43 protein-coding genes and 3 pseudogenes are annotated in these 54,323 nt (G+C 61.0%); 17 read left to right on the top strand and 29 right to left on the bottom strand.

The genetic code is table 11. The annotated features are described in order from the left end of the window. The 9 genes from tssI to P0D80_RS39470 form a co-directional block, all read right to left on the bottom strand. Positions 1–899, bottom strand: an 899-nt coding sequence (gene tssI, locus P0D80_RS39510; protein ID WP_408291852.1) for a type VI secretion system tip protein TssI/VgrG, incomplete at its 3' end; no start/stop codon positions are given. A gap of 1 nt (position 900) precedes the next feature. Then, positions 901–3,591: a type VI secretion system ATPase TssH gene (gene tssH, locus P0D80_RS39505; RefSeq protein ID WP_408291850.1), complete on the bottom strand. Its 2,691-nt coding sequence runs from the start codon at positions 3,589–3,591 to the stop codon at positions 901–903. A 21-nt stretch (positions 3,592–3,612) separates the two neighbouring features. Beyond that, positions 3,613–4,803 carry a type VI secretion system baseplate subunit TssG gene (tssG, locus tag P0D80_RS39500; RefSeq protein WP_408291848.1) on the bottom strand — a complete coding sequence of 397 codons (1,191 nt, stop codon included), beginning with the start codon at positions 4,801–4,803 and terminating at the stop codon, positions 3,613–3,615. After that, positions 4,758–6,521: a type VI secretion system baseplate subunit TssF gene (gene tssF / locus P0D80_RS39495; protein WP_408291845.1), complete on the bottom strand. Its 1,764-nt coding sequence runs from the start codon at positions 6,519–6,521 to the stop codon at positions 4,758–4,760. Before tssF ends, tssG begins: the two co-directional genes overlap by 46 nt. Before the next feature lies 1 nt (position 6,522). After that, a complete protein-coding gene (gene tssE / locus P0D80_RS39490; protein WP_408291843.1) occupies positions 6,523–6,978 on the bottom strand; it encodes a type VI secretion system baseplate subunit TssE in 456 nt (151 codons plus the stop codon). 62 nt (positions 6,979–7,040) lie between these two features. Then, positions 7,041–7,532 carry an Hcp family type VI secretion system effector gene (locus P0D80_RS39485; protein ID WP_408183459.1) on the bottom strand — a complete coding sequence of 164 codons (492 nt, stop codon included), beginning with the start codon at positions 7,530–7,532 and terminating at the stop codon, positions 7,041–7,043. 70 nt (positions 7,533–7,602) lie between these two features. Continuing rightward, positions 7,603–9,099: a type VI secretion system contractile sheath large subunit gene (tssC, locus tag P0D80_RS39480; RefSeq protein ID WP_408183457.1), complete on the bottom strand. Its 1,497-nt coding sequence runs from the start codon at positions 9,097–9,099 to the stop codon at positions 7,603–7,605. Between the two features lie 51 nt (positions 9,100–9,150). After that, positions 9,151–9,714, bottom strand: a complete 564-nt coding sequence (gene tssB / locus P0D80_RS39475; protein WP_408183456.1) for a type VI secretion system contractile sheath small subunit — start codon at positions 9,712–9,714, stop codon at positions 9,151–9,153. 732 nt (positions 9,715–10,446) lie between these two features. Further along, positions 10,447–10,947 (bottom strand): ureidoglycolate lyase, encoded by a 501-nt coding sequence (locus tag P0D80_RS39470; RefSeq protein WP_408291855.1) that lies wholly within the window; start codon positions 10,945–10,947, stop codon positions 10,447–10,449. Positions 10,948–11,376: 429 nt separating this feature from the next. Between P0D80_RS39470 and P0D80_RS39465 the strand changes: the two are divergent. The 3 genes and pseudogenes from P0D80_RS39465 to P0D80_RS39455 all read left to right on the top strand — a co-directional run. Next, a pseudogene (locus tag P0D80_RS39465) lies at positions 11,377–11,811 on the top strand (oxidoreductase dimerization domain-containing protein); the annotation flags it as partial. A gap of 402 nt (positions 11,812–12,213) precedes the next feature. Then, on the top strand, positions 12,214–12,612 hold the full coding sequence (locus P0D80_RS39460; RefSeq protein ID WP_408291840.1) for a cupin domain-containing protein: 399 nt from the start codon (positions 12,214–12,216) through the stop codon (positions 12,610–12,612). Between the two features lie 526 nt (positions 12,613–13,138). Continuing rightward, positions 13,139–13,390, top strand: a complete 252-nt coding sequence (locus P0D80_RS39455; protein ID WP_408179461.1) for a hypothetical protein — start codon at positions 13,139–13,141, stop codon at positions 13,388–13,390. Between the two features lie 246 nt (positions 13,391–13,636). Here the strand turns inward: P0D80_RS39455 and P0D80_RS39450 are convergent, their stop codons facing one another. After that, positions 13,637–13,939: a VF_A0006 family four-cysteine protein gene (locus P0D80_RS39450; RefSeq protein WP_408179462.1), complete on the bottom strand. Its 303-nt coding sequence runs from the start codon at positions 13,937–13,939 to the stop codon at positions 13,637–13,639. 364 nt (positions 13,940–14,303) lie between these two features. Between P0D80_RS39450 and P0D80_RS39445 the strand changes: the two genes are divergently transcribed. Continuing rightward, positions 14,304–14,651 carry a BON domain-containing protein gene (locus tag P0D80_RS39445; protein WP_408291837.1) on the top strand — a complete coding sequence of 116 codons (348 nt, stop codon included), beginning with the start codon at positions 14,304–14,306 and terminating at the stop codon, positions 14,649–14,651. Between the two features lie 318 nt (positions 14,652–14,969). On the opposite strand, the gene P0D80_RS39440 is transcribed toward P0D80_RS39445, so the two are convergent. Together P0D80_RS39440 and P0D80_RS39435 are read right to left on the bottom strand one after the other, a co-directional pair. Further along, the gene (locus P0D80_RS39440) at positions 14,970–15,608 is read right to left on the bottom strand and encodes a dihydrofolate reductase family protein (RefSeq protein ID WP_408291835.1); all 639 of its coding nucleotides are present in this window, start codon (positions 15,606–15,608) and stop codon (positions 14,970–14,972) included. Between the two features lie 356 nt (positions 15,609–15,964). Next, on the bottom strand, positions 15,965–16,468 hold the full coding sequence (locus P0D80_RS39435; RefSeq protein ID WP_132381140.1) for a hypothetical protein: 504 nt from the start codon (positions 16,466–16,468) through the stop codon (positions 15,965–15,967). A 239-nt stretch (positions 16,469–16,707) separates the two neighbouring features. Between P0D80_RS39435 and P0D80_RS39430 the strand changes: the two are divergent. Continuing rightward, positions 16,708–16,844, top strand: a pseudogene (locus P0D80_RS39430) (divalent metal cation transporter); the annotation flags it as partial. A 164-nt stretch (positions 16,845–17,008) separates the two neighbouring features. After that, positions 17,009–17,722 (top strand): phosphonate utilization associated transcriptional regulator, encoded by a 714-nt coding sequence (locus P0D80_RS39425; RefSeq protein ID WP_408179569.1) that lies wholly within the window; start codon positions 17,009–17,011, stop codon positions 17,720–17,722. 19 nt (positions 17,723–17,741) lie between these two features. On the opposite strand, the gene P0D80_RS39420 is transcribed toward P0D80_RS39425, so the two are convergent. From P0D80_RS39420 to P0D80_RS39400, 5 genes are all read right to left on the bottom strand, one after another. Beyond that, a complete protein-coding gene (locus tag P0D80_RS39420) occupies positions 17,742–19,130 on the bottom strand; it encodes an FAD-dependent oxidoreductase (protein WP_408291832.1) in 1,389 nt (462 codons plus the stop codon). A 94-nt stretch (positions 19,131–19,224) separates the two neighbouring features. After that, positions 19,225–20,355: a 2-aminoethylphosphonate--pyruvate transaminase gene (locus P0D80_RS39415; RefSeq protein WP_408291830.1), complete on the bottom strand. Its 1,131-nt coding sequence runs from the start codon at positions 20,353–20,355 to the stop codon at positions 19,225–19,227. A gap of 35 nt (positions 20,356–20,390) precedes the next feature. Beyond that, entirely contained in the window at positions 20,391–22,118 is a 1,728-nt protein-coding gene (locus tag P0D80_RS39410) for a putative 2-aminoethylphosphonate ABC transporter permease subunit (RefSeq protein ID WP_408291828.1), read from the bottom strand. Continuing rightward, positions 22,115–23,206 (bottom strand): putative 2-aminoethylphosphonate ABC transporter ATP-binding protein, encoded by a 1,092-nt coding sequence (locus tag P0D80_RS39405; RefSeq protein WP_408179468.1) that lies wholly within the window; start codon positions 23,204–23,206, stop codon positions 22,115–22,117. The genes P0D80_RS39410 and P0D80_RS39405 overlap by 4 nt, the downstream gene beginning before the upstream one ends. 121 nt (positions 23,207–23,327) lie before the next feature. Then, entirely contained in the window at positions 23,328–24,383 is a 1,056-nt protein-coding gene (locus P0D80_RS39400) for a putative 2-aminoethylphosphonate ABC transporter substrate-binding protein (RefSeq protein WP_408291825.1), read from the bottom strand. A gap of 227 nt (positions 24,384–24,610) precedes the next feature. On the opposite strand from P0D80_RS39400, the gene phnA reads away from it, so the two are divergent. The 3 genes from phnA (at position 24,611) to P0D80_RS39385 (ending at position 27,659) form a co-directional block, all read left to right on the top strand. Further along, a complete protein-coding gene (gene phnA / locus P0D80_RS39395) occupies positions 24,611–25,846 on the top strand; it encodes a phosphonoacetate hydrolase (RefSeq protein WP_408291823.1) in 1,236 nt (411 codons plus the stop codon). Positions 25,847–25,860: 14 nt separating this feature from the next. Further along, complete coding sequence (gene phnY / locus P0D80_RS39390; RefSeq protein WP_408291821.1) at positions 25,861–27,315, top strand: phosphonoacetaldehyde dehydrogenase; 1,455 nt, start codon at positions 25,861–25,863, stop codon at positions 27,313–27,315. A 170-nt stretch (positions 27,316–27,485) separates the two neighbouring features. Next, entirely contained in the window at positions 27,486–27,659 is a 174-nt protein-coding gene (locus tag P0D80_RS39385) for a hypothetical protein (RefSeq protein WP_408291819.1), read from the top strand. A gap of 135 nt (positions 27,660–27,794) precedes the next feature. Here the strand turns inward: P0D80_RS39385 and P0D80_RS39380 are convergent, their stop codons facing one another. Beyond that, positions 27,795–27,971: a hypothetical protein gene (locus tag P0D80_RS39380; RefSeq protein ID WP_408179472.1), complete on the bottom strand. Its 177-nt coding sequence runs from the start codon at positions 27,969–27,971 to the stop codon at positions 27,795–27,797. Positions 27,972–28,540: 569 nt separating this feature from the next. Between P0D80_RS39380 and P0D80_RS39375 the strand changes: the two genes are divergently transcribed. Then, positions 28,541–28,759, top strand: coding sequence for a hypothetical protein (locus P0D80_RS39375; RefSeq protein WP_408291817.1), 219 nt, complete (start codon positions 28,541–28,543; stop codon positions 28,757–28,759). 83 nt (positions 28,760–28,842) lie between these two features. Here P0D80_RS39375 and P0D80_RS39370 read toward each other — a convergent pair whose 3' ends face one another. Then, the gene (locus P0D80_RS39370; RefSeq protein WP_408291815.1) at positions 28,843–29,289 is read right to left on the bottom strand and encodes a VOC family protein; all 447 of its coding nucleotides are present in this window, start codon (positions 29,287–29,289) and stop codon (positions 28,843–28,845) included. A gap of 1,066 nt (positions 29,290–30,355) precedes the next feature. Here P0D80_RS39370 and P0D80_RS39365 point away from each other — a divergent pair. Further along, entirely contained in the window at positions 30,356–32,569 is a 2,214-nt protein-coding gene (locus tag P0D80_RS39365; protein ID WP_408179476.1) for a beta-glucosidase family protein, read from the top strand. Positions 32,570–32,810: 241 nt separating this feature from the next. Here P0D80_RS39365 and P0D80_RS39360 read toward each other — a convergent pair whose 3' ends face one another. Next, positions 32,811–33,083 (bottom strand): TolC family protein, encoded by a 273-nt coding sequence (locus tag P0D80_RS39360; protein ID WP_408291813.1) that lies wholly within the window; start codon positions 33,081–33,083, stop codon positions 32,811–32,813. 175 nt (positions 33,084–33,258) lie between these two features. Next, complete coding sequence (locus tag P0D80_RS39355; RefSeq protein WP_408291811.1) at positions 33,259–34,200, bottom strand: LysR family transcriptional regulator; 942 nt, start codon at positions 34,198–34,200, stop codon at positions 33,259–33,261. A gap of 103 nt (positions 34,201–34,303) precedes the next feature. On the opposite strand from P0D80_RS39355, the gene P0D80_RS39350 reads away from it, so the two are divergent. The 4 genes and pseudogenes from P0D80_RS39350 to P0D80_RS39335 all read left to right on the top strand — a co-directional run. Next, positions 34,304–35,143, top strand: coding sequence for an SDR family oxidoreductase (locus P0D80_RS39350; protein ID WP_408291809.1), 840 nt, complete (start codon positions 34,304–34,306; stop codon positions 35,141–35,143). 57 nt (positions 35,144–35,200) lie between these two features. Next, positions 35,201–35,674 carry a (2Fe-2S)-binding protein gene (locus tag P0D80_RS39345; protein WP_132379584.1) on the top strand — a complete coding sequence of 158 codons (474 nt, stop codon included), beginning with the start codon at positions 35,201–35,203 and terminating at the stop codon, positions 35,672–35,674. 10 nt (positions 35,675–35,684) lie between these two features. Further along, a complete protein-coding gene (locus P0D80_RS39340) occupies positions 35,685–37,931 on the top strand; it encodes a xanthine dehydrogenase family protein molybdopterin-binding subunit (protein WP_408291807.1) in 2,247 nt (748 codons plus the stop codon). Between the two features lie 21 nt (positions 37,932–37,952). After that, positions 37,953–38,167: pseudogene (locus P0D80_RS39335) on the top strand (Crp/Fnr family transcriptional regulator); the annotation flags it as partial. Positions 38,168–38,578: 411 nt separating this feature from the next. Here P0D80_RS39335 and P0D80_RS39330 read toward each other — a convergent pair. Continuing rightward, on the bottom strand, positions 38,579–40,354 hold the full coding sequence (locus P0D80_RS39330; protein WP_408179484.1) for a SulP family inorganic anion transporter: 1,776 nt from the start codon (positions 40,352–40,354) through the stop codon (positions 38,579–38,581). 671 nt (positions 40,355–41,025) lie between these two features. Between P0D80_RS39330 and P0D80_RS39325 the strand changes: the two genes are divergently transcribed. Next, positions 41,026–41,499, top strand: coding sequence for a ferritin-like domain-containing protein (locus tag P0D80_RS39325; protein WP_408291805.1), 474 nt, complete (start codon positions 41,026–41,028; stop codon positions 41,497–41,499). Positions 41,500–41,562: 63 nt separating this feature from the next. Here P0D80_RS39325 and P0D80_RS39320 read toward each other — a convergent pair whose 3' ends face one another. Both P0D80_RS39320 and P0D80_RS39315 read right to left on the bottom strand, forming a co-directional pair. Continuing rightward, entirely contained in the window at positions 41,563–42,393 is an 831-nt protein-coding gene (locus tag P0D80_RS39320) for a 3-oxoadipate:acetyl-CoA acetyltransferase (RefSeq protein ID WP_408179487.1), read from the bottom strand. A gap of 819 nt (positions 42,394–43,212) precedes the next feature. Further along, on the bottom strand, positions 43,213–44,430 hold the full coding sequence (locus P0D80_RS39315) for a porin (RefSeq protein WP_408291802.1): 1,218 nt from the start codon (positions 44,428–44,430) through the stop codon (positions 43,213–43,215). A gap of 1,157 nt (positions 44,431–45,587) precedes the next feature. Here P0D80_RS39315 and P0D80_RS39310 point away from each other — a divergent pair. Further along, positions 45,588–46,553, top strand: coding sequence for an alpha/beta hydrolase (locus tag P0D80_RS39310; protein WP_408291800.1), 966 nt, complete (start codon positions 45,588–45,590; stop codon positions 46,551–46,553). Between the two features lie 130 nt (positions 46,554–46,683). On the opposite strand, the gene P0D80_RS39305 is transcribed toward P0D80_RS39310, so the two are convergent. The 5 genes from P0D80_RS39305 to P0D80_RS39285 all read right to left on the bottom strand — a co-directional run bounded on the left by P0D80_RS39305 (position 46,684) and on the right by P0D80_RS39285 (position 54,081). Next, entirely contained in the window at positions 46,684–47,754 is a 1,071-nt protein-coding gene (locus tag P0D80_RS39305; RefSeq protein WP_408291798.1) for a porin, read from the bottom strand. Between the two features lie 196 nt (positions 47,755–47,950). Beyond that, the gene (locus P0D80_RS39300; RefSeq protein WP_408291796.1) at positions 47,951–49,060 is read right to left on the bottom strand and encodes an ABC transporter permease; all 1,110 of its coding nucleotides are present in this window, start codon (positions 49,058–49,060) and stop codon (positions 47,951–47,953) included. Further along, complete coding sequence (locus P0D80_RS39295; RefSeq protein ID WP_408291793.1) at positions 48,976–51,453, bottom strand: ATP-binding cassette domain-containing protein; 2,478 nt, start codon at positions 51,451–51,453, stop codon at positions 48,976–48,978. Before P0D80_RS39295 ends, P0D80_RS39300 begins: the two co-directional genes overlap by 85 nt. A gap of 74 nt (positions 51,454–51,527) precedes the next feature. Beyond that, a complete protein-coding gene (locus P0D80_RS39290; RefSeq protein WP_408291791.1) occupies positions 51,528–51,746 on the bottom strand; it encodes a hypothetical protein in 219 nt (72 codons plus the stop codon). A 1,225-nt stretch (positions 51,747–52,971) separates the two neighbouring features. After that, a complete protein-coding gene (locus P0D80_RS39285; protein WP_408291789.1) occupies positions 52,972–54,081 on the bottom strand; it encodes a Gfo/Idh/MocA family protein in 1,110 nt (369 codons plus the stop codon). Positions 54,082–54,323 lie beyond the last annotated feature (242 nt).

Raw genomic sequence — 54,323 nt, 5'->3', positions numbered from 1 at the left:
CCCCCCCGGCCCCCCCCCCCCCGCCCCCCCCCCCCCCCCCCCCCCCGCCCGGTCTGCTGGTCCATCTGCTGCGCGGCGAGCTGCAGCGTGGCCGCGCGCTCGCCGTCCGCGGCCGCCGCATAGCGGCCAGGAAAGGCATAGCGGATGCCGCTCGCGCCATGCGTTTCCGCGGAGGTCTGCGCGCTCAGCGTGCTCGCGCTTTTGTAGTCGTAATCGCCGACCACATAGGTTGCCGCTACGAGCCCCGTCGACATCTCGAAGCTGCTCACGCGCTCGCTCGCGTCATGTCCGACAGAATCGCCGGAAAACCGCAGCGTCGGGACAGCGCCGGGCTGGTGTGCCGACGGACTATCCGCGAGCACCATGGTGTGCGCGCCGTTCGCGAAGGTGAAGAAGTAAAAGATGCCCTCCTCTTCCATCAGCCGCGAGATGAATTGCAACGCGCTTTCGTCGTATTGCACGCAATATTCGCGCTCCGTATAGCTGCCGGTCACGCGCGATTGGACCGCGATGTTGAACGTGGACAACACCTGCTGAACGATGGCGAGCGCGGTCATGTTCTGAAAGATCGCGCGGTCGCTGCCGAGCGAGAGCAACCAGAGCCGCGGCGCGAGTTCCGCCGAGTAATAGCCGTACTGCGCGTTCGCGCCGACCTGCGCGAAGCGCGTGACGATGCCGTTGAAATAGCGCGGCGCCGCGGCCGGCCCCTCGATCGTCACCGTCGCGTTCTGGCCGATGATGGTCTGCGCATCGAGCGCCGGGTTCGCCGAGCGCATGCGCAGGTTGAAGCGAAACGGCGCCGAGATCGCCTCGTGTCCGCCGAAGCCGTCGAGCAATAGCACGTCGGCGCCGAACGGCGAAGTAATCGAGAGCAGGCAGCCGGTTTGCGTCACAGCCACGTTACTGGTCTCCCCGCGGCGCGAACCGGAATGTCACGCCGCCGGCCGGGTCGAAACCGAGATGCACACCGCCGAACGGTTCAGCGACGGAAATGCGCTCGAGCACCTCGCGCGCCAGTTCCGGCAATACGGATTGCGTGAGGATGTGATCGACGTTGCGCGCGCCGCTGTCGACTTCCTTGCAGCGCTCGGTGATCGTGCTGGCGAACTCATCGTCCCAGGTCAGCGGCGCGTGATGATTGCGCTCGAAGCGGGCGGCGAGCCGCGCGAGCTTCAGGTTGACGATCGAGGTGATCTGCGCGTCGCCGAGGTGGTAGTACGGCACCAGCACGAGACGGCCCAGAAACGCCGGACTGAACTGCCTGAGCAGAGCCGGGCGCAGACGCTCGATCAACTCGGCCGGCGGCGGGCGGCGGCCGCCCTGGCTGGCTTCGGTGATCACATCCTGCGCGGCATTCGAGGTCAGCAGGATCAGCGTGTTGCGGAAGTCGATCGGCACGCCTTCGCCGTCTTCCATCACGCCTTTGTCGAACACCTGGAAGAACAGCTCCAGCACGTCCGGATGCGCTTTTTCCATTTCATCGAGCAGCACGACGCTATACGGGCGGCGCCGCACGGCTTCGGTCAGCACGCCGCCGCGCCCATAGCCGACATAGCCCGGCGGCGCGCCCTTGAGTCCCGAGACGCTATGCGCTTCCTGGAACTCCGACATGTTCACGGTAATCATGTTGCGCTCACCGCCATACAGCGTGTCGGCCAGCGCCGCGGCGGTCTCGGTCTTGCCGACGCCGCTCGGTCCGATCAGCAGGAACACGCCGACCGGTTTGCCCGGATCGTCGAGATCCGCGCGGAAGGTGCGCACGCGCCGCGCAATCGCATCGAGCGCTTCGTCCTGGCCGACCACGCGCGCCGCGAGCTTGTCGTGCAGATACAGCACCGTGTGCAATTCGTCGGCGAGCATGCTGCCGACCGGGATGCCGGTCCAGCCGGAGATGACCTTGGCGACCATTTCAGAGTCGACGCATACCGGCACCATCGGCTCATCGCTGCGCACGGCTTCGAGGCCTTTTTCCAGTCTGCCGAGATTCGCGGCGAGCGAGGCGCTGTCATCTTCGTCGATGGACAGTTCGGTGCCCGCCACATGCTGTGCGATCTTGGCGCGCCACGCGAGAATCTCGCCGACCGCGTGCCGTTCCGTCGCCAGCTTGTCACTCATGCGCGCGTGCTGCGTGCGCTGGTCTTCGAGCTGGCGTGCGAGCGTGGCGATCGCTTCGGCGCGCTCGGCGCCCGTCGCCGCTTCGTGACGCAGAATGCGCAACTGGTTTTCGGCGGCGTCGATGGCCCGTCCCAATGACTCGATCTCTTCGGGCACACCGTTCTGCCCGATCGCGACGCGCGCACACGCCGTGTCGAGCACGCTGATCGCCTTGTCCGGCAATTGGCGCCCGGAGATATAGCGCTGCGAAAGTTTGACCGCGTCGCGCACCGCTTCATCGAGAATCTCGACACCGTGATGCGCGGACAGCTTCGCCACCATGCCGCGCAGCATCTCGATCGCGACCGCTTCGGCCGGCTCTTCGACCTTGACCACCTGGAAGCGCCGCGCGAGCGCCGGGTCGCGCTCCACATACTTCTTGTATTCGGCCCATGTGGTGGCCGCGATCGTGCGCAACTCGCCGCGCGCGAGCGCCGGCTTCAGCAGATTGGCCGCGTCGCCCTGGCCTTCGCTGCCGCCCGCGCCGATCAACTGATGCGCTTCGTCGATGAACAGAATCACCGGCACCGGCGAAGCCTTCACCTCGGCGATCACCGACTTGAGACGGTTTTCGAACTCGCCCTTCACGCCGGCGCCGGCCTGCAGCAACGCCAGGTCAAGCGAGCGCACCGAGACGTTGACGAGCGCGGGCGGCACTTGCCCCAGCACGATCCGCTGCGCGAAACCCTCGACGACCGCCGTTTTGCCCACGCCCGCTTCGCCCGTGAGAATCGGGTTGTTCTGGCGGCGGCGCAACAGCACGTCGATCAGTTGACGGATTTCCGCGTCGCGTCCGTAGATCGGATCGATCGCGCCCGAGCGTGCTTGCGCGGTGAGGTCGATCGTGTATTGCGCGAGCGCGGACGCGCGACCGCCGTTGTTCAGATCGGCGGACGGCATCGCCGATGGCTGGGCCGCTCCGGCCGGTGCCTTCGACGAGCCGGCGCCAGTCGCCACGCTGCCTTCGGACGATCCCGCGAGAATATCGGATAGTCCATCACGCAGCGCGCCACGCGCGATCTTGAGCAAGGCCGGCGCCGAGTCCATCAGCATGCCGCGCAGGCTGTCCACCTCCAGCAGCGCCAACACCAGCGTGCCCGAGCGGATCTGCTGCTCGCCGAGCAGCATCGAACTGAGCAGCCACGCTTCCTGGAAAAGCGGCGAAAAGTTCGGCGACAACGCCGGCGTGCGGCCATTGCCGCGCTTGAAATGGTCCACGGCATTCTGCAACTGCGCGGTGAGATCGGCGGCGCCGATTTCAAAGCGTTCGAGAATCGCTTTCAGATCCGGCGCATCCGATTCGATCAACTGCAACAGCAGATGCTCGATGTCCACGTTGTAATGCGTGTGCCGCACGCACAGTTGCGCGGCCTGTTCCATCGCCAGTTTGCAGACCGGGTCGAGCCGGCTCAGCAAGGTTCGAATGTCGATATCCATGGGGTCTCAGTGGCCTTCGTCTTATCCGCGACCCATGGCCGCGGCCATGGAGTTCGCTGCTGCTCGCGTGTTGGTGTGGGCCGCCGTGGCGGCATGGAGCGGCGCCTCGGTCGTGCGCATCGCCAGCCGGACCGCTTGGGGCCGGACATTGGCGGCGCGCGAAGTGTCACGTTGGCCGCCCACCCACGAGGTCCAGCCCAGCCGTGCCGCCGCCGCGCCGCCCAATGCGCCCGCGCTCGCCGGTTTCGCGCGATGCAGCACGAACGACACCTCATGGTCCTGTTGCAGATAACTGCGCACGAGCCACGCCGCTAGTTCGTGCGCGTCGCCGCCCGGCAGAAGCGCGGTGAACAGCGTCTCGGACAGATCGAAGAATTCGATGCGCAGCCCCGCCGACTGACTCCACGTGCGCCGCCCCAGCACCGCGAGTCCGCCGAGTCGCGGTGCGCGCGTGCCGGGACGCGCGAGGCGCAGCGAATCGGCTGCATCGACCGTATGCCAGCCGCCGACGAATTGCGCGCCGCGCACCGTCACGCCGAGCCGGTCGGAGAGCAGCGCGAGCAGGCCCGTCATCGAACGTGGCGCGCCGCCGAGCAAGCCGGCATGACGCAGCCACAACGACGCGCCGCGCGGACCACACGGGCCGCCGTGCAGTCCGAGGTTGCCGAGCGCATCGAGGCACGCGGCAAGTTCGGCGTCGCGCGGCGAGCGGCTCGCCAACGACGGCGCAAGCTTCTGCCGGCTGCGGTAGAGAAACGACAGAAAGCGATGATTGAAGATGTCGAGCAGGTCGCCCATCGCGGTTTCGCGCGCCGCGCGGCGGGCCAGCACCATCTCCGTGAACGGCATCGGCAATGGACCATTGGCGCCGGCGAGCGTCATCACCGGCGTGGTCAGCGTGTAGGTTTCGCGCGGCTCATGGGCTTTGTTAGCTCGCGCGTCGCCCGCTTGTGCGCTGCGCGGTTGCGCGTCGTTCGCCTGCGGATGACGCTGCGCGCTGCGGATATCGCTCGCTTCGAACGCGAGCGAGACGAAGCCGCGCAGACGCACTGCCTCGTCGGTGCCGTCGCCATAGCCGAGTGCGCGCGTCCACGGCTGCGCGCGTTCGAGCAGGTGGATCGCCTGAAACAGGTCGAAGCCTTGCGGCTGCGCGACGAGACGAGCGATCAGAGCGTTTGCTGGCTGCCGGTCATCGGCGCCCATTGCTTCCATGTCTCGTCTCCGCGGCGCACGACCAGCCGCACAAAGGAATTGACCGACGTGTACATCGCGAAGAAACGCGCGAGTACCGCACCCATCAGCAACGGTGAGCCGCCGACGAAGGTATCGGCGTCGAACTCGATGCTGACCTCGGTGCCACGACAGTAACCACGCCAGGCCTCGGTGCCGACATGCGCGGTGATCGGGCGCGCGTCGATACTGCGAATGCCGCGGATCTGTGCCTCTTCGCGCGGACCGTCGGATGCGAACAGCCGCAGCATGTCCTGCAGCTCGCGCCGGCCGGTCGCGCCGCCCACCAGCGAGTGATAGTTGCGCGTCAACAACGACACCAGCCGCCACAGCGTCGCGCTGTCGAGCGGAGGATTGCGCTGCGAAGTCGGCTCGTACAAACAGCGCGCCCGCGCATTCTGCGAGACTCGCTCCACCAGCATGCGCGCGCCGACCGGCACCTGTTCGGCCAGGCGCCGGTTGGTGCACAGCACGTTGGCATATACCACCGGCGTATCCGGCTGGCCGGTCACGTTGCCGGCGTCGACGAAACCGAGATACAGATCGATGCCCGGCGCGTTGCTGCGCACGCTCTGTTCGCGGCGCGCCGACCAGTACATCGTGTCGGCCGCCGCGCGCGGATCGTCGAGGCGATCCGCCGCTGTAAAACACGGCAAGGTGACGGCGCGATCCTGCGCGGGATCGGAAGCGATCACCGACAGGATCGAATGAATTTCTGTGATCGCTTCGCGCTTCTGGTCCGCGACGAGACGGTACTCGTAATGGCGCCGGTCGATCACGATCGGCTCGCTCGTCTGCGAGAACAGGTTGACGATGGGCGTGCAGCCGAGCCGGAAATGCTGGGCGCCGAGCATGCCGAGTCCGCGCGGGACGCGATCCAGATGCAGGACGATCTCGCAGGTGCGCCCGGTGCCGAGCTTGCCGGCGGGCACGTGCAGATCGAAGAAATGAAACTTGCGCGGAAACGCGAAATACTCCTGCATCAGCGTGTACGCAGGATGCGCGTGCGAAGGCTGCGGCAAGACGGTGTCTTCCGGCGCATAACCGACTTCGCGCCACGCCGAGGGCGGCAGCATCGTGGCCGGTCCTTGCTCGGGACGCACGCCGACATCCGTCACGTTCGCGACCAGCAGTTCATAGAGCGGCATGGTCACGACCCAGTCGCCATGCAGATGCACGCGCAATTGCGTGAGTTCGAGTTCGGAAAAATCGACGCCCGCGTCGCATTCCAGCGTGAGCCGCAGCGTGGAGTCGTCGCCGAATGCAGCGCGGCTGATTCTGAGCGGCCACAACACGGTTTCCCACGCGGTACGAAAGCGGCAGGCATCGCCCGTCTCCGTCATCGCGGCGAGGCCGGTGTGGCGCGGTACGCGAAAGCCTGCCGTCACCTTGCCCTGCGTCGGGTCGAGCTCGAACTGCGCGACGGTCATGGACGGCACCGTCTGAATCATCGAGGGGCACACGTTGTCGAGCAGCGCGCTGGCAATTTGCGGCGCGGCCTGGTCGAGGTCACGATGCACGCGCGCGGCGAGAAACGCGGTCGCCTCGATCAAGCGCTCGGTGTGCGGGTCGAGCGACTCGGTGCCATGCAGCGCGAGGCGCGACGCGACCTTGGGATAACGCTGCGCGAAATCGGCGCCCTGAGTGCGCAAATACGACAGCTCGCGCTTGTAGTACTGGAGAATGTCTTCGGCAGCCATGTCAGTCTGCGTCCTTCCAGCGTGCATCGGCGCTGCCGCGCGCGCCGCCCTGCAATTCGAAGAAGACGTGTTCGACCGACTGGTTCACGCGCATCTTGCCATCCACTGTTAGCACGGCGTGGCGCTCGTCGCCGGACGGAAAGCTGAAACCCACCTTGACGTCGGCCAGCCTCGGCTCGAAGAGCGCGATCGCCTGGCGCACGGCGGCGACAATGGCGTCGCGGTCGCGCTGCGAGCGCAGCGACAGATCGGAGAAATCGGGCAGCCCGTAGTCCAGCACGGTTCCGTCGCTCATCGCGAAGGTTTCCATCGTCAGGCTCGAACGCGCATTGAGCAGACGCGACAACTCCCGCGCGACGGATTGCCGAAGCGCGTGCTCGCCTTGCAACCACGCGTCAGCGTCTTCTACAAGACGCTCGAACAGAGGAAGGGGAAAGCCGTTGGCGATTGCCGACATACGCAAAACCGGTTGAACCCTGACAGAGCGAAAACGCCCGCCTCGCGGCGGGCGGCGAAGCGTTACGCAGCGGGGCTGATCGCCTTGTTGGTGGTCAGATCCCAGCCGAACGGCGCGGTGCCGGCCAGCGTCGAATCCGCGTTCTGCTGGGTGTATTGCGAGGTCATTGCCGTGAAGTTGATGGTGAACGAGTCCATCATGCTCGAGCCGCCACCGCTCGTGGTGATGTTCGCAATCATCGCGTTGGTCAGCACGTACTTCATTTGCAGCATGAACTTGCCGCCTTCGTTACGGCCGATCGAGATCGTCGCGTTGCCGAGCTTCGTGCCGGCCGTACAGGCGGCGTACAGCGCGGGCGTCGACTGATCGGTGTCCTTGCTCAGATTGAATTCGCTGAACGACGGACGGCCGAGCGTGCGCTCGGTGTTCGACGTGTCGGGGTTCATCGTGATCGCCACGCTTTGCGAGAACGACGTCAGCTGAATGCCGTCCTTGAAGCCGTCGATCAGCGAGTTGCCCTTGACGTCCTTGAATTGCAGGATGATGGTATCCATAACTTGCCTGAATCAGATAGGTGAATGAAAGCGGTATGACGCGCGCGTGGCGCGCGTCATACATCGACGATTAAGCAGCCGCGCCCGGCAGATCCGCCACGAGGCGGATCGAGGCCGTCAGCTCTTCCATCTGGAAGTGCGGCTTCAGGAAACACGTGGCGCGATACGCACCGGGCTTGCCCGGTACTTCGGTCACGTCCACGCGAGCCTGGCCGAGCGGATAGCGCGCCTTCTGCTCATGCGAGGCCGACGCGTTGATCAGCACGTACCCTGCAATCCAGTTGTTCAGATAGGTCTCGACATCGGCGCGGGTCTGGAAGCTGCCCACTTTGTCGCGCATGATCACCTTGATGTAATGCGCGAAGCGCGACGCGGCCAGCACGAACGGCAGACGCGCGGAAAGTTGCGCGTTGGCGTTGGCTTCGTCCTTGTTGTAGGCCTTCGGCTTGTTGACCGTCTGGCCGCCGAAGAAGGTCGCGAAGTCCGAGCCCTTCGAGTTGACCAGCGCGATAAAGCCGAGATCGCTCAGTTCCTTCTCGCGGCGATCGGTGATCGTGACTTCCGTGGGGCACTTCAGCGTGATGTCGCCTTCATTCGTCTTGTACGCATGCGCCGCAATACCGTCGACCTTGCCGCCGCCTTCCACGCCGCGAATCGCCGTGGCCCAGCTGTACTTCGCGTAGGCGTCGGTGATGCGCAGACCCAGTTGATAGGCGGAGTTCGCCCACAGGTACTTGCTGTGATCCGTGCCGTCGACGTCCTCTTCGAAACCGAACGATTCGACCGGGTTGGTCTTCGCGCCGTACGGCAGACGCGCCGCGTAGCTCGGCAATACGAGCGACACGTAACGCGAGTCTTCCGATTCGCGGAAGCTGCGCCAGGCGGCCAGTTCAGCGCTTTCAAACGTCTTCGACAGGTCGCGCGCCACGCCGAGTTCGGTGTACGACTTCAGGTCGAACAGGCTCGGTGCGGCAGCGGCGATGAACGGCGCATGCGCCGCGGCGGCCACGCGCGAGATGCGCTCGAGCAACGCCATGTCTTGCGGATGACGGCCGAACGAATAGTCGCCGACCAGCAGCGAGAACGGGTGGCCGCCGAACGTGCCGTACTCTTCTTCGTAGATCTTCTTGAACAGCACGCTCATGTCGTGGTCGACAGCCGTCTCGAGGTCCTTGTGCAGTTCCTTCTTCGTGACGTTGAGCAGTCGCAGCTTCAGGTTCGTACCGGTCTCGGTGCCGAACACCATGTCGTGCAGGCCGTACCACGACGCTTCCAGTCCCTGATAGGCCGAGTCGTGCATGATCGCGTTGAGCTGGTCGGTCAGCAGCTTGTCGATTTCGGCGACGCGTTCGTTGATCATTGCCACGACGCCCTTGTCCGGGCTCGTGCGCATGCCTTCGTCGAGAATCTGCGAGGCGAGCTGGCCGATGAGCTTTCTCGCGTAGCCGCCTTGCGACGGCTCGACGGCCATGTTGCCTTCCTGAACGATGCGCTCGAGCAGGCTCAGCTCGGCGACTTGCGTGCCGGCGTGTGCGCCCGCGGCTTCGGCGGAGATATTCGTTTCCATCTGGGTCAGTCCTGAGAGGAGTGTCGCTTCAGCGACGCTGAAAATTGGCCGTCACTCGGACGGGGTGTCTTCCGTCGTCGGTGTGACTGCGCTTGCCTGGGCCGCCGTGGCCGCCGGCGCATCGCCGACGTAGGCCTGGCTCTTCAGCTTCTTCAGTTCTTCCGAGTTCTGAACGATGCGCTCCAGCATCGAATCGAGTTCGTCGTTGCCATCGAGCTTGGCAAGCAGATCGCGCAATTGCTGACGCGCTTCGAGCAGCTTGGCCAAACGCGGCACCTGACGCACGAGGCTTTCCGGATGAAAGTCGGCGAACTGCTGAAACTTCAGCTCGACCTTCAGATTACCTTCGCCTTTCATCGTGTCCGGCACCGACAGCTCGAGGCGCGGTTCGATCTTGCCCATGATCTCGTCGAAGTTGTCGCGGTCGACATCGACAAAGCGGCGCTCTTTCAGCTTAGGCAGCGGCGTGGCCGGGTGGCCGGAAAGATCGGCCATCAGCCCGACGACCATCGGCAATTCACGCTTCTCGATAGCGCCGCCGAGTTCGACGTCGTACGTGATCTGAACGCGAGGCGGACGATTGCGGCCGACCCATTTCTGCAAACTATTGGACATGAACATCCCCGAGATAAAGAGAACTCGAATTACGTTTTGACAAGGCGTCCAGAAGCACGCCCCTGACTCGATTCAGGTGCAACACATAGCGGGGATAAGTTGTAAAGCGAAGGACTCGCACTACGTCCTTAGGGTAATACCGAATACGCGCATTACTTCGGACTGCGCCCTACTGGTCCGCCCGTTGCCGTGTATCCGGTATGGTTGCAAGTCGATGCGAATCCCCGTCACGCATCAGCTCACGAATAGCAAATAAATTAAAAAAGTCCGGGAGGTTATGACACGCGTTGGTCACGCGCGCGACATTTTCCTTTTGTCTGATGTTAGGCCTGGTTTATTTTTGATTACCAATTTTTTCCGATACTTAACTTTTTTTGATAACCGCCGCAAATAGCGCTGCAGTGGCGACGTATCGAGTCTCTCTCAGGCTGTTTGACTGAGAGCGCCAATTCTAAAGAGAAATTTTTAGGATTCAAGGAGAATTTATTCCCGCTTATCACACCGTCTCCCCCCTCTTTTCGGCACCGCGCGCGAATCCTGAAGGCCTGGAGTGCTAATCATTTTCGGCACGGCCGTTCTGAAAAAAGCCAGCGAACCGACGTCTATGCACATGCGGTTTTTCAGAAAGCCAGTGGCGTCGATTCGACCGGCAAGTCCGCGATGGCTAGCATTGCTAGCGTCACGGCGGCGTCTGGGAATCACGCGGTGCCCCCGCGCGAGATGATGGACACTTCATCGAAATATAGGCATCTGTTCGAGACCAGACGCGCCCACAACGCAATGAGGCGGAATCTGCCGGATCGCGCTTTCACCGGCGGGCGCACCTGTCAGCAGATGAACCGCCAGGTCGAATGTCGTGGACTGGCGCGTCAGCATCAAGCAGGTCACTTCGCTCTGCAATGCACGCGTGGCATGCCAACAGCGCGGCCGCATGCAGATTCCTTCGCCGATCGGCACTTCGAATGCCGCCAGTGAATCGAGGTCGGGGTGTCCATCCGAAGTACACATCGCGACGATCTGAACGATTGGACCCGTAAGCGGCACGACGGCCTGCTCGGTCAGCCAATGCGCTTCGAGTCTCGCCACCTCGGGTTGACGATCGCGATATCTGACCCAAAGAATCTCCGGATCTCCAGACACGCCGGCATCGAACAAATGCTCGCGCCAGAAATCGGAAGACGGGCTGCTGAACGATGGCGCCGCGCCATCCTCCGGGAACGGTTTGCCCAACATCCAGCCATAGGGGGCGAAGGCGTCGGCACAGCGTACGCACGGAACGATGCACTTCAAGCGCGACATCCTCGATGGTCGGGATCTCCGGCAGAGAATCGGTTACGTACTGCCGGACGCGGTGGCACATCATCTGCGCGCCGAAAGAGACGAAGATCCAGTCTTCAGGCGCCCGCGCGATGAAGGTGTTCAGGTCGGACTTGCGTTGCCGGATCGGGAGATCCAGAAGGGCGGCGTTGAAGGCAATGCTGGTCCCGGCCGCACCGAAGCGGATCGGCCCCGGAAACAGCGTCGAAAACTGCTCTTGGGTGACACGGGCGCCGCACTGCGACAGCAACTCGGGCGTGATGCCCGAGCGCTCGGCGAACTGCGTCATTGTTGCTCGATCTACACCGCAAAGGAATCCATGGACTACGGGCATGGAGACGGTGGCTTGCCGCCGAAGTCGCACACGGCGAGAAGGCGTACTTCGACGCGCTGCAGATTCCGTCGGTGGCTTACACCGATCCGGAAGTGGTCTGGGCCGGCAAGACGGAAGACCAGTTGAAGGCCGAAGGCATCAAGTACGGCAAGGCGGTGTTCCCGTGGGCCGCTTCGGGCCGCGCAATCGCCAACGGCCGCGACGAAGGCTTCACCAAGCTGCTGTTCGACGAGGAAACGCATCGCGTGATCGGCGGCGGGATTGTCGGTCTGAATGCGGGCGACCTGATCAGCGAAGTCTGTCTCGCGGTCGAAATGGGTGCGGACGCAACGGATATCGGCAAGACGATTCACCCGCATCCGACGCTCGGCGAATCGATCGGTATGGCTGCCGAGTTGTATGAAGGCCTTTGCACGGATCTGCCGCCTTCCCGGAAAGTACATTAGCCTCGGTGAAAATTAAAGCTTGCGCTTCACCGGGCGTATTCAGAAGCGGGCTCCAACTTGAATTCGTAGCTAACGACTCCTGCCGCGTCAGAGACGTTTCACTGCACCGCGATTGTGTATCGGCTATCGCTGACAAGATCATCGGTCGAACATCGATCCTTTCGGGTAGTCGTCACTTCCATGCCAGGTATTGGAAGCTTTCTCTTGGTGGGCCGCAGCGAGCATCTATGCGCGAGAGCCTCCAAAATTCTCGCGTTCGCGACTAAGGTCGCAACGCACACTTCGATAGTCGCTTCTCGCATCTGCGGTGTGTCAGCCGCGGATCATGGACGGGCCATTTGTACAATCTCGACTGCTGTACACTGAGCTATCCCCGAAACGGATTTTAGAGGGAGATGCGCCATGTCCTCTGCGCTGAACTACATGCGACTCTATGCCGACTCCGCTGGCGAATCGCATTTCGAGCCGGCAGTCGTCGAAACTTCCACAAGTAACTTTGCGCCGCCAGCGCCGGCTTTTAACGTTTCGAGATTTCTACCTGCCTTACGCAACGGCTTCCTTCTGGTACCTGCCGCATGGAGCGGTGATCTCCATCCCTCTCCGCTTCGCATGTGGATATTCGTTCTCGATGGGGAAATGGAGTTCGAGGCCTCTGACGGAGAACGCCAACCTGCCCGTAAGGGCGATGCGCTGCTTCTTGAAGATACGACCGGACGAGGACATCGGAGCCGCGTTATCGGCGACACCGCGGCAAAGCTCGCGGTCGTTGAACTTGAACCTGAACCGGATCGTGACGAGTGACGGTTTCTACGCCGCTCAGATGGGGCCGTTTGTCCTAAGCGGACTCCTGCCGTTCGATTCCAGCAAACTATTGCATCCACCGGTTAAATCGCCAGTGCAAATGTAGATTGCCCTGGCACACCGATCCTTTGAGCACTGTGAGTGCGGTAGGTAGGACAAGTTATGCGGTTTGCGCAATTGATGTGGCGTCGCGGTGCGCGAGAATATGCAGGGCGCATTGATAATCTACCGGCTACGAGACCACGCAACTCGATAGAATCGGCCTGAGGCGCCTTTCCAATGGCCGTTTTCGGGAGATACAAAGGACCGGGGCGGGCCGTGAGCGGTAGGTCGCCCCCAAGGGCGCGGGCACTCAGACGCTGCCGGTAATTACAGGCCCGGGTGTGAGCATGAACGGTTTCTCGCTATCCATGGCGGGCGTCTGCTGACCAGCGGGCGGGGCGCGGCCATCCTGTACGGGAGCGGCGTTCTCAAGCTGTCCGGCTGACTATCGTGCGTACCAAACTTATGTGGGAAAACTAAAGTAATGAAGAAGACGAAAATTTCGATCATTCTGTTTGCGTTGACCCTGCTTAGCCCGCTGGCGTATGCGAGCCTGGCAACAGGCGCTCACGAGTTCAAGAACGATGTCAAGACGGCAGGAAAGAAGAGCGGCCATGCTGTGCGCGATGCCGCGCACGAGGTCGGCCACGGTACGAAGAAGGCCGGTCATGCCGTTGCCGATGCAACAAGGCACGGCTATCACGCGACGAAAAAATTCGTGACAGGGCACGGATAAAAGTCGCTTCGCGGCAACTGAGCCGGCGACTGCGGAGGCGGCCATAACCCGCCCGACCACCAGCTTCCGTGGCATTAGGGGCCCTGCTGCTACGTCTGGTGGGGTTGGGTGCCCTGCAGTTGTTGTGGCGGCGTCATCGGCAAAAGCCGACCCTCATCAGACCTTCGATTCCGCCGATAGCGGTCGTTCAAAATCCTCTCGCGGGTCCCTTCCCCGTCTGGCGCTGTCGATCCCGGCTGACATGGCTCACATCTGATTCTGGCGCTGGCATGCTCGCAGGATCTGTTGAACCGCATATGCGGCTCTCACGTTCTGCATATTCTGCAAAACACACACGTGATACGACTTTTCGCGCGGCAAGAGCAGCGCGCCGTTTCTGTAGAGCGCTTCGCACGAGCGTCTGATCACGTTTGCCGCAATGTTGCTTTGGCTGTTCGCCAGCGATTGCAGGATGCATTGATCGTAGTCTGGATTTTCCGTGCCGAGCGCCAGGGCCGAGAGCGGCGAGGCGAGCGTGATCGAGAGAAGCAGATAGGCGAGGTTGCGCATGATTGTGGGCAAGACGCAGGGATGACGGCGGCCAATCGTACCATGTCGAATTTTTCGATGCGAAGGGTGCAATTTAGACGACGCGAATGTCGCTCTCACTATTGAAGTGCTGTGTCACCGTCATCGCTTCATCGGACAAGCGTTGTGCGATTGTCGACAATTCATGCGACAAGGCCGACCGGCCGGAACCGGCCGAACTGAAAAACAAACTCGGCTCGGAGCATGAACAGACTTAGGCAAGTCGGCTCGGTCAAAGTTCACCACTCTGCACTATCATGGTGGACTCAAGGAGAGCGCACATGTCTACCTGCCAAGCCAACCCGAACGACGCCCGTTGTGCACGAATCGGGATGTCATAACCGACATGCGAAACGGTCGATACATCAAAAGCCGGTTGCTGATCGTCGCGGCGTTCGCGTTGCCCGCGTTCGTGTTCATCAACGGCTGCAAGTCGACGACGACGACGCCTGCCGTGACCGCGCCGGGGGAGATCGCCACTGACGACGCTGCGCTCGCCGCCCGGGTGAAGCAGGCGCTCGTCGCGGACCCGGGGCTGAGATCGTTGCCGATGAGCGTCGCGACGTATCGAGGCGTCGTGCAGTTGTCAGGCTATGTGGATTCAGAGGTACAGATTCAGATGGCGCTTGCCGTGACGCGCGGCGTGCCGGGGGTCCAATCCGTGAGCAACGATCTGCACCTCAGGCCGAAATGACGCGCATTCGCCGGAACACAGATGACGAACGAGTGCCGCAGAAGAGCGTGCCGAAGCGGGGGCTGCTTCACAATTAACAAGATCGAGGTGCGAGGTATCGATACCCGTATTGCGCGTGATCGGCAGTCCCGCCATTGGCTTACTGCATCTGCGCGTTGACGACCATTCCCCCGCGCCATCACAGTCACCGGCATCAGGGCCGACCGTGATTGGCCCCACAGCGGTCAATTCAACAATTGGGAAGCAGACATCCAACGCTCCGGTTCAGCCGCGGGCCGCGCAGCGGACCGCCCGCTACAACCGATTGTCAGGCCGCCCTCACTGACGCACATAGCGCAAGTGTGTGGCAGCTGGGCCGTCAAGGACCTTGTCGATGCGAAACTGCGGCCCGGGCTCGCGTAGGTTCTCGAAGAGACGCCGCCCACCGCCGAACAACACGGGTGACAAGGCGATTTCCAGCTCGTCAACAACATCCATGGTCAGGTACTGCTGGATCACATCGGCTCCTCCAGCGATACGAATATCACGACTGCCTGCGGATCCCCGAGCCAGCTCAAGAGCACGCTCCGGCCCGTCATTGATGAAGTAGAAGGTCGTCTCACCCGGGCGCACCCAGGGTTCGCGTTTCTCATGGGTAAGAACGTATACCGGTGTGTGAAACGGAGCCTCCTCTGGCCAGGCGCGCTCGCCTTGGTCGAACATTCGCTTGCCCATAATGTTGGCACCGATGCGCTCCGTGGTGCTGCGAAGCAGGTCATTGACCGGGCCGGTCTCTCCCCCTGGTCCGAGCTTGAGGTTCTCGCGGAAGTACTGTTGATTGAGGATCCACGCCATCAGCGCACCCCACTTGGCACCCCAGCTCTTGTACTCAGGCGTGTCCCAATTCTCCATGGTCATTCCTTCCGGTGCCATGTAGCCATCGAGGCTAAGTCCAATGTTGACGAATACTTTACTCATGATTCTCCTCTCGCATGTTCGGATGTCGGCCTAACTTCGACGACTGCCGGTTAACTCGGCAGCTAGAACTAGAGATATATTGAATTGGATTAGATCGCTGCGCGATTTTTGACTTCTGCCAAGTCCATTAAATGAAATGCATAAAGCAACATATCGGAGAATGGTCTGCACATCATCCCTATGTCCGCTTTGGAGCGATTGACTGAAAGTCGCTTGGTGGCCCGGTTGCTGCCACACTGTCTACCGACCCCATTGCGGTCGCCCGACAAACCAGCCTCACCGTGACAGAAGCTTTTCCGTACGAATCAGGCGCTTCGTGTCACGGCGGGCATTCGGGCAGCAGATCCCGCACTGGCCTATTGCACTTTCTTGTCTTCGCGTTTCGCGTCCTCCATGGCCTCCGGCTCTAACTCTTCCGCGGACCGATTCAGGTGGACGAACAGCCCCCATGAGGCAAGAAGCAAGGCTGTCGAAGCAAGCAGCCCGGCCGCATACCGAAGCTGCGATGGATCCTGGTGCAGCGCTTTGAACGTTGCCACGAGCCCTTCGATGGCAAGCGCGACGACGACAACCACTAAGAATCGCGACATGAAACGTCGTACCCGCGTCGGCGCGCTCACGTCAGCCTCCCGTATGACCTCTTCCTCTACGATGGTCTCGGCGATCTGCAAGGCGACCACGGCCCCAGCCAGCAGCCCCACGGCTTCAATGACGGATTGCGCGCTTGCCTGGTCCCATTGACTCGCAAATGCAGTCGAACCGATGCGAGCAGCAATCGCAATCAACATCAGCGCCGCGCAGGCGAAGAGAGCAGCCATCAGCCCATGGACGATCGTAAAGAACCGCAAAAGGAACTTCATTTCTTTTGGCTCCCTTGAATTGCAAGTGGGGGATTCGTGCCGTGTTCCATACATTCCTGAAAGTCGCGGCGACGACGGCTGATTGTAGAAGCGGACCGGATGGGCCTGGCAATGGGGCCAAACCCGCGCTTGGCAAATTATCGTGCCGGGGCGCCAGCGCCTGGCACAGGTCTCGGGCCTTTCCTCGCGTGCGCCCGATACGCACCGGAGTCATCTGCCGTGCCAGTCTGGGATCAAACCAGGCGGGTGCCGGCTACGGCTACGCGCTGCTGTGGGTGGCGGCCGCACCAACGTCCTGGCGATGCTGGTCCAGTCGGTGTCGGCCAAACTCGGTCTCGTGACAGGACGCGATCTCGCCGAACTATGCCGCGAGCGAGCCGCGGCGCAGCCCCCTTGCAGGCCGTCACGCCGACATCTTCGAAGATGAACGCGTCAGTAGAAAATTGTCGTCAGATGGTTGTTGACAATAAACAACGTGCCACGCTATGTTCAGGAGACTTGAGATATGCCCCTCCATTCACCGCTGCCAACCGCTCATCAATGACCACGCCAACCCCATCCAGCGCGATTGACTTGCTGCAGCGGCACTCCCTTGCCACGCTTGTCCAGGAAACACTCGAACGCGGCATCGTCTCTGGCGAATTCGCCCCGGGGGAGAAATTAAACGAAGTCGAAGTTTCCGCCCGGCTAAACGTGTCTCGCGGACCATTGCGCGAAGCGTTTCGTGCGCTGGAACAGGCGGGCTTGCTAAAAACCGAAAAGAACCGCGGTGTCACGGTGCGCGCGCTGTCGCTGCGCGAGGCGGAAGAAATCTACCAGGTCCGCGCGATGTTGGACGAGTCGGTTGCCCGCTCGTTGGCCGAACGGATGACACCCGAAACGCTTGCAACGCTCAAACGCATCATTGCTTCGATGAAGGTGGCCAAGAAAGATCACGACCTCACCTTGTACACGACATTGAATGTCCAGTTGCATGACGCGATGGTGTCGGGTGTCGGCAACCAGCATCTGATCGAAACGTACCGGCATCTCGTCCGCCAATTGGGTCTGCTGCGTCAGGCCGCCATCGAATCGGAAAAAAGCGCGCTGGCTACGTCGGTCGCGGAACACGAGAAGATCGTCAACGCGCTCGCAAAAGGCGACGCCGAGCGCGCGGTCGCCCTCGTGCGCGAACACGTTGCCCACGGCCTCGCCAGAATGCGGCGTGCCCACGAACGGTGGGCCGCATCCGTGGGCGGGGCAGCCAAAAGTTGAAACAGACTGAACGGCTGCGCTACGCTTTATCCGACTTGCCGGCCGCGTTGGCCAGCTTGCTGAGTAAGCGATCGACAAGCCACGGCTGACGGTCTTCGTCTTCCGCGCGCTCTTTGCGCCGAATGGCGTCGCGCACGGTAATCGAGCCCACGAAGCGAATCGGTTCGGGCGGGAAATAGCCCAGAGGACCGTTTGTCAACGGACTGCGCGCCCACTCATTGTCGAGTTCGAGCACCAGCGACGACAAAATCTGGCCGCCCATATAAGTCGGTCCCACTCCGTTGCCGGAATAGCCGAAGCCGTAGAGCACGTTTGGCGCATTCTCCAGACGCCCAAAAAATGGAAAGCCGGTGACCGACCGATCCGACGGCCCGTTCCAACTCGCCGTCACCGGCACGTCACGCAGCGCCGGGAAAAAATCGTGCAGACCGCGCGTCAGATCGGTTTCATAAGGCGAGCGTTGATCGAACACCGGCGCGATCCGGCCGCGCCAGGCAAACGTATTGCCGCCCTTGCCCAGCATCAGTCGACCGTCCGGCGTGCTGCGATAGTAGTAGACGAAGATCCGCGAATCGAGCACCGACACGCCATCCTTCAAGCCCATTCTATGCAGCAGTTCGGGGCATTTCTCGGTGACGATCATGTCGCTGGAGACGACTGCCAGCGTGCGTTCGAACTGGCGGAAGCGGCTCGCCATCCACGCATTGATCGCGAGCACCAGTTTCGGCGCAGTCACGCTGCCGGCCGGCGTGCGTACGGTCACACGGTCACCCGCGGCAAAGTCGAGCATGGGCGTCCGTTCAAAAATGCGAATACCCATTGCCATTGCGACACGGCGCAGTCCGCGCACGAGCTTGCCCGGATGAACCGTTGCGGCGACCGGCGAATACACGCCGCCGAGATTGCGCGCGGATCCGGACCGGCTCGCCACTTCGTCCGGTGAGAGATGTTGGTACGAGTTGATGCCATGCTCCTTCAACGCGGCTATGACCGGATCGAGCAAGCCGATTTGCGCGCGTGAAGTCGCCGTGTAGAGCGTGCCGTCGAGCCGAAGTTCGGCGTCGATCGCATGCTCGACACAGAAGTCGCGAATCCGCCCGACAGCCGCTTCGGACGCTTTCACGAGACGGATCGCTTCTGCTTCGCCGAACAGACGACGCAGCGTGAAGAACTTGGTCGACCACGTGAGCAGACAGCCGCCGTTGCGGCCGCTTGCGCCCGCGCCACACAGATCGCTCTCGATGATCACGATCTCGAGATCGGGTTTTTTCTGCTTGGCCTGGATGGCAGTCCACAAACCGGTGAAGCCGCCGCCGACAATGCAAACGTCGGCAGTCGCGGCGCTTTGCAATGCGGGCGCCAATGAACCATCGGCAAAGAGTGCTTGTTCAATCCAGAAGGGACGCATAAATGGCTCACATTGATACAACGGTTTGACTCCGGGCACGAAGTCGGAGGCTTCTTCGCGTTTCACGCGCAATGAAGCCTCCACGTCGGCTCGTTCAGGCCAACGCTTTCGCGGACACCCGCGTGATTCCCATCGCTTTCAGCGTGTCGGCAATCGCCGCGACCGCGCCCGGAATTCCGGACTCGCCGAAGTGTCCAATACAGCCGACGCGGAATGTTTCCAGCTGCGTCAGCTTGCCCGGATACAGAATGTAGCCACGCTTTTTCACTTCCGTGTAGAACGTCTTGAAGTCGTAGTTAGGATCGTCGGGAGCATGAAACGTGACGATGATCGGCGCCTGGATCGATGGATCGAGAAAGGTCCGAAAACCGAGTTCGGCCATACCTTCGATGAGCGCCCGGCAATTGCTTGCATAGCGGCCACCACGCGCTTCGAGGCCGCCCTCTTCCACGTATTGCGCAATGGCCTGATCGAGTGCCGCCACGACGTGCGTGGGCGGCGTAAAACGCCATTGTGTCGTGCGGTTCATGTAGACCCACTGGTCATATAGATCCATCGCGAGCGAAGGGCTGTTGCCCTCGCAGCGCTCCAGGACGCTGCGGCGAATGATCACGAATCCCATGCCGGGCACGCCCTCCAGACATTTTCCGGAAGCGGCCACGACGGCGTCGAACGGGGTTCGGCGCGCGTCGATGTCGATTGCGCCGAAAGAACTCATCGCGTCGATGATCAGACTGCGTCCATGCTTCGCGACAACCTCGGCGATCTCGTGGAGCGGATTGAGCACCCCTGCGCCTGTTTCGCAATGCACGAGCGCGACGTGCGTGATGCCCGGATCGGCCGCCAGCGCGCGATCAACGTCGATCGCTTCGACCTGCGTGTCTTCAGAATAGTCGATGGTCTGGTGACGGCGACCGAGCGCCCGGCAAATCTTCGCGATGCGCTGGCAATACGCGCCGTTGTTTGGCACCAGTACCTGACCGTCACGCGGGACCAGCGTGCCGATCGCGGCTTCGACGGAGAAAGTGCCGCTACCTTGCAACGGCACGCATTCATGCGTGTCTTCGCCATGCACGATACGCAGCGTCTGCTGGCGGATACGGGCGGTGATCTGATTGAAGTCGCCGTCCCACGATCCCCAGTCACGCAGCATTGCCTGACGCGTGCGCTCGGAAGTCGTGAGAGGACCGGGTGTAAGCAGAATGGGTGCGGACGGCAGATTCACGGTAGCTCCTTGTAGATTCTGATAGAAGATTTGTTTCAGGCGCGGCGGGATGTGCGCCATGCCTGGGTTCTACGCAACACGCCATGCGACACGCCGGCAAACAGCAGGCACGCAAATGCCGCCGTCACGAGGACCAACGTGGCCATCGCCGCGGCCGGTCCGATCTGTCCAGCGTCGTCGAGATTGAGAATGGCAACCGAGGCCGGTTGCGTGTCCGGCGAATAAAGGAACGCGACCGCCGACACCGTCGTCATACCGTTGACGAACAGATAGCGCGCGATCTGCAGGATCGACGGCAGGCAGACTGGCACGGTGACACGCAAAAACGTCTTGTAGAAAGGCACTTTCAAGGATGCCGAGACCGCCTCGAACTCGTTGTCGATCTGACGAAGCGCAGTGACCGCCGTCAGGTGACTCGACGAGTAGTAGTGCACAACCGTGACGATAGCGAGCAACGCGAGCGTGCCGTACAGGCCGTTCAAAGGATTGGCAGGCGAGTTGAACAGAAAGATGTAGCTGATACCGAGCACGAGTCCCGGCACGCCCATCGGCAGAATCGCGCACAGATTGATAAAGCCACGCAACCAGCGCGGCCCACGCGTCTTCTCGACGAGATACGCGCCGCCGAACACGATGACGGTGCCGCCAATCGCAACGCAAGCGGCCATTTTCAGGCTGTTCTTGTACGCATCGAAAATCCCCGCGCCGATCAGCCCCATCTTGTAGTGCTGCAAGCCGAGGCTCATCTGATACGGCCAGAACTTCACGAACGAGGCGAACACCGAAATACCGACCACCGCCAGCAGCAAACCGCACACAACGCCGCAGTAGCCGAGCATCGCCATGTCGAATCCACGCGCGGGTTTCGGCTGATAAGGCGTGGAGCGCGCGCCGAGTTGCGATTGCTGCTTGCGCCGAATGAAGAAGTCGACGGCGAACGCAACCAGCGCCGGACAGAGCAGAAGCAGGCTGACCACCGCGCTTCGGTTGAAGTCCTGCAAGCCGATGATGAGCTTGTAGATGTCGGTGGAGAGCACCGAATAGGGTCCGCCGATGACGACCGGCACGCCGAAGTCGTTGATGCAGATCGTGAATGACACCATCGTCGCGCTGATCAACCCGTACTTCGCGCCCGGCAACGTAATCGTGAAGAACTTGCGCGCGCGGCGTGTGCCCATCGCGTCCGCGGCCTCATATAGACGGCCATCGGATAGCGACAGTGCCGTCACGAGAATCATCAGCACATGAGGAAATGCGGCATAGACCAGACTGCAGACGATCCCCGGCAGCCCGTAGATGGAATGGCCTTGCAGCAACGGTTTCAGAATGCCCGAGTTGCCGAACCAGTAGATGAACGACACTGCGGAGAGCAACGTCGGCGCGAGCAGCGGCAGTAGCGCAATCGTGCGGACGGCGTTCTTCATCGGCATGCATGAACGGGTTAGCGCGTACGCAAACGTGAAAGCCATGGGAATCACGATTGCCGTCACCAGGCATGCGACCGTGACCGAATGCAAGGTCGATGTCCATACGCCTGAATCCACCAGATAGCCCGTGAAATTGGCCATTCCAACAAAGTGACCGTCCGCATCGACGAAACATTTGCCGACGACCAGAGCAAGCGGCAATAGCAGAAACACGCCGAGGAACGCGGACATCAGTACGAGCGCCAACTGCGCGACACGGTCATGCCAATGGCTTTTCTGGCGTACCTCGGCGTGACTTTCGTCGCCGCTGCGACGCTCTATCAGAACGGCACTCATTGAAGTCGCTCCTTCGCGGCGGAAAACACGCATACGTGTTCGCGGTTGATGGCCAGATTGAAGCGCGCGCCTGCCCGCAGACTCGTGCGATGCATTTCATGAAACGACAGATCAGCGACGATCTCCTGCCCGCCTAGTCCGTCCACCTTGAAGCTGACCCGGCAGAACGCGCCGAGAAATTCCAGCTTCTCCACGGAGGCCGGTAGCAGATTGTCCGCTGCGCTGCCCGGTGCGCTGATATGAATGTCCTCAGGGCGCACGAAAGCTGAGACCTTCGAACCGAGCAGTGCTCGCTCCGTTCCGCACCCGTAGCGCAGCGCGACGGAGCCGGCTTTAAGACTGCCGTCGAGCGTCACCTCGGCGGGAATCAGGTTGACCTTGCCAATGAAGTCGGCAACGAACGGCGACGCCGGTTCGCGATAGATTTCGTGTGGCGTGCCGATCTGCTCGATCACGCCATGATTCATCACCACGATCCGATCGGCCATGGAAAGCGCTTCTTCCTGGTCGTGCGTGACCATGATCGTGGTCACGCCGAGCCGCTGCTGTAACTGGCGGATTTCCTGACGCAACCGCACACGCACGCGCGCATCCAGCGCCGAGAGCGGCTCGTCGAGCAGAAGCAATCCCGGCGACGTGGCCAGCGCGCGCGCCAACGCGATACGCTGCTGCTGGCCACCCGATAGCTGGTTCGGATGTTTGCGCTGCACATCGGGCAAGCCCACCAGCGCGAGCAGCTCGTTCACCCGATCGGCGATCGCCGCGCGCTTCATCTTGCGATTCACGAGACCATAGGCCACGTTGTCGAAGATGGTCAGGTTCGGGAACAGCGCATACGACTGAAAGACGATGCCATAGTCGCGAAGCTGCGGCGGGAGCCGCGAAATATCGCGGCCGTCCTGCATGATCTGGCCGGCGCTCTGCGTTTCCAGTCCGGCGATAATGCGCAGCAAAGTGGTCTTGCCACATCCCGACGGCCCGAGGAAGCAGAGCATTTCGCCCTTCTTCACGCCAAGATTGATGTCCTCCAGAACCGGCGTGTCGTTGAACCGCTTGTAAACGCTCTGCACGCTCAAATACGCTGTCATATGCTCCTCCGCTTGCCCTGCCTGCATGGCGGCGATGCACCGCCGAGCGCTGCTTCACCGTATCGATTGGGACGCGCGCGCGGCGCGCCCGGCATTCGTCAAGACCCGGCTGAATCCGCCCTCACTTCTGCTCCTTGCTGCCGTAGCGCTTCTGCCAGTCGCCGAGAATCGCGTCGCGGTTCTTCGCCGACCACGTGAAATCGTTCTTCACCAGAAGTTCCGAATAGTTTTCAGGTATGCCGGAGAGCTTCTTCGCGACACCGGGGTAGGCAACGATCGCCCACCATTGCGCGGTAATTTCATTGGCTTCCTTGCTGGCCATGAAGTCCGCGAGCTTTTTGGCCGCGTCCGGCTGCTTGGTGGTCTTCATGATGCCGGTCGCTTCCATATCCCAGCCGAGCCCTTCCTTCGGGAAGATCAGGTCGATCGGCGCGCCCTGGGCCTGCAATTCGTGTCCACGGAATTCGAACGAGATACCGATCGGAAACTCGCCGGTGCCCGCCAGCGTGCAGGGCTTCGATCCCGAGTGGACGTATTGCGCGACGTTTTTGTCCAGCGCGTCCATGTACTTCCAGCCTTTGTCGTCGCCGAACGTTTGCAGCCATGACGTCACGTCCAGATAACCCGTGCCGGACGACACCGGGCTCGGCATCACGATCATCCCTTTGTAGACGGGCTTAGTCAGGTCTTCCCACGAAGTCGGCTTAGGCAGGTGGCGCTTTTCCGCTTCGACGCGGTTGTAGCAGACTGTCGCGCCCCAGACGTCCATGCCCACCCAGTGCGGCGGCGTGTTGGCGTCGCTGTATTTGCGCGTCAGGCTGTCGAAGCCCTTCGGCGCGTACGGCATCAGCATTCCCTGCAGATCGAGCAGCGTGAGACTGGATGCCGCGAGTCCGAGCACCACGTCGGCGCGCGGATTGCTCTTTTCGGCGAGCAGCTTGGCGGTGACAGCGCCGGTCGAATCGCGCACCCAGCGGATTTCGATATCTGGATTGGCTTTTTCGAAAGCGTCCTTATACGGCTTCATGGCCTCGTCCTCGAGCGCCGTATAGACGAGCAACTGTGTTTTTGCATGCGCGAACTGAACCGCGCCGAGCGTGACGGCGGCGGCAACGAGCCAACGCAGCGCCACGCTCAGACGATTGCTGCAACCGTTCAACCCCTGCTTTTCCTTCATTTCCAGACCCCTTGAGAAAGTGGCGTCGCGGCCAGCGACGAAAACGACCGGTGCTGCGGGACTACTGCCTATTGCGAGCTTCGTGACGACTGCTGTTTGTGGACTCGAGAATGTTGTCTGTTGTTGACAATCTACAAAGCATCAATTTTAATGTCAAGTATTGCCACACTTTGCCACATAACGCCTCATCCACAACACCCGACTTACCCTAGCCCAGAGGACACGTCATGAGCGAAACACCGGTTTCCATCGAAGTGAACGGCCGCAGCTACAACTGGATGCATCGACCCGTCGTCGTGGTCTGTGTGGACGGCTGCGCATATGAATATCTGGAGATGGCGGCAGCGGCGGGCGTTGCGCCGTTTCTCGGCAAACTGCTGGATTCCGGCACTGCGCTCAAGGGTGAGTGTGTCGTGCCGAGCTTCACGAACCCGAACAATCTGTCGATCGTGACCGGCGTGCCGCCCGCTGTGCATGGCATTAGCGGCAACTACTTTTTCGATCGCGACAGCGGCACCGAGGTGTTGATGAACGACCCGAAGTACCTCGTCGCCCCGACCGTGCTGGCCGGTTTCGCCGAAAAGGGTGCGCACGTCGCGGTGGTGACCGCAAAAGACAAACTGCGCCGCCTGCTTGGTAAGGATCTCGCGGGCGTGTGCTTCTCGGCGGAGAAAGCCGACGAGGCGACGATCGAGGAAAACGGCATCGACAATCTGCTGGAGTTGGTCGGCAAGCCGGTGCCGAGCGTGTATAGCGCCGAGCTGTCGGAATTCGTCTTCGCGGCCGGTGTGCGTCTGCTCGAAACCCGTGCAATCGACCTGATGTATCTGTCGACCACCGACTACGTCCAGCACAAATGCGCGCCGGGCACAGCCGGTGCGAACGCGTTCTACCAGATGATGGACGGCTATCTGCGACGGCTCGACGAGCTGGGGGCGATTGTCGCGATCACGGCCGATCACGGCATGAACGCGAAGCACAACGAAGACGGCGAGCCCAACGTGATCTATCTTCAGGAACGCTTTGACGAGTGGCTCGGCAACGACGCCGCCCGCGTGATCCTGCCGATCACCGACCCGTACGTCGTGCATCACGGCGCGCTTGGATCGTTCGCGACCGTCTACCTGCCCCCTTCAGTCGATATCGAAGAGATGCGCCGACGGCTTGCAGCGGAACCCGGCATCGAACTGGTGCTGACGGGCGCCGAAGGCTGCGCACGTTTCGAGCTACCTCCCGCGCGCATGGGCGATCTCATCGTGATCTCGACACGCGATGTGGTGCTCGGCACCCGGCGCATCAAACACGATCTGTCCGGCCTCGACGTGCCGCTGCGCTCGCATGGCGGCCTTGCCGAACAGATCGTGCCGCTTCTGTTCAACCAGCCGGTCGCGAAGTCGGTCGCCCAGCGCGCACGGCTGCGCAACTTCGACATCATCGACATCGCACTCAATCACCTTCAATGACCGGGGAAACGGAAATGAACGCCATTGCGGAAACGAAAACTCAATTGCAGGTGCGTCATGAAGCGCTGCGCATCGGCGGCGAAAAAATCTTTCGCGACGAAGTGATCGAAGTGCGCAACCCATACGACGGCACGCTTGTCGGCACGGTGCCGAAAGCCACGCTAGAGGACGTGCGTCATGCGTTCGAATTCGCTCGCGCGTATCGTCCCGCGCTGACCCGTTATGAGCGCGCCGCGATCCTGAGGCGCGCAGCCGATGCAGTGCGCGCGCGCACGGAAGAGATCGCCGCAGTGATCACGGCGGAAGCCGGCCTGTGCTGGAAGGATTCGACGTATGAGGCCGGCCGCGTGGCCGACGTGCTGGTGTTCGGCGCCGGCGAGGTGCTGAAAGACGATGGTCAGATTTTTTCTTGCGACCTCACACCTCACGGAAAGAAGCGGCGTGTCTACACGCAAAGGGACCCGCTGCTCGGTGTAATCTCCGCGATTACGCCGTTCAACCACCCGATGAATCAGGTCGCGCACAAGATCGTGCCGTCGATTGCGACGAACAATCGGATCGTGGTCAAACCATCGGAGAAAGTGCCGCTGTCCTGCTATCTGCTTGCGGACATTCTCTATGAAGCCGGTTTGCCCGTGCAGATGCTCCAGGTGTTGACGGGCGACCCTCGCGTCATCGCCGACGAGTTGATCACAAACCCCGCAATCGATCTCATTACCTTTACCGGCGGCGTCTCGATCGGCAAATCGATCGCCTCGCGCATGGGCTACCGTCGCGCGGTGCTCGAACTCGGCGGAAATGATCCGATCATTGTGATGGAGGACGCCGATCTCGACGAAGCCAGTTCACTCGCCGTGTCGGGCTCTTATAAGAATTCCGGCCAACGCTGCACGGCAATCAAGCGCATGCTGGTGCACGAGTCGGTCGCCGATCGCTTCACCGACCTCGTCGTGGACAAAACTCGCGCGTGGAGATATGGCAATCCGGCGGATAGTTCGGTGGACATGGGAACGGTCATCGACGAGGCTGCCGCGCAGTTCTGCGAACGCCAGGTCAACGACGCGTTGTCGCGCGGCGCCCGACTGCTCGCGGGCAATCGTCGCGACGGCGCGCTCTATTCACCGACCGTCGTCGATCGTGTCACGCCCGATATGCCACTCGTCAAACACGAGACATTCGGCCCCGTGTCGCCGATCATGCGTTTTTCCAATATCGATGAAGCGATCCGCATGTCCAACTGCACCGACTACGCGCTGTCGTCGTCGGTCTGCACGAACCGCTTCGATTACATTACGCGGTTCATCACCGAATTGGAGGCGGGGAGTGTGAACGTGCGCGAAGTGCCGGGTTACCGGCTCGAGCTCACCCCGTTCGGCGGCGTAAAGGACTCGGGGCTCGGCTACAAGGAAGGCGTGCAGGAGGCGATGAAGAGTTTTACCAATACGAAGACCTACTCCTTGCCATGGTGAGTGCGAAACGCTAATGCGTCTCTCGTGACGAACTGTCTCTGCGCGCTGCGGACCACGAATATCGGTCGCTGCGGGCAGGGACATTAGTTGATTTTGGAGGCTTACGCAGACTGAGACACCGACATAGTGGCGATCAAGGTCGGGCCGCCGATCCGCGCCTGGATTGTCGCATGCTTGCGGCGCGCGGCGATGCGATCAGCGCATCCATCTGCTCGCGCGAAGGGATCGCCTCGAGTGCGCTCAAGGCGTACTTCCGCGAATTCGTGACGCCGCAGTTTCCGTTGGCAAGCGAGACAGCGGGACTGATGCTGTCCTCCGCAATGACATCGATGCACCGCCAATGATTCCCGCGTTCGCAGCTTGAATCATCGGCATGGAGCGATTCCCTACGCCGTATCCGTCGGCAACCGATTCGATGGTTTTTCCAATCCGAGCGGCTATGTCTCGTAGTTCAAATCACAGGTGCCACGGCCACGACACTAGATCGAATTATTCTCGGGTCGTCGCTCCCCAGCTTCCCGATTCTCCGTCACGACTCGGCGAACGGCTTCCAAAAGGTCAGGGCGCGCCTCGGGGTCGGGGACTTCGATCAGCTTGCGTGGAGCCTTGGCGTGGGGCTTCAGCGTCACACCGTCAAGTTTTTGCGGCGCAGTCATAGTTTGTCTCCGGCTTCGATCACAGCTAATTCGGACGGCAGGCTCGGTCTTGCTTCTGGTTTCCGAAAATCACGCCTTCGGATCTTTACTGACTGGGGAATTGTGGACTCCGTGCGTCGCGCGTCTCCAGGCTTCGTCGGCGCGTTGCTGGGCCGATCTCACGGTATATGCGACCCCTTGCTTGCCTTTCGGAGCTGGCGAAAACGTCGAAGTCAGACCGGAAAATGTCCGGCGGACGGTCTTGCTGACCATGGCGCGCTCCGCGTTTGTGTCGGAATGGTAAGTCTAGGCCTTTACGCGCAACTCGCGATACTGTACGTTTACACAGTGCTTTGGCGAGTCCACTTTGGACGCGAGGGAACGCCTCAAGCGAAACCGCGCCCGTACTCACGTTGCGCCAAGGGAGTCCGCGTCAACCCACTACGCCCTTAAGAGAGTGCTAATGGGAATCAGGGAAGCTCGCCGGATTATCCGCAGCCTTTGGCATCAGCAACGAGAGTCAGGCGCACAGGAGTCGGTGGAGCGTGTCCAGTACGAAGAGGATGCGTTCGTCCGTCGGGAGGATTGAAATGACCGATGAGCTGCGACGGCAACTCCGCGAAGTTGAGCAAGCGTTGGTGGCGCTTGAAGGCGTGATTGCAGTGCGACGGGAGTACATCTCGTTGCTTCAGCGTTTGGGATCTCGTGATAAGGAGCTAGCCTCCCTCGACGCGCTTTTGACCGCCTGGTCACGTCTGCAGTCGCAGCGAGACTGCCTTGCCGCCGCTATCGCCAGTGGGGCCCGGTGAATAGCGTTGGGGAATGTCCAGGTCGCATGTCGATTGATATCGATTGCGGTTGAGCGCAAGGTGATGGCATGCGCGCCCCAGGGTTAGGCGCCATGCCCGAGCTCTTGAGCGAGCCCGATGAGGATTCCTTCGGGGCCACGGATGTAGCAGAGCCGATACGTGTTTTCGTACCGGGTCACTTTGCCGACGAGTTCCGCCCCGCGTTTACCGAGACGGGCGAGCGTATCGTCGATGTCCTCCACGGTAAACATGACGCGTAGGTAACCAAGGGCGTTCACCGGGGTGCGACGGTGATCGGCGACCACAGGTGGCGCAAGGAATCGGGACAGCTCGAGCCGGCTGTGACCGTCCGGCGTACGCATCATGGCAATTTCGACGCGCATGCCGCGCAATCCCGTGACGCCATCTGCCCAGTCTCCTTCGATTGGGGCGCGCCCCTCGAGCTCAAGGCCAAGTTCAACAAAAAACTCAATGGCGGCATCGATGTCTTCAACCACGATGCCGACGTTGTCCATACGCTTCACCGTCATGATGTCTCCTTGGCGCCTGGCTGAAGCGCCGATCGTAACGCTGCCGACCTGAGCTACCGCTCAAGCTCAGGGGTATCCATGCGAGTGTCCTTCGGCTCACCGCCAGGCATCATCAGCAGAAACGTGTCGCCAATATCGATGCTGCGACGGTTTCCACAACTCCAATACACAGCGTAGGGCTCGTTGTTATTGACACGGTAGATACCATCCGCGTGGTCTACCCAAGTCCACCTTTTTGGATTCCAAGTGGAGAGATATACAGCCATGCCTTATGACCTTTGTTTTGATTTACCGTTTTACACGTTTTAATTACGAAGGCAAAGGATCAATCCATCGTCCGCACTTTCGTGTGCATTGTCCCTCGAACCATGACGGCATGCCTCACGCCGGATTTAGCATCGCCTTTGAGCCAAATGCGGCCCCAGACCGAATCTCCATCTCCGATTTATATGCACGTCTGCTTGTCTCGACGACAGCATATTGCTATTCAAAGTTACGGTGTATGTATGCCTTGGTTAGCCCGCCCAGCGTATTTTCACTCGACGCGAACTTTCGCAACTCGTCCAGCCCCAAGCTTGGGAGAACAAGTCGATTCGCCACATTGACGCAGAACGGGTCGCCACTGAGCCGCCTTGACGCGTGACTTGTCAGCCGTTGGATGATTTGATTCATTTGGGATCTTCAAAGTCAACGGAATAAGGCGTCTCTGCTCATAACCTTCGCCGTCGCATTCCTCTTCCCTAAGTCTCAATCAGTACTCGTCGTGCTGAATGCATTGGGCTTTGTGCGTTTAACGCATTTAATTGCCAATAATTTTTAACGGCGACCATCATTCAGCATAAAAACGCATCGTATTAGTAAAAGTACTGATGCTGTAGTCAGACTACATTCCTACATTACTCAGCACGGAGAGTCGCTACAGTCAATCAGATGGTCCCGATTTCGTTCGGGCCGGCAAACGTTTGCGCAGCCACCCTGCGTCGCCAGCCTTCGTGTCCGATATGAACCCTATCGGACTCGCTCCGCTTCCGCATTCCAACAAAAGCAGAATCTCGGAGAGACAGATATGCAGAAGAAAATATGGCCAGCGGTCGCGTTAGCGGCCGCCGTGTGCGTCGCGGCCCGTGCGGATGTACTCGACTTTCCACTCGATTTCGCGCCCACTTCAAGTGCGGTGAACGCGTTCGGATCGGCGGCCGCGCATCGGCGCGCCGACACCCTCGTCAGCAAGATGACGCTCGACGAAAAGCTGCAGTTCATTCATTCGGAATACGCAATGTCCGCCGTGCCGGGAGGCGGTGCGGGCTTCATTCAAGGGGTACCGCGCCTCGGCATTCCCGACCTGAACATGGTCGACTCCGCGACGGGCTCCGGCAGCACATCGCAGGCCAGCACGACCTTCCCGGCAACGATCGCACTTGCGGCAAGCTGGGACCGCCGCCTGTCTTCCAATTTCGGCAGACAGGTTGCGATAGAACTGCGTGCACAGGGCTTCGGAATGGGACTTGGCGGGGGCACGAATCTCGCGCGCGAGCCGCGCGGCGGCCGGCTGTTCGAGTATCTCGGCGAAGATCCGGTGCTCGCCGGCGAGATGCTCGCCGAGCGCACTGACGGCACGCAGCGCGAGAAGGTCATCGCCACGATCAAGCACTACGCCGGCAACGAGCAGGAACATAACCGGGGGGGCGGCAATAGCCAGATCGACGAACGCACGTTGCGCGAACTCTATCTATTGCCGTTTGAAATTGCCGCAAGACGCGCGCAGCCGGGCAGCGTGATGTGCAGCTATAACCGGCTCAACGGCGACTATGCGTGCGAGAACGCGCATCTGCTCAACGACGTGCTGAAGAACGATTGGCACTTTGAAGGACAGGTCCAGTCGGATTGGGGGGCGACGCATAGCACGGCGAACGCGATCAACGCCGGCCTCGACGAGGAAGAGGACGTCGGTTCCACCGTCTATCTGACACCCACGGCAGTTCGGCAGGCAATCGCGAGCGGCTCGGTTTCGACCGCGCGCCTCGACGACATGGTGCGACGCAAGCTGTACGTGATGATCCGCATCGGCGTGATGGACGATCCTCCGAAGGGCGGCGCCACGATCGACTTCGCTGGCGCGAACGCATTCGTGCAGGCGGTCTCCGAGCAGTCGATGGTACTGCTCAAGAACGACAACAACCAGTTGCCGCTCTCCGCGGCCTCGCTTTCACGGATTGCGGTGATCGGCGGACACGCTGATGCGGCGGTGCTGACGGGCGGCGGGTCAGGCAATACCCGTGATCCGGTCACGGGGGCATTCGCGGGTTGCGGCGGCTTGACGTTCGGCACATCGACTGGGTGCAGTTGGTGGACCAATCCGTGGCTGAAGCTGAACACGCCCATTGTTGCGGCGATTCGCGCGCTCGCGCCATCGGCGCAGGTGAGCTTTGCCGGCAACAGCGATCAGCAGACTCCGTTTCGTGCGTACACTCAACAGGAGATCAACCAGGCTGCGGCGCTCGCGGCCCGCTCGGATGTCGCAATTGTCGTCGTAGCGCAGCCGGCGGGTGAAGACTTTGGCGATTTGCAAAGCCTGAGCCTTGCGAATCCGTCGAACCAGGATGCGCTTGTCGACGCGGTCGCACACGCCAATCCCCGCACGATCGTCGTCGTGGAAAGCGGCAACCCGGTGCTGATGCCGTGGAAGGATCGCGTGGCGGCGATCGTGGAAGCCTGGTATCCGGGCGAAGGCGGCGGCAATGCGATCGCGAACGTGCTGTTCGGTAAGGTCAATCCTTCCGGCAAGCTGCCCGTCACGTTCCCCGTGCGTGACCAGGATACGCCGACGTGGGGACAAAGCGGCGCGTTCGAGCCAGATCCCGTCTACGCGGAGAAGCTGAACATGGGCTACCGCTGGTACGACGCGAAAAACATCACGCCGATGTTCGAGTTCGGTTACGGGCTGTCGTACACGCATTTCTCCTACTCGGGGCTATCCGTCAAACATCGTCCTGACGGCGCGATCGACGTGTCGTTCACGGTGCGCAACGACGGCCGCATGGCGGGCGCGGAAGTGCCGCAGGTGTATCTCGGCGTGCCCTACCGCGACGAGCCGCCGCGACGTCTGGTCGGCTGGGAGAAGATCGGCCTGAACTCCGGCGAAGCACGCCACGTTCGCGTCACGGTCACGCCGCGCATGCAGAGCGTGTGGGACACGTCGCGCAATGGCTGGCGGTATGTGCCGGGCGGGACGGTGTACGTCGGAGCGTCGTCACGTGACATTCGGCTGCAAGGGAGCTGAAACTCGTACTCCCGTCACGAATCTGGGCGCATGCTGTTCCGCGCCCGGGAACATGGGCTGACCCGCTCGCCAGCAGGACCTGGCGAGCGGCGCGCGGCGCGGGCCGTCAACGATTTGGCTCACAGTGCCAAACGACCGTTCTTGGTTCACCATGACAAATTTCGACTCGAACCCGACACGGGACGGGACGGGCAACGAACCTGTCATCCGTGGGCGAGAGAACCCGCGCGGCTCATCGCGATTATGACTGCGCGTCGCCTGTCGCCTGAAAACCACCGCCCAGCGTCTTCGTGAGCGCAATGGACGCCTGAAGACTCTGACCCGTCAGTTCAAGCAACGCAAGTTGTTCCTGAATCGCCGACTCGCGCGCCTCTTCCACCTGCAGCCTGTCGACGAGTCCGCGCCCATAGCGGGCCGATGCGCTGTCGAAAACAAACCGCACGTCCTGGAGCTTTTTCTGCTGCATCGCGGTCCGTTCACTCAGGTCTTTCAACGCACTTCTAATGTGTTGCATCCACCGGTTGAATCCGCCGGGCAAATCGGCCATTCGAATTTTGCATTCCGAATCGAATGGCCGTCGATACAGTCGGCGGTTGTTCCACTATCTAATAGTCGCGCGATGCTTACCTCCGTACGCGATCTATCGGCCCGACGCGGACTTTCGGCCGCCGAAAAAAATGGGCGTGCTACTACACGTCTTTCGCCGGCACCGTTGCTGACGTTCCAATCGTATCGGGGCTGGAATGCGCCAGCACGTAGTTCACCAGCGCCTTCAGCTTGGCAGGCTGTTGGCGTCTGCTGGGGTAGTACAGGTAGAACCCCGGAAAAGTCGGTGAGAAGCTGCTCAAGACGCGCTTCAACTTCCTGGCCCGGATGTGAGGAAGCGCGAGCTGCTCGAACGTATACGCCAGGGCAATCCCATCCAGCGCAGCCTCAACCGAGAACAATGAGTCGCTGATAGTGAGATTGCCGCTGATCTCGTACTCGACGATACGGCCATCGACGGCGAGCTCCCACTTGTAAATTGCCCCGCTGCCTGAAAACCTGAATCGCACACAGTTGTGATGGATCAGATCGGATGGGTGCCGTGGCACGGGATGATTCTTGAAGTAACGGGGGGATCCGACGATCGATACGCCAACCGGCCCACCGAGAGGCAGAGCGATCATATCTTTCTGAACACTCTCTCCCATTCGAATGCCAACGTCGAACCCTCTTTCGACGATGTCCACGTAGCCCTCATCATTCGTCAGCTCCACGTGGACATCCGGATAGGCCTTCAGGAACCCGGCCAGCAGCGGCTGGAGGACCATGGCAGTCGAGATTCGCGCTGCGTTGATGCGCAGGATGCCCGATGGCCGACCCTGAAGCTCATGAAGCTGCTCCCCGGCTTCCAGCACGTCGCTCAACGCCGGCCCGATCCGGGACAGATATGCCTGTCCGGCTTCAGTGAGACTGACGCTGCGCGTGTTCCGGTTGAGAAGCCTGACGCCGAGCCGGGCCTCCAGGTGGCGGATCGCCTGACTGAGCGCAGACGGCGAGACCTCGAGCGCTGCCGCGGCGGCAGAAAACCCGCGGTGCTCTGCGACCTTCCAGAATGCGAGCAGTCCATCAAGCTGATTGAGTCTCATACTTTGAAGAATATCTTCAAAGCGTGTTCAGTACCAGGGTGTTTTTCTTCTCAGTCAATGTGCCTAGAGTGAAGGGCAATGACTAAGGACTGGGAGTTTGAGCATGAGCAAAGTGTGGTTTATCACGGGTGCTGGCAGCGGGATCGGCGCTGGTACGGCCAAGGCCGCATTGAAGGCGGGTGATCGAGTCATTGCCACAGGCAGGAGCCTGGACAAAGTGGGCAATGCCCTGAGCGACCTGGCCGGCGAGAACCTGGAGATTCTCCGGCTGGACGTCTCCGACGAGGTCCAGGTAACGGCGGCGGTCGAAGAGACGCAAAAAAAGTTCGGTCATATCGACGTGGTCGTGAACAGTGCCGGTTACAGCCTCTTGGGCAATTACGAGGAACTGGGAACGCAAGACATTCAACACCTCTTTGCGACGAACTTCTGGGGCGTGAGTCATGTCATGCGGGCAGCGCTGCCGGTCATGCGCAAGCAGCGGTCCGGGCACATCATCAACGTCAGTTCCGTGGCAGGCGTTGTCGGCCTGATGCACTGCGGCGCCTACAGCGCGAGCAAGTTTGCGGTGGAGGGCCTTTCGCTCGCTGTGGCTGAGGAGGTCGGAAAGTTCGGCATCAAGATTACGGTGGTCGAGCCGGGATTCTTCCGCACGGATCTGCTGGACGCCGCCAACGCCAAGTGGCCCGACAAACGTATCGACGATTACGCAGCCGCCGAGGTCAGCGCCGAGGCGATGTGGTCTCCCTATGCGGGCAAGCAACCTGGCGATCCGAACAAGCTCGGCCACGTTTTGGTAGAGCTTGTGGGCATGGACACTCCGCCCAGAGTGTTCGTGGCCGGAAGCGATGCACTGGCGGCGGTCGGGCCAGCTGTCGAGGCCCGATTGAAGGCAGTGCACGCCCATGAGGCGCTTTCCAGGTCCACGGACGGCAGCTTCTGATCGCGAAGCGAGGTGCCCTTGCCGCGACACACCTAACCTGCGAAGGACTGACCCATCATGAGCACGCTCCACGTCAACGGTGGTGAGCACACGGTCGACGTCGCCCCGGACACGCCCATTCTCTGGGCCTTGCGCGACACGCTGGGCATGACCGGCACGAAGTTCGGCTGCGGCGCCGCGCTGTGCGGCGCCTGCACGGTGCATCTGGACGGGCAGGCCATCCGCTCCTGCATTACGCCGATATCGGCGGCCCAGGGCAAGCAGATCACCACCATCGAAGCCACCACCGACGGCAGCGACAAAGTCGGCGCCGCCGTGCATGCAGCGTGGGTCAAGCACGACGTAGCGCAGTGCGGCTACTGTCAAAGTGGCCAAATCATGAGCGCCACGGCGTTCCTGAAGTCGCTGCCCCGCGGCAAGCAGCCTACCGCCGTCGAGATCGACTCGGCCATGGCCGGCAACATTTGTCGCTGCGGCACCTACGCCCGCATTCGCGCCGCAGTGGCCGATGCCGCCAGGGCCCTGACCTGAAGGAGCCACCATGTTGCCTGAATTCGACTACAGCGAAATGCCACGCGCCCTGCAGCACCTGCTGACCAGGTGCCGGGCTGGGGAAGCGGCCACACTGCCGCGCCGCAGCTTCCTGAAGCTGGTGGGTGCCAGCGGACTGGCGCTTGGCGTGTTTCCCTACCTGGCCATAGGCCAAACCACAGGCAGCGGCCGGGCGGCCAGCGCCTTGAAGCCGACGCAACAGCCATCGGCCTTCGTGCAAATCGGCCCCAAGGGCGAGGTCACGGTAACCATCAACCGCCTGGAGTTCGGCCAAGGTGTGCAAACCGGTTTACCGATGATCCTGGCAGAGGAACTCGACGCGGACTGGAATCTGGTGCGCAGCCGGCAGGGCTCGAACGACCCCGCCTACGTCGACCCGCTCTTCGGCATTCACCTCACCGGTGGTTCCCAGTCGATCAAGAACAGCTTCACGCAGTACCGGGAGCTCGGCGCGCGTGCCCGGGCCATGCTGCTGTCCGCGGCGGCAGCACGCTGGAAAGTGGACGTGGCCACGCTGCGCACGCGGGCCGGGACTGTGCTGGGCGCCGGTAACCGCAAGCTGAGCTACGGCGAACTGGCAGAAGCTGCGATGGCGCTACCCGTGCCCGAGAAGGTCACGCTGAAGAGCCCCAAGGACTTCCGCATCATTGGCCGCCCCACCACGCGCCTCGATGCGCAGGCTAAGAGCAGTGGACATCAGGAATACGGCATCGACACGCATCTGTCCGGCCAACTCACCGCCGTGGTGGCGCATCCGCCCGTGTTCGGCGCGCGACTGACCACGGTGGACGACAGCGCCGCGCGCGCCATCAAGGGGATTAAGGCCGTGCTGCGCGTGCCGCTGGATCGCGGTGGTGAAGGTGTGGCCGTGGTGGCCGACGGCTATTGGCCGGCAAAGCAGGGGCGCGATGCGCTGAAGCTACAGTGGGACACGGCATCGGTCGAGAAGGTGGATAGCGAACGGTTGCTGGCCCAGTACCGCGAGCAGGCTGGTCGCCCGGGCGCGCGCCAGTTCGACGCAGATATGGCACCGCTAGCTACTGCCCCGCACCAGTTGGAGGCCGAGTTCGTGTTCCCCTACCTGGCCCACGCGCCGATGGAGCCACTGAACTGCACCGTCCAGCTGTCCGACGGGCGAGCCGAATTGTGGGTCGGCAGCCAGTGCCCCGGCCTGGACGCCGTCGCGGCCGCGCGCGTGCTGGGTCTCAAGCCCGAGCAGGTGAAAATGCATGTGCAGATGGCAGGCGGCGGCTTTGGCCGGCGTTTCGTGGGCACGAGCGACTACGTGGTCGAGGCATGCGAGGTCGCCAAGGCCGTCCGTTCCGCCGGCCTGAATGCGCCGGTGCGCACGCTCTGGAGCCGCGAGGACGACATCAAGGGCGGCTACTATCGCCCCATGCACCTGCACCACGCACGCATCGGCTTCGACGAGCGCGGCAAGGTGCTCGCCTGGGACCATGTCATTGTTGGCCAGTCCATTACCTCGGGCACGGCATTCGAGGAATTCCAGGTGAAGAACGGCATCGACGCCACGGCCACCGAGGGCATGCGTCACCCCTATCCGCTGCCGATGCGCCTGACCGTGCATCACCCCAAGACCAACGTCCCAGTGCTGTGGTGGCGCAGCGTGGGTTCCACCCACACTGCCTACGTGATGCAGACCCTGCTCGACGATATCGCGCGCGCCACAAAGCAGGACCCGGTGGCCTACCGTATGAGCCTGTTCGGTGACAAGCACTCGCGTCACCGCGCTGCGCTGAAGCTGGCGGTGGACAAGAGCGGCTACGGGAAGAAGCAGCTTCCCACCGGTCGCGCATGGGGCGTGGCTGTGCACGAGTCCTTCGACTCGGTGGTGGCCTATGTGGTGGAGGCCTCTTTGCAAGAGGGTCGTCCCGTACTGCACCGTGTCACGGGTGGGGTGCATTGCAACCTGGCCGTGAACCCGCGCAGTGTGGAGGCACAGGTGCAGGGGGCAGCGGTCATGGGGCTGTCGATGTGCCTGCCAGGCTCGGCCATCACGCTAAAGGACGGTGTCGTCGAGCAGAGCAACTTTGGCGACTTCACGGTGGCGCGCATCACCGACACGCCGACGTTCGATGTCCACATTGTGCCGAGCGCCGACGCACCCACCGGCATGGGCGAGCCCGGCCTGCCACCGCTGGCGCCCGCGTTTGCCAACGCCATTGCGAGCCTTACCGGCAAGCCGCAGCGCCAATTGCCGTTCAACCTGGCCTGACCCGACATAGTCAGCGGCGGATATACCCAGGCATTGATCACGCAGATGGCCCAGACGGTCGTTTGCAACCGGCATCACTCGATAGACCAGCAAATGTGCAGATGGCTCCGCTCACCGTCGACCGCCTACCGCTGAACGAACAGAAGATGACCCTTGAATTCATTGTGAACATGCTTGGGGTCCCAAGAGCCGGCATGACCGAAGCACCCGATCTGGACGACGTCATTCGCTTCAACGAAGCGATCGATCAGGCACTTGCAGAATCAGTTGCCTTTTTCAGCGCACAGGCGGAGCAGAGCCGTAACCTCCTGCTTGGCAGGCTGGGGCACGACATGCGCAGCCCTGTCCAGGCGATTCAGGTCACTGCTTCGTATCCGGCAGCCTTAATGCCGGGGAGCGAGTATCGGGAGCAGCAGCCCGCATGCAGGCGTTGCTTGACGACCTCACCGATTTCAATCCGACAAACCTCGGCTTGGGCATCAACGTAATGCTCACGAGTGTCAATCTGGCGGATGTGCTTGCCGACGAGCCGGAGGAGTTGCGTGTAATTCATCCTGACAGGCAGATCGAGTTACACGTGAATGGTGCAACGGCCCACGCGACGCCAGCCGCGCCGGGACTCATGCAGCCGGGAATGCGACGACCGATCATTTCTTGCCCGACGGCGCGGGGCCAGCATCGCCGTTATGCTCCTCGGCTGCAAGATTGCCGAGGTGGTCATCGACCGCACTGCCTATCGTGGGATGGAATTGCGCGTCCCCGAGAAGGTCCGTCATTTCGAAGCGCGTGAGCTTGTCCCGCACAGGGTCCTTAAGCTCGGCGAAGTGCAACTCGATGCCACGCGTTCCCAACTCGCGGATCAACTCGCGAAGCATATCGGCCGATGTCACGTCCACACTCGTCACCGGCTCTGCTGCCACGACCACTCTGCGCACGCGTGTAGGCGATGCCGCGATGGCCTGTGACAGACGCTCCTGAAACAGCTCGGCGTTGGCAAAGAAGAGCGGGGCATCCCAGCGGAACAGCACGAGACCGGAAATCTGTTCACCGTGCGGATAGCGCTCCAGGTCATGGTAGCCGCGCAAGCCAGGAACGCGCCCGAGAATCGCGAAATGCGGTCTCCAGCCGTCCCACAGAAATTCAATGATCGCTATCGCCACCGCGAGGCAGATACCGGGGATGGCGCCGAAGACAGCGACGCCTGACAGGCACGCGATGGATAGCCAGAATTCCCATTGCTGGATGCGGAAAATGCGCTTGAGGTCGTTGATCTCGAAGAGGCCGATGGCCGCGGCAATGACCACCGCGGCGAGCGCGCTGGTGGGCAGATAACGCAGCAGGTCCGGTGCCACCAGCAGCAGCGCCGCGACCGCCACGGCGCCTACGACGCCCGTCAACTGCGTCTTCGCGCCTGCGGCTTCCGCGACGGGGGTGCGGGAGGAGCTGCTGCTGATCGGGAAGCCGTGGAACAGTCCCGCCGCGAGGTTGGCGGCCCCCAGGCCGATCATCTCCTGGTTCGGATCGACCCGGCTGTTTGCGCGCGCAGCGAAGGTTCGCGACAGCACGCTGGTATCGGCGAAAGCGATGAGCGCGACCGCGCTGCCGCCGAGGACGATCTTCGCCAGATCAGCGCCGCTTGCCCACGGCAGTGCGAACGCCGGCAGTCCCTGCGGAATCTTGCCAAGCACCTTGACGCCAAGACTGTCGAGGCCGAATACGCTGACACACAGCGTCGCCAGCACGACTGCGATAAGAATGCCCGGAAGCTTTTCGAAACGCTTCAGAAAGAGGATGAGTACGAGGCTTCCTGCGCCCACCGCGAAGCTGGTCCAATTGGCCTTTCCCGCGGCTATGGCCTGCACAAGGCTGGTGAGATCCCGAAGCGGTCCTTGTTCTTCGATGGAGATGGCGAACAGCTTGGGCAACTGGCTGATCAGCACCGCGAGCGCAATGCCGTTCATGTAGCCGTAGCGGATCGGCTTGGACAGCAGTTCCGTGATGAAGCCCAGCCGCAAGATTCCCATCACGATGCAGACCACACCGGAGACAATGGCCATCATGCTGGCAACCGCGATCGCGCGAGAGGGATCGCCGGCGGCGACCTGCGCAACCACCGCCAAAATGGGTGCGGCGAGCGCGGAGTCCGGCCCGAGCACCAATATTCGGCTGGGCCCGAATACCGCATAGGCGAGCAGCGGAACAATCGTCGCGTACAGGCCGCACACCCCCGGAACGCCCGACGCCTCCGCGTAAGCGATCCCGACCGGCACTAGCATCGTGGTCAGCACCAGACCCGCGGCCAGATCCTTCGGCAGCCAGCTTGCCCGATACCCTTTGACGACCTGAATGACGGGCAACGAGCGAAGCCATCGTTGTGCGCGTCCTGCGTTGCGCTCCGAGTGGATGGGGCTATCGGTTCCCATGATTCGCACCTTCAGACAATTGAGAGGCATGGATGGCGACAGTATGCTCTTGACCCTGCAGCCAGGATGGCACTTGCTTGAACGGCGAGTTGAACCGACTCCGTGCCGGGCATCTTCGCGGACACCATTATTCTTTGCCGGGTGTGTCTGAAGGGGAATAGCTGACTGCAAAAGGGCCCGGACTGAAGCCAATGGCGGATTGCAGCATCGGCAGCTCCTTACTTGCTGAATCAGCAGCCCCTAGTTCTGTAGACGGGGTGCGAAGTTGCCGAGTAGTACGTCCCGCTAGACGGTTAGTTGCGTTTCTTGGTTCGCGAAAAAGGACCGAGAGGTGAGCTGATACGGGAAGCAACATTGCTCCTTCTGTCATGCCTGAATCGGACCCGGCAGATTCCCGATCCGGCTATCGGCGATCCCTTCGGTCGCAGCCATCAATGCCTCCCGCACCGGAATACCGGCGGCCGGTCAGCTTACAGAGACTGCGTTCTAGCCCTGCAGCAGATGCCCTTCCCTCTCGCCACTGGCCGACGCAAACGCGTCCGTACGAACTACACCTTGCGCGATCGCCTTGCGGGACTACATTTAATCAATATCCGTCAAGACCATGTGGCGTGATACGAGCGGCGAATCTCGGAATGTGTCTGCGGCAGTGCGATAAAAGGAGATACCAAATGGCAGAGATAGACAAGGAAGACGTCGTTGCGGTGCTGAACCGGATTCTCGAATCCGAGCTGGCCGGCGTCGTTCGATATACGCACTACTCGTTTCTTGTTTTCGGATTCGGACGCATTCCGATCAGATCCTGGCTGCGCGAGCAGGCCGACGAATCGCTGTTGCACGCACAGCAGGTCGGAGAGTGGATTACCACATTGGGCGCCTATCCGTCGCTTGCGATCGGTCCCCTCCTCGACTCGCACACGTTCGATATCTCGTCGATCCTCCGCGAATCGCTGCAAGCCGAGAACCTAGCGCTGACGCTTTATCGCGAACTGCTCGCGCTGGTCGAGGACCGCTCCGTTGCACTCGAGGAGTTCGCCCGCCAGATGATCCATATCGAAGAGATGCACGCGGGCGAAGTCGACAAGATGCTGCGCCGCCCTGGAGAAGTGACGACGTCGACTGAACGTCAGGCGGGCCAACCCTGATCAAACGGACTATGGCGGCATCATGTGCGAGGCGCGCCACGGACGGTGGCGCGCCTCTTCGGGCTATTTGGCGGGAAGACCCAGCATGACACGCGCGTGGGCGGCGCTCGCCACCGGCCGGCCATATTCGCCGCACAACGAGGCCACGCGCGCAACCAGTTGCGCGTTGCTCTTCGCCAGTGTGTCCTTGTCCCAGCGCACATTGTCTTCCAGACCCGTGCGGCAGTGGCCGCCCAGTTCGAGAGTCCAGTGATTGACCTCCAACTGATGCCGTCCGATACCGGCGGCGGTCCACGTTGCATCCGGCAGTAGCGCCTTGAGTTGTTGCACCTCGAACTCAAGAATCTCGCGACGCGCGGGCAGCGCGTTTTTTACACCCATCACGAACTGAACGTGCACGGGAGATTTCAGCAGCCCTTGTTGCACGAGGTCCCCTGTGCTGTACAACATCGCCAGATCGAAGATCTCGATTTCCGGTTTGACATCGTGGTCGAGCATCATTTGCGCAAGCGCACGCACAAAGTCCGGCGGATTTTCATAGACAGTTGTCGGAAAATTGACAGAACCCGTTGCGAGCGATGCCATATCCGGGCGCAGATCGAGCATCGCGCCGCGTTGCTCGAACGAACGGCCACGACCGCCTGTCGAAAACTGAATGATGATGTCAGGACAGTGTTTCCGGATGCCGTCCTGAAGAGAGGCGAAGCTCGACCGGTCGGAACTGGAGTTCTCCTGCTCGTCACGCACGTGCAGATGAACCAGCGATGCTCCGGCTTCGTACGCTTCGTGCGTGCTTTCAATCTGCTCGGAAATCGTGATCGGCACAGCCGGGTTATCCTTCTTGCGCGGAACTGAGCCTGTGATGGCAACGGAGATAATGCACGGTTCGCTCATGGCTCACACTCCAGTTCAAGGTTTACGTCCCGCCTATAGGGCGAGGGATCATGACCGCGTGCCCGGCGAAATGCCCGTACACCACGTGTTCCAAGTCTAGTTCAAATGCGCGCGATGAGGACCACGTATTGGGGACAGACGGAACGCGAGAACGCCCGGCGGCTCGTCCGCGTTACCACAACTCATCAAGATGCATCCCGTTGAGATGGCAGTTGAACAGCAAAAGGTAGCGCATGAAGTCGCTTCGTCAAGCCTATCGCCGACAGGCCTGGCTTAGCGAATCTGCCTAAGTCAAACCGCCCGCGACACGCTTCGCCGCCGTGAGTGTTCTGCTCAACCTCTCATCCAATTCGAGCGTCTCGGCGAGTCTGCGATTAGGTACCTCGAGACCCTATGGAATGCCCGGAGGCAAGGCCTCGATAAACTCGCGCAGCAGCAAGCCACCCTCGCCCGGCAACAGACGGTCATAGCGTGTTTCTTCAGAAATGGCCGCCGTAGTCGCAGGCACCGTCGCGCTGGCGTCACATAACTGCGCGTACCGGATTCGTGCCAGCAACGCGAGGCTTCCAGACCTCCTCTAGACAATCCCCCGCGATAACTTTCTTTAGCAACACCCGCCTGCACGTCAGTCACTTAAACCGGCCCGGATTGGGCTGGTTCACTCCGCAAGCAGTCGTAACGCACCTCGTGCATCACAACTGCCCGCGCCTTCGATGTCTCAAGGAAAATCGCTTGCCCGCCGGTAGCACAGATGCGTTATTGCCTGGCGTTTCGCCTGAAGACCACCCTGGGCATGTCCCTCGCACCGCAGTGGCGAATCTAGAAGCGGTGCGATACCGCGATGGCGCATGCAAACTGGCTGCGACTCGACGACGGCGCCGCGTTGAAGCCGTCCCCGATCGTCGCGGTTGCATTGATGACGTTGCCGGCGCCGGCGGTGCCCAGTGTCTGGCCATGCGCCCGCTGGAAGCCCTGCAGCGCGTACAGCATCGTGCGCGCCGAAAGGTTGTACGATTCCGCCAGATTGAACTGCTCGTACTGTGCCGCGCTGGCGATGCTGTTCGCTTTGGTCGCGCGCGTGATGCTATAGCCCGCCGCCAGGTCGGCTGCCACGGTCGCGCGAAAATGCAGCACGGCGCCGACCGTGTTGAAGATCGCCTCATCCCGGAACGCCGAGCCCACGCCAGGAATGTATTGAACGTTCGAATAGGATACCGACACATTCCACGCCGCCGAGAATGCGTAGGAGCCTGCGACCGCGACGCGCTGCTGGGCGGCCGCCGTCTGATAGCCATTGGTGAGCGCCGATACGCCAGGCTGGCCGCCCGAGTTCAAGGTCGAGTTTGCCCCCCAAGCGCCGCCTCCCAGCGTCGAGTTGTTGAATCGCTCGACGCCTGCGGCGACGCCCAGCGGCCCACTTGAATACCGCAGCGCCGCGCTCCAGCTCGAACCCCGGCTTAAACTGCCAGGCACCGCGCCAGGCGAGTAGGAGCCGCTGACGGTGAGGCCGTAAAACGCAGGCGACTTGTAGACAAGGGAGTTATTGACGCGGTATATCACGTCCAAATTGTCGATGTCACCAGCGTGCGCTCCGAAATAACCGGTTAGCCAGGTCGTGGGGCCATACGGACCCAACAGGGTGTAGTACGAGGTGTACTGACGGCCTGCAGTGAGCGTACCGTACCTCGCATCGGTCAGGCCCACGAACGCCTGTCTGCTGAACCCGGCATTCGCGAACTGCTGGGTGCCGCTAAGGAGGTTAAACCCGGACTCAAGCGTAAACACGGCCAGTGTGCCACCCCCAAGATCCTCAATCCCCTTGAATCCAAGGCGATTGCCATTCCAGATATTCTGACCAAGCTTGACGTTGGAATGGCCGTTGACCGTCGAGCCGAGCGACGTCTGGCTGCTCTGGTAAACGAGCCCTGCATCGACAATCCCGTACATCGTGACACTGCTCTGCGCGAACGCGGGTGCGGCAACGCATACGGTGCCGAAGATAAAAAGCGCGCTGATATAGGCACCGTTGCTTTTCATTCAGATCCTTTTGCGGCGGAGGTATCTGTCTAGGCGCGCTACCGTAGGCCTGCGGCAGATCAGGAAGGGCGCACTGCATGATAGGCAAGTTATGCAGCGGGTGCTACCGGCGAAACAGGCGAATGTCGCGAAATTGGCGTAAGAAACGAGCTGCACGAGGCGCGAGTTGCCAGGGCGACATTCCAACATGCGCTGCGCTGCCGATCGCGACTTTAGGCTGGCCGCAGTCAGTTTGGGGAAGTTGATCGGAACAATCGCGCGGCAAAACCGTCAGTCGCTCGAATTGCGGACATCCCCATCGCGACCGAATTCCATCACAGTCAATGTCATACGCACGCCCCCCAACCATACGAATGATTCGTTCAATTCCGGATTGCCGCAATAACACAGAGGATTGTTAGCGCGCACAGCCTACGGGCATGAACAAGATAACAACCGGAGAGTGGTCCTCGCGGTGGGTTCGGCGCTCTTCCCTTCTCCGTCGACAAACGTCCTCCAGGTAAGGCAAAACGATACATCAATTGGTTGCACCACCTTGCATCTCGGAAGATGTCGATGTGACAACAGGCAGGGAAAACCTGACCTGCTCTCACGTCTCGATCTCGCAAACAGGCGACAGGAAAACCACGCATTCTGTTGCTGACCCGGTGGCGTTACTGTGTTTTCCACATCTAGCAAGGCTTTACCGTACAACTCGGCTCCAATAGCCGGAAGGACAATCGCACGACGAGCCACAGTATTCGAATCGCGCCACCAGCGTTGGACCGGACTTGCTTCACAAGCGCATCACCGTACGTCACCACCCGTGCCACAACGCGCAATCCCATGGCGGATGCAAATCGTTCGATGCGCGAAACGAAGCTTCCCAATTTAGTGACTTGTCACCTGGCTGCCCCCATGGCCAAATGACGTCTATGATTTCAATTGATCCGCTGCCGTAGGTGAGCGCCGTTGTCGATGCAAGCGTGTCGCACCAGCTCGCTGACTGCAACGGAGACGTTCGGACTGGAAGGAGCACCGAGTTTGTCCTGAGTTCTCACCTGAGGTTCCGCGTGGCCGCTCCCGGCAATTGCTAGTTGAGGAAAAACGAAGGCGCGGCGACGAGAACCGGTTGTGATCGGCAGGACGATCAATGGATCTATGTATAGGAACTGAACATGCAAAATTCATCCAATGGCGATCTGTCGAGCGCTTTCATCGTGACACACCCGCTTGACCCGGAAGACGGGAAGATCACCGAGGCAATGCGCGCCGCGACCCGTTCCGCCAAAGGCATGCGGCTGGGAGTCGAGGGACGTGGCGCGTTCGATGCGATGATGGAACGCGTTTTACCCTACACGGGCGTGACATTTGAATCCGGATCGGTCGGCGGCATTCCTGGGCTCTGGGTCAACCCTGAAAACAACCGGCCTGACGAAGCGATACTCCATCTTCACGGCGGTTGGTTCAACTTTGGATCCGCCAACGCATTCCGCCACCTCGTCGCCCAAATCGCCGGGAGGAGCGGCGTCACGGCATTCGTCCCAGATTATCGGTTGGCGCCTGAACATCCTTTCCCCGCAGCAGTGGATGACGTGCTGTCCTGCTATCTTGGGCTCGGCGAGAGCGGCATTTCCCGGATTGCGGTTACCGGCGACTCGGCGGGTGGCAATCTTGCCTTGATCCTAGCTTCGCGCATCGCCAACGGAGAAGTCGCCGCGAAGGCGACACTCGTGGGCGCGGTTGCGTTGTCACCCGTCACGGATTTGACGCTCTCCGGCCAGACGTACGAAACCCGTGCGGACGCCGATCCGCTTTTCACGCGCGCGCAAGTGTCGGAACTCGTCCATGCCTACTTGCGAGACGCTGACCCCAAACATCCCTTGGCTTCGCCGCTTCACGCGCCCGTGACCGGCTTGCCGCCCGTCCGCGTTCACGTCGGAGACGATGAAGTCCTGCTGGACGATTCGCGCCTGTATGTCGAGCGTGCGGTCGCCGCAGGCGTCGATGCGCGAGTTGATGTCTGGTTGGGCATGCCGCACGGATTCCATGGCAGCATCGGAACGTTGAAGGCCTCGGCACAGGCTCTCGATGCCATCGGCACGTTTCTTACGGAGAGACTGCAGTTGGGTAGAGGCTCGTGAAGGGGCACCCGCGTGGATTGATCGACCGGGGACGCCACCACATGAGAGACCATGTCTGCGCCCCGGATCGTGACCTCGCGAACGTCGCGCCGATCGACCGCCGGCCGCGCGTCAAGGTCATCAATTGCACTCAGAAGAAGTGCATGATGCCAAAGTAGCCGCCTTGCTGGTTGTGCCCCGGCAGCGGTTGCGAATCGGCCGTTTCAACTGGGAACGCTGACGGCTTTCCGTTGAACATGGCCCCGACCGTCAGGTAGAGGAACGTCCGCTTGGACAGGTTGTAGGTTGAGCCGATGGCAGCAAGATTTCCGGTGCCGCCGCCGTGATTCACGTTGCCGTGATACCAGCCAGCCTGCAAGGCGAGTGCAGGGGTTGCCTGATAAGATGCACCAATCCACTCTTGCTGGCTCCGCGTCGCCGCGTAGGGGTTAAAAGAGTCGGCAACCGTATCCTGCCCTGACGAGACAAGTTGCTGATAGCCCGCGTAGAACTTCAGCCCACCGAGCTGGTAGGTGGCGCCTGCCATGTATTCACGTGACGCGGTGTACAGCCCCGAGAACTTTCCGTTGTCGTCGCGGAGTTCTTCGTACACTCCGTACGCAGCAAAGTTCACGAGCGTGTACTGTGCACTCACACTGAACTGACGTCCGCCCCGGAAGTTACCTGCCTCGTTGCCAAAACCGTCTTGTACCCGGAAAGAGAAGCCAGCCCAAATCGGCGAGTTGTAAGTAATGACGTTCGATCGGGGACCCCACGCCCGTCCGAAAGCGAAGTTTGCAATGCCTGTTCCCACCTGTTCTCCAAGAGGGTCAATGTACCAGCCAGTTTCGTCGGTGAGACTCATCGCCCGTCCGAACCAGATGCTTCCAAACTTGTCGTTGGACAGGCCTACATACGCGTCGCGGGTAAAAAGCGAGTTGGGAAAAATCTCACCTGTTCCGGAAGTGAAGAGGCTTTCGAGTTTGAAGACTGCATGCAGACCTCCTCCGAGGTCTTCGTCGCCTTTCAGGCCGAACCAGCTGTATCCATACTGATTGCTGCCGAACCTGAAGTTGTTTTTTGACTGACCGTTCGGCGTCGCAACGTTGGTCACAAAGTCAATGCCCGATGCGACGCGTCCATACAGGATCACGGTGCTCTGCGCGTAACTATTGCAGACACCGAGTGCCATGACAGCCGCGCAGAAAATTATCTTTCTCATTTCGTCATCCTTACTTTAAAAAAGAGTCTCCAAAAATCGCTTGACGACCTCTTTCGGGTCGCTGCAATCGGCTTGCAAGGGCAGGCTGGTCGCTAACCGGCTTCCCGCTCCAAGGTCCCAACCCCGAAACTGCCGCTTTTCGAGCTACCACGGGCACCCGGAACATAATGGCGCGGACACCCGCTACTACTTTCCGCTACGACCTCTTGCGAAACGTTTTTATCGCGGATGGCAGATGGCGGACGGTGGTTGCGAGCAGAATCGCGCAGGCCTGAACGAGGAGCTGAGCAGCGGGGCCCGCACCAAGCGCCAGCACGAGCTGACCGAGTTGCGCCATGAACAGTGCGGCCACCGCACTCGCGACGACGCTGCCTCTGCCGCCCGTGAACGGCGTGCCTCCGACCACCACGGCCGCGACCGCCGGCAGGAGATAGTCATTACCCGAAGTCTGTGACGCGCTTCCGATGAATCCGGCGAGCAGCACGCCCGCTGCGGAAAAGCAAACGGCGGAGGCGAGGTACGCCCCAATCTTGTACTTCAGCACGTTGACGCCTGCGGCTTCAGCCGCGCGCGGGTTCACCCCCACGGCGACGAACCTGCGCCCTACCGTGGTCTTGCGGGTAATGATCCACGCGGTCGTCACGAACGCGAAGGCGAACCAGACGTTGGCCGGGAGCCCAAGGAACTGGGCGTGCGAAATGGTTTGCATGACGGTCGGGACTGCAACCGGAACGTTACCGGTCAACGAGCGGGCGCAGCCGATCAGCAGCGCGTTGACGGCAAGCGTCGCCACCAGCGGCGTAATCGCGACCCTCGAGATGAGCGCACCATTGATGATTCCGATGATCCCGCCGACGCAAACAGTAAAAATGACGGCAAGGACGATGGAATTGAATGCGAATCCCGTCCTGGCCATGACAATGCCGGCGAGCGAAACCATACCGATTGCCGACATGTCCAACCCGCGCTGCTGAATGACCAGCGTTTGGCCCGTCGCGACGATCGCAAGAATGCCAGCGAACGGAAGCATGGCCAAAATTGAGCCTCGCGTCATCGTGCCCGGCGCGACGATGGAACTGCACGCGAAGAGCAGGATCAGCCCGACCCAGATCCATGAGAATTCATCAACCGCTGGTAGCCGCGCCGGCTTTGCTTTTGATTTCGACTTAGAGGGCTCAAGGAATTCCGACATAACTTCCGCCTGATTGTGCATTGTGTTTTTCATTTCGCCACCACCATTTCTCTGCTCTTGGAATAGAGCGCGACTGATGCGAGGATCATCCCGCCCAACAGGTACGACTGCCACGAGTCGCCAATATCGAGGAATGAGGTGACGACATTCACCTGAATGATGAGGAGCGCACCCAGCAGCGAACCGACGAAGGAGCCGCGTCCGCCAAACAGGCTTGCGCCGCCGACCACCACCGCTGCGACACTTCCGAGCGTGTAGTTGATGCCGGCGCTCGGGTCGCCAGTGCCGACCTGCGCCATCATGGGCACGGCAGCGACGCCCGCAAGAAACGAACACCCCATGTACGCGGCGAGCGACGTCAGTTGCGGGCGGGCACCGGACATCCGCGCAGCTTCGACGCGGGAGCCCACGCCGCGCAGCGTGAGACCGACCCTCGACTTGAACAACGCGATTTCGAGCACCACGGCAATCACGATTGCCACGATCGCGACAATGGGCATGACGCCGAGCTGGGCACCGATCGACTCCACGATGGGATCCGCGATCAGGCCACCCGGAACCGGGCGCAGGAGCAGCGACACTGCTTGAAGCGCCATGTACGTCGCGAGTGTCGCCACCATCGGATGCAACCGGAACGGGCCGACAAGCATCCAGTTCACGAATCCGACCGCAAGGGCGACGAGCAACACGATCACCCACCCAGAGAGTTGATGGCCTAGCGAGGCGCCATCATTCAGGAAGAACGACTGTATGACGACGATCAGCCCCATGAGCGGCCCGACCGAGAGATCGATCCCGCCAACCAGCATGAGCATCTGCTGCCCGTATGCGACGATGGCCAGTGTCGCCACGAGCGCCAGCATGCCGCTGAGGTTTCGCGCAGAAAGGTAGGTCGGATTGACGTGCGCCGCATACATGCCGAGCGCACAGACTGCAACGGCAAGCATCACGAGCGGCGCCCAATCCCCGGCAGCCCACTTCCAAACGCCGGAGGTTCGGGAAGCGCCCTTCTCCCGCTCAGTCGTTGCGGTCAAGACGGCAGACGTGATGTTGTTCTCACTGACGGCGTTGTCGTCCAATTCCTTGACGACATGGCCGCGCGAGAAGATGAGTACACGGTCACAGAGTCCCGCCACCTCGTGCGCATCCGACGAAACGACGATCACGGCGGTGCCTGCCGCTGCGGCCTCGCGAAGCACCTTGCAGATTTCCATCCGTGCGCCAATGTCCACGCCCTGGGTCGGCTCGTCGACCAGCAACACCTTGGGATGACTGGCGAGGACACTCGCCAGCACAAGCTTCTGCTGGTTACCGCCCGACAAGGTACGAATAGGCGTGTCAATGGACGGCGTCTTGACAGCGAATCGCGTCACGGCGTCCCTGGCGCGCTTTGCTTCGCTGCGCTGGCTCACCCATCCCTTGATCGAATCGAATGGGAGACTACGGATCGAAAAATTTTCGCGCACCGACAATTCGCCGAAAATTCCCTCTCGATGACGATCGCCCGGCAGATAACTGATGCCCGAATCGGCGGCAGCCTGCGAGTTGCGAAGCTTCGCGGGAATGCCGGCCACCGTGACGCTACCGCGGCTTCGCGTCTGTCCCGCGAGGGCTCGCATGAACTCTCGCTGGCCGTTGCCGTCGATCCCCGCGAGGCCGACAATCTCGCCTTTCTTGACCCGAACCGATATGTCGGTAAAGCCGGCACCACGCAGCTTCGTCACGTCGAGAATGACGCTTGCGCCACCATTGTTGCCCTTGGCCGGGAAGTCGCGGTCGAGCGCACCGCCAACGATCAGTTCGACGATCTCCTGTTCGCTGAGGCCCGCGGCCTCATAGGTGCCCTGGCCCTGACCGTCGCGAAGAACCGTCAGGCGATGCGCAATTCTCTGCACCTCGCGGATCCGGTGCGAGATATAGACGACCGAACAACCCGAAGCCGTTATCTTGCGGATGCGCTCGAACAGACGTTCGACGTCTTCCGTCAACAGATGTTCGGTCGGTTCGTCGAGGACCAGAACCTTGGGCTTTGCGGCAAGCGCTTTGACGATTTCGACGATGAACCGCTGCTCGGGGCCCAAGCTCACCACCCGCTCGTTCGCATCGATTGCAACATCGGCGCTCCATTGCCTCAGGAGGCCTCGCGCCCATTGCGCGACCTCCATCAAGGACGGACGCTGCTCGGCAGGCACGCCGAGATAAAGGTTTTCCGCTACGGTCAGGTCAGGCATGAGCGCCGGTTCCTGCCGTACGATAGCCAACCCCAACCGGCGTGCCTGCTCCGTGTCTCCTCGCGTTTCCGTGCCGTCGATCACGACGCGTCCCTTCTCCGGAACAAGGGCGCCGGACGCGACGGCCATGAGCGTGGACTTGCCTGCCCCGTTCTCGCCAACGAGACCGTGTACCTCGCCTTCGACCACCGAGAACGTCACGTCGTCAAGCGCCCGGACTCCGGGGAAGATCTTGGTGACACCATCGACCTGCAGCAGCGTTTTCTGGTCATTCATGATTCGTCTCGAACAATTACTGTGCAATTACTTCCTTGAACTTGTCGGTAGGAAGCGCGGAGGAGAGATCTGCATCAGGCGGAGCGGCTCTGATGGTTGGTCACGGAGTTGCCCGCCGCATATGCGGCCGTCCCGAAGACGCAGGCGCCAAACGCCGTGGCAATCTTCGCGAGTGCGCCGCCGAATCGGTACGCAGCATCGACCTCAACCCTGTCGAAGGAGGCCTTCATGAAATCGCGCAGGTCTTCCGTGTTTTGCGTGCCAGTTATCCAGGCCATAGGCGAGTCGAACATATTGATCCTTGATTCCGTTGTTGAATGTTGCCAATGCGCCCACTAGTTGCATTGCTATGTCCTACGAACTATTGACAAGAGAACGTGCCTTTCTGGTTCTTTTTATCTGTCTGCATCAGATTTATTAAGTAGAATTTGAATTCCGGCAGTGAGTGCGGATTACTTCGACAGCGGAATGCAATAGTTCGAAAACAAACAGAGGAATGCAGGGCGAGGTGTGACTTGCCGGCATAGCTCAGGATTCGACTGCTGAATTGCATCGCCTTTGCCTCCACCCGGAGCCTTGCAAACAAGGAGACCGGATAGGCGTCCTCCGTTTGCGCCACTCGAAAAGCACGAATCCACTGCGGGCCGAACGGCCAGCCTGAATTCCTTTCTGCCCGACAGATTCTTGTGAGAATTACAAAAAAGTAACTAGCAGTACCGAAACACAAGAGGACCGACGGCAGTTGGTCAACGAGACGCCATCAGGATGCGCAGCATCACATCCGTGCTCTTGGCATATCATTTCAAATGCGACGATGCTACGTACGATCGATTTATATAGGATGATGTGTTTCGGAATGAACAAAGTCAAGGGCCCTGGGGAATCTCCCTACCCATGTCGCATGGGTCACGGATTTCACATGGGTGTCGCCTCAAAGCGGGCGCGACTGCGAGCGGCGATGCCGCTACTGACCGCGTGACGCATCTTCGCTGCACTCCGTGATCGCCTGGTTATTCTTGAGCGTGGTGCAAAGCAAAGACGGATGAGCCCGCCAGCAGTGTGGGCGCGCGGTTGGCGTGCAGATCGGGGAAGATGCGCAAGTCGTAACTGGACACGCTCGCGGGAGCGGTGCCAGTCGATCGTCGAGCGGGCGACGACCGAAACGGCGACAGTGTTCGGGCTATCGCAGATATCGTATGCACGCGCTATGCGAGGCTCGGCGGTTCGCCGCGTTGATGACCACGTAGCGGAATTGCCCCTCCTGGACCTCGAATATCATCTCGCGCCGTGCGCAATCGTTCCGTTCAGGCCGGCTACGTGCTCAATGCCATTCAAGGCAACAGACGTCCTCCCTCTCCCGGCACGAAACGATGACATCGCCGAATCTTCAGACGTCAAGCAAACGATGATTGAGCTCCCGTCAAACAAGATCGTCGATCCTCTTTTCGAGGATCGCTGTCAATTCTGATAAAGCCATTCTTTGCCGACCGCTCAACGAATCCACGATCCTGACGCCGGTCATTCGATTCGCACCTGCTTGCGCGTCTGATCCGACCTCTCGATGGCATCAATCACCTTGTGAAGGGCTACCGCGGCATCAAAATCAGGGGCAATGTTGGTTCCCTGAACCAGATCCTCGGCCATCTGCCGATAGATGGCCGCCACGTTCCGCGCAAAGTCCGTATCCGCGAAATCGAAGTAGTGAGACTTCGCAACCTTAACCTCGCTATACCCCTGTTCGCCCCTGCGGCCAGCCTCCACGCGCAGTGGCGAGATATTAATGACGGGAGCCTGGTCATTCGTCGCGGTAATGCGCAAATCGCCCAGCGTTCCGTTGATTTCCCACAGCAGGCGCGTGCCGCGCGGCAGGCCCCCGCGAAGCTCTAGGGACAACGGTGCTCCCGACTTCAAAACGGCATTGACCATCACATGATCGTGTGTTTGCATCGGGATAGAGTCGCCCGTCTCGACGATGCGCACGGTCTTCCGGCGCTGCGACACCACGCCCTCCACCTCGTAGACGGGGCCGAGCACACTTTGCACGGCAGCAAGTGCATGCCCACCAATGATCGACAGCATGGTTGCGCCGTTGCGCGAATCCATGGCGTACGAGTCGCCGCGCGTGACTTCGTCACCCCAGGTAGGGCCGCAGCCAAGATAAGTCGACGACAACACGTCGCCTACGTATCCGTCAGCCACGATCTTGCGCACGAATTCGACCTCGGGCGACGCAGTGGCCTGGGTGCCCACCACTGCCCGTACCTTGGCCTGCTTGGCGAGATCTGCAAGCTCGATCGCTTCTGCAAGGCAGTTTCCGAGTGGCCATTCACAATAGACATGCTTGCCCGCCTCCAAAGCCGCGGTGACAACTTCACGATGATGGGGAACTTTGACCGTTACGGCCACGACGTCGATATCCGGGGAGGCGACTAGCTCCGCCACGTTCTCGAACGCGCGCGGAATGCCAAAGGCAGTAGCGGCGGCCTTTGCGCTCGCGAGACTGGTGTTTGCCACGCCGGCGGTCTCGAATACATCGGACAGCGCACGCAACGCAGGAATATGAGCTGTCGTACCCCAACCGCGCTCCGTGCTCACTCCCACGACTCCCACTCGAAAACGTTTTTTCATTGCATCCTCGAAACCATTCGGTCATTTGTAGAAAAGCCGCCCTTTTTTGTCAGGTACGGCTCGAACAGAATCCCGCTCGATGCAGATCTGAAACAGCGGGATAAAGGCTTAACGAATTAACCTCACTCGCTCAAGACGGCTGACGATGCGCTCAATGCTGCATCGCATGTCCGAGCGTCTGGGCTGTTACGCCTCAAGGACATCGACGCGTGACGTCACGCCGGTCATTTGCCCACATTCGG

This window comes from Paraburkholderia sp. RL17-373-BIF-A, from assembly GCF_046030175.1.
Taxonomy (GTDB): domain Bacteria; phylum Pseudomonadota; class Gammaproteobacteria; order Burkholderiales; family Burkholderiaceae; genus Paraburkholderia.
This window is presented reverse-complemented; position numbering and strand designations above follow the sequence as displayed.

Bases quoted from the DNA above. Each gene is read 5' to 3' on its own strand.
- P0D80_RS39325 (WP_408291805.1), top strand. From the start codon at position 41,026: ATGGCAGAGATAGACAAGGAAGACGTCGTTGCGGTGCTGAACCGGATT.
- P0D80_RS39485 (WP_408183459.1), bottom strand. From the start codon at position 7,532: ATGGATACCATCATCCTGCAATTCAAGGACGTCAAGGGCAACTCGCTG.
- P0D80_RS39455 (WP_408179461.1), top strand. From the start codon at position 13,139: ATGAAGAAGACGAAAATTTCGATCATTCTGTTTGCGTTGACCCTGCTT.
- tssE (WP_408291843.1), bottom strand. From the start codon at position 6,978: ATGTCGGCAATCGCCAACGGCTTTCCCCTTCCTCTGTTCGAGCGTCTT.
- P0D80_RS39360 (WP_408291813.1), bottom strand. From the start codon at position 33,083: ATGCAACACATTAGAAGTGCGTTGAAAGACCTGAGTGAACGGACCGCG.
- P0D80_RS39370 (WP_408291815.1), bottom strand. From the start codon at position 29,289: ATGACGGTGAAGCGTATGGACAACGTCGGCATCGTGGTTGAAGACATC.
- P0D80_RS39355 (WP_408291811.1), bottom strand. From the start codon at position 34,200: ATGAGACTCAATCAGCTTGATGGACTGCTCGCATTCTGGAAGGTCGCA.
- tssB (WP_408183456.1), bottom strand. From the start codon at position 9,714: ATGTCCAATAGTTTGCAGAAATGGGTCGGCCGCAATCGTCCGCCTCGC.
- tssC (WP_408183457.1), bottom strand. From the start codon at position 9,099: ATGGAAACGAATATCTCCGCCGAAGCCGCGGGCGCACACGCCGGCACG.
- P0D80_RS39450 (WP_408179462.1), bottom strand. From the start codon at position 13,939: ATGCGCAACCTCGCCTATCTGCTTCTCTCGATCACGCTCGCCTCGCCG.
- P0D80_RS39330 (WP_408179484.1), bottom strand. From the start codon at position 40,354: ATGGGAACCGATAGCCCCATCCACTCGGAGCGCAACGCAGGACGCGCA.
- P0D80_RS39375 (WP_408291817.1), top strand. From the start codon at position 28,541: ATGACCGATGAGCTGCGACGGCAACTCCGCGAAGTTGAGCAAGCGTTG.
- tssF (WP_408291845.1), bottom strand. From the start codon at position 6,521: ATGGCTGCCGAAGACATTCTCCAGTACTACAAGCGCGAGCTGTCGTAT.
- P0D80_RS39435 (WP_132381140.1), bottom strand. From the start codon at position 16,468: ATGAAGTTCCTTTTGCGGTTCTTTACGATCGTCCATGGGCTGATGGCT.
- P0D80_RS39285 (WP_408291789.1), bottom strand. From the start codon at position 54,081: ATGAAAAAACGTTTTCGAGTGGGAGTCGTGGGAGTGAGCACGGAGCGC.
- P0D80_RS39350 (WP_408291809.1), top strand. From the start codon at position 34,304: ATGAGCAAAGTGTGGTTTATCACGGGTGCTGGCAGCGGGATCGGCGCT.
- P0D80_RS39400 (WP_408291825.1), bottom strand. From the start codon at position 24,383: ATGAAGGAAAAGCAGGGGTTGAACGGTTGCAGCAATCGTCTGAGCGTG.
- P0D80_RS39410 (WP_408291828.1), bottom strand. From the start codon at position 22,118: ATGAGTGCCGTTCTGATAGAGCGTCGCAGCGGCGACGAAAGTCACGCC.
- P0D80_RS39340 (WP_408291807.1), top strand. From the start codon at position 35,685: ATGTTGCCTGAATTCGACTACAGCGAAATGCCACGCGCCCTGCAGCAC.
- P0D80_RS39470 (WP_408291855.1), bottom strand. From the start codon at position 10,947: ATGTTGGGCAAACCGTTCCCGGAGGATGGCGCGGCGCCATCGTTCAGC.
- phnA (WP_408291823.1), top strand. From the start codon at position 24,611: ATGAGCGAAACACCGGTTTCCATCGAAGTGAACGGCCGCAGCTACAAC.
- P0D80_RS39345 (WP_132379584.1), top strand. From the start codon at position 35,201: ATGAGCACGCTCCACGTCAACGGTGGTGAGCACACGGTCGACGTCGCC.
- P0D80_RS39420 (WP_408291832.1), bottom strand. From the start codon at position 19,130: ATGCGTCCCTTCTGGATTGAACAAGCACTCTTTGCCGATGGTTCATTG.
- P0D80_RS39440 (WP_408291835.1), bottom strand. From the start codon at position 15,608: ATGAGTAAAGTATTCGTCAACATTGGACTTAGCCTCGATGGCTACATG.
- P0D80_RS39320 (WP_408179487.1), bottom strand. From the start codon at position 42,393: ATGAGCGAACCGTGCATTATCTCCGTTGCCATCACAGGCTCAGTTCCG.
- P0D80_RS39460 (WP_408291840.1), top strand. From the start codon at position 12,214: ATGTCCTCTGCGCTGAACTACATGCGACTCTATGCCGACTCCGCTGGC.
- P0D80_RS39380 (WP_408179472.1), bottom strand. From the start codon at position 27,971: ATGACTGCGCCGCAAAAACTTGACGGTGTGACGCTGAAGCCCCACGCC.
- P0D80_RS39445 (WP_408291837.1), top strand. From the start codon at position 14,304: ATGCGAAACGGTCGATACATCAAAAGCCGGTTGCTGATCGTCGCGGCG.
- P0D80_RS39295 (WP_408291793.1), bottom strand. From the start codon at position 51,453: ATGAATGACCAGAAAACGCTGCTGCAGGTCGATGGTGTCACCAAGATC.
- P0D80_RS39405 (WP_408179468.1), bottom strand. From the start codon at position 23,206: ATGACAGCGTATTTGAGCGTGCAGAGCGTTTACAAGCGGTTCAACGAC.
- P0D80_RS39305 (WP_408291798.1), bottom strand. From the start codon at position 47,754: ATGAGAAAGATAATTTTCTGCGCGGCTGTCATGGCACTCGGTGTCTGC.
- P0D80_RS39385 (WP_408291819.1), top strand. From the start codon at position 27,486: ATGCTTGCGGCGCGCGGCGATGCGATCAGCGCATCCATCTGCTCGCGC.
- tssG (WP_408291848.1), bottom strand. From the start codon at position 4,803: ATGGAAGCAATGGGCGCCGATGACCGGCAGCCAGCAAACGCTCTGATC.
- P0D80_RS39315 (WP_408291802.1), bottom strand. From the start codon at position 44,430: ATGAAAAGCAACGGTGCCTATATCAGCGCGCTTTTTATCTTCGGCACC.
- P0D80_RS39425 (WP_408179569.1), top strand. From the start codon at position 17,009: ATGACCACGCCAACCCCATCCAGCGCGATTGACTTGCTGCAGCGGCAC.
- P0D80_RS39290 (WP_408291791.1), bottom strand. From the start codon at position 51,746: ATGTTCGACTCGCCTATGGCCTGGATAACTGGCACGCAAAACACGGAA.
- tssH (WP_408291850.1), bottom strand. From the start codon at position 3,591: ATGGATATCGACATTCGAACCTTGCTGAGCCGGCTCGACCCGGTCTGC.
- P0D80_RS39365 (WP_408179476.1), top strand. From the start codon at position 30,356: ATGCAGAAGAAAATATGGCCAGCGGTCGCGTTAGCGGCCGCCGTGTGC.
- phnY (WP_408291821.1), top strand. From the start codon at position 25,861: ATGAACGCCATTGCGGAAACGAAAACTCAATTGCAGGTGCGTCATGAA.
- P0D80_RS39310 (WP_408291800.1), top strand. From the start codon at position 45,588: ATGCAAAATTCATCCAATGGCGATCTGTCGAGCGCTTTCATCGTGACA.